Genomic DNA, 57,671 nt, shown 5'->3' with positions numbered 1-57,671 from the left:
CCAGCGGAGGGAGGGCCACGTCCGTCTGCGTGTCGCGCTCGGAGAAGGCCCGCTCGCGCGGCCCTGGAGCCGCGAGACTGAGCCAGTGGCGCACGAAGGACGCGCCAGACCGCACGGCCTCCACCTGGGCTCGGAACTCCTGCCCGAAGACGAACACCACTGGCTCGGCATCCGCGAGTAGTGCTCCCAGCTCCGCGGCACTCAGCCGCCAGTTGAGAGACTGGAGGACGGCGCCCAGCTTCGCGCACGCGAAGAAGAGGTCGAGGAACTCGACGCAGTTGTAGGCGAGCACCGCCACACGGTCCCCTCGCCCCACGCCCAGCACATGGTGGAGGAAAGCGGCGGTACGCGAAGCCGAATCGTTCCATTCACGAAAGGAGATGCGTCGCTCGCCATGGTCGGCGTCGATGAGGGCGGTACGCTCAGGGGCCAGCGCGGCACGCCGTGCCAGCCAGTCATGGACGATGGGCATGGTATCCACGCTAGCTGAACCCGGCGGCATCGCGCCCGGCTCAGGAAAGGGAAGCGGGCAAGCAACCCGCCTCACCGTCACCGCCCCACCCGTTCGGAGGGCCACACGACATGCAGCCCCCATCCCACCCATGGCTGCTCGTCGCAATGCTCCTCCTGCTGTGTGCGGAAGCAGGTGCCGCATCCACGCGGCTCCCGCGCGCTGAACGCACACGCCGCGCCAAAGCCTCCGCCACGCTGGAGCAGTCACTCCTCGCGGCCGTGCGGGACGCGGGCTTTGACCAGGTGCTCGACTTCAAGCGCGACGGTGCGCGCATCGCCCACGCGCCCTACGTCGACGTCGCCGTCATCGAACTGGATGCCCGGAGCCGCCCCACGGCCGCCGCCAACGTGCTGCTGTCGCGCGACTACCCAACTGGCGCCATCGTCCCCATCGACGTCGAAACGCTGGGCACCACGGCAGTGCGTTACACAGCGTGGAATCTGGACCATCGGGACAGCGGCGCCCACGACGCCACACCCACGGAGCCCCTGGTCCCCGGACGAGACAAAGCGCCGCTCCATTTCATGGCGCCCTACCCCGCCTCGCTCTTCAAGCTGCTCATCGCCTTTCGCGTCCTCCGGTGGGTGGACCAGGGTCACCTCACGTGGGACCAGCCCTGGCGCTTCCTCCGAGACACCGAGGACAAGGGCACGCGCCCGATACGTGACTGGCTGGAGCCAATGGTGACCGAATCGGACAACACCGCCACCGAGGCCCTGGTGAAGCTGCTCCACGAACAAGGCGCGATGGCGGGCCTCAACGCGGAGCTGGCGGCGCTGGGCCTGGACACGCTGCAAGTCCATGGCACGTCCCCGGTGACAGGCCGGAGCTGGAACCCCGGCCAGATTCACATGACAGCGCTCGATACAGCGCGGCTGTTGCTGCTCATCGAAGGAGGCCCCGGTGTCCTCTGGCGCACCGCCTCAGGCCGCGAGGTGACGGCGAAGGAACTCTCTGGCGCGTCCAGGTCCCACCTCCAATCCCTGCTCGCCGACCAGGCCCTGCACGAAGCGCTGTCATCCACGCTGCTGTGCGGAGATGCCCGCGCGGAGCCAGGCATCCCCGCGGCCGTCCCTACTCGATGGGTGAACTCCGAGGACGGCACCGTAACGGCGGCGGAGACCGCCTTCGGCCGGGACACGCGCCCCTGCAACGCGACGGCGGAAGTCACATTCCTCCATAAGACAGGGCTGACGGAGAACTACGGCAGCGACGGCGGCATCGTCCGCTCCCTGCCCGGCAAGCCCTGGCGCCGATACATCGTCGTGTTCCTGTCCAACCTGGGCTACCGCTACTACGACGCGAAAGTGGCCGACGCGGCGGACTTCGCGAAGGGCGAAGACGGCTTCCCTTACGTCAGCACGTCCATCAGCTACACGCAGCGAATCCCTGCGCTGGGCCGCCGAATCGACGCGATGATGCGGGAGCGCCAGCGCGCACGCCCCCAGGGGCCTCCCGCGAAGGACTCCGCTCCCCCACAGGCGCCTCGGCCCGCTCGATAGAATGGGGCTTTCGGCCGTGCCGTCGCGTGCTTGAAAGTACGTACCGGGACACACACACAGCACGGCCTGAATGTGCGTCACCCCAGGCACACAGAAAGTCGTCACGAACATGCTCTCGCACCACAACACCCAGCTCGTTGCATTGAGCCCCGCGCCGTCGACCCTCGCCGAGGGCGCCACGCCACCGTGGCCGCCTCCACCGCTGCGCGTTCAGCCGAAGCCGCCCGCGCATTATCAAGGGACCACGAACACCATCATCATCGGCATCGGCCTTCCGTTACTGGGCGCCTACGCCCTCTACGAAAACGAGCGTGCCGTGGCCATGGTGGGCTTCATCGGCGGACTGGTGGCGTGGATCTTCGCCGCGCTCCGGTTCAGCCAGGAGAGCAAAGCCCGCCAGCACAACCAGGCCGAACACGTTGAGCACGTGCGCCGCGCCATCCTGACGTGGGCGCGCATCACGGATTCGGCCATCGTGGAGCAGGTGCGGGACAGCGACGGCCGCAGCACCCACTACCTGCTCGACCTCCACGTCACCCCGTGGCACCCGTCCCACCCAGCGCCGCGAAAGGTGCCCCTCCGGTTGAGAGTCCCGGTGGCGCACGGCCCCCATGTGGTGCCGGGCGCGTACCTCGGCGTGCTCTCCGACCCGGAGGCGGCATGGGTCGTCCCGCAGAGCCTCCTCACCCTGCAGGGCGCGCAGCTCCCCCTCTGAAGCACGCCCTCACGGCACCAACACCAGCTTCCCCACCGTGCCGCCGGACTCCAGTGCCCGGTGCGCATCCGCCACCGCGTCCAACGGAAACGACTTCACCGGTGGCGGCACCAGCTTCCCCTCCTCCAACCAGCCCAAGAGCCGCGCCATGGACTCCTCCAACACGGCGCGCTGCTCGAACAGGTACGACAGGTTGAACGCCAGCACGCTGGTGTTGTCGTTGGTGAGCGTCAGCGGATCGAACCGTGGCGTGCGCAGCCAGTCCCAGGCCAGCTTCGCGTAGTTCGGCCGCCCACCGGTGCGCGGCAGCATGGAGTGGAAGCCGTAGATGACGAGCTTCCCCGGCGACGCCAGGTGCTTGTAGCTGTCGCGCAGCGTGGACGGCCCATTCGCATCCAGCACCACGTCATACCCACGGGGCGCCGCCTTCTTGGCCGCGCTCCACAAGTCCTCCCGGCTCTTGTCGATGACGACCTCCGCCCCCTGCGCGCGAGCCGTCTCCACCTTGTGCGTCCCACCCACCACGCCCACCATCCGGCACCCGGCGATGCGGCCCAACTGGAGCAACGCCCCACCCACGCCTCCGGCCGCCGAGTGCACCAGCACGTTGGCCCCCGGTTGCGGGTGCGCCAGTTCGAACAGGGCGTAGTACGCGGTGAGGAACACCGTGGGGAACCCCGCGGCCTGCTCCATGCTCAGCCGCGCGGGCAATGTGAACACCTGGTGACGGGGCACCGTGACGTGGGTGGCGTAACCACCGAAGCGCGTCACGCCGAACACTCGCGCTCCGGGTGCCAGGTCTTCCACGCCCGGTCCCACGGCATCCACGTGGCCGGCGAACTCGAAGCCCGGGGTGATGGGCCACCCCACATACTCCTTCGCGGAGGCGTACAGCCCCATGCGGATGACGCAGTCCGCATAGTTCACCCCAATGGCTTCGGTGGCCACCCGGACCTCACCGATTCCAGGTGAATCCTGATTCACCTCTTCAAGGTGGAGCTGCTCATACCCACCTGCTTTCCGGATGACGACCTTGCGTGCGCGCATGGCCCGTTGCTTACCACGCGACGCAACGCGACAACGTCCGCGCACGTCCAGTCAGCGGAAGACGCGCGCGAGCGATGTCTCTAGACTGTGTATCGAATTCCCAAACAAACGAAGGAGTATGCCCATGCGACTGAGGCCTTCGCTGTATCTCGCGAGCACGCTGCTGCTTGGCATCACCACCGGCTGCGGCGAGGACATCGCGTCCCACGAAGAGACGATTGGCGAGGTGGAAGCCGCGGCGGTCTCCACCTCCGGCGCCACCACCCATTTCCGCAACTGGCTGTCGTCCAACGGCTACAACAGCTACGACTTCGTTCGCACGGACCTCACGGGCGGCAGCTACGGCGGCAAGGCCAGCGCCTCCGACACCGTGACGAAGCAGCCCGTCATCTTCATCCACGGCAACTCGGACAAGGCGGTGGGCTCGGTCTTCGGCCAGACAGGCTGGACCAACTCCCTCGAGTACTTCCACTCGCGGGGCTACAAGACGAGCGAGCTGTACGCGACGACGTGGGGCCCGGCCAACGCGCTCCAGTCGGCGAACCAGTACCACTCGAAGCAGAACGTGATGAAGGTGCGCAAGTTCATCGAGGCGGTGAAGGCGTACACCGGGGCCTCGAAGGTGGACATCATCGCCCACTCCATGGGCGTGACGCTGGCGCGCAAGGCCATCCTCGGCGGCACGGCCCACGACGCGGCGGACGGCGGCACATACAACGTGGGCGCGCCGCTCACGTCCTCGGTGGACACCTTCGTCGGCATCGCCGGCGCCAACCTGGGCCTGACGTCTTGTTACATGTCCGGCCCGACGACGCCCACCTGCGGCTCCACCAACGGCCTGTACCCGGGCTACCTCTTCTGGGGCAGCGTCACCGGCCGCTCGACGTACCTCAATGACTTGCGCTCGACGAGCGGTTACGAGGGCGCCTTCCGCTACACCATCTACTCCACGGCGGACGAAATCATCGGCTACGACGGCATCGTCTACGGTGAGTACACGTCGCGCATCCCCGGGCAGACGGGTGAGAAGCGCTACACCGGCTACCCCTACGGCCACTTCAACTCGAAGGACCTGACGGCCGAGGTTCAGTACGACATGGTGGTCAACCACACCATCCCGTAGTCATCCGCACCCGGCACCTCCACCCTCGCGAAAGGGTGGAGGTGGACCGGCGCAACACCCCACTACGGCTGGGGCAGCACGCCCGGCGTCGGCTCGCCTTCCTGGCCCGGCGTGGGCGGAGGCAGGCTCTCCGGCGTGAGCGGCTCGGACGCCGGCGCGGGCGGAGACTCCGGCCGCGGCGCCTCCTCCTTCGCGGGAGCGGAAGGCACCTCGATGCGCCCCGCCGCCGCGTCGCGGACGAACGCGAAGGCCGCCTCGTTGAAGCGCTCCGCACAGTCGAGCTGCACGGTGTGCCCACAGCCCTCCAGCGCCACCAGCTTCGCGCCGGGAATGTGGGACGCGCCGTACTCCATGATGCCGCGCGCCTCTCCGCCGTGGAGGAAGGGGCTGGGGATGAGCCGGTCATCCGTGCCGTAGATGATGACGGTGGGCACGGTGACGCGGTTCAGGTTGTCGCGCACGAAGTCGTTGTGGGACAGGCCTCGCACCGTGCGCACGTTGGCGTAGGCATAGGCATCGAACTCGGGCGACTTCGCCAGCCGCACGCGCTCCTCAATCAGCCACTCCAGCTCCGGCCGCCAGTGCATGAAGTTGGCCTGGCGCACGCTGCCCCAGATGCTGGCCTCCGGCGCGGACTTGATGAACTCGGAGCTCATCGCCCGCGCGAACCACTCCTTCTCCCGCCAACTGAACTTCTCGAAGCCGGCGGGCGACGCCAGCACCAGCCCGCTCAGCGACTCCGGGTAGCGGATGGCGAAGGAGAGCGACGTCTGCCCGCCCATGGAGTGACCGGCGAGCACGGGCTTGTCCAGGCCCAGGCCGTCCACCAGCTCCAGCACCGCGTCCGCCATGGCCTCCATGGTGTACGGGAAGGTGCCGGGCTTGTCGGACTTGCCGTAGCCGGGCAGGTCCACCGCGATGACGCGGTAGCCCTGCTGCTGGAAGGCGTCCAGCTGCGCCCGCCAGAACTTCAGGTACGAACCCAGGCCGTGGATGAAGACGACGGCCTTCGCGTCCGGGCCGCTGCCGGGCATGTCGACGTAGGCCATCTCTGGCACCACGGCCATGCCGTACTGATTCGCGGTGCGCGGAAGCGGAATCCGTTTCACCGGCCAGGGCTGCTTCGAGCCCTCGGAGGTGTAGTCCAAATCCTGGAAGGAGAGCGCGGGCTGGTGCGCGTACGAGCGCACGCAACCGGCGGAGGAGAGCCCCGCCGCGAGGAGCAGGGCCGTGAATGCGCGGGAGGTGCTCATGGTCAGAACGCGTACCAGGTGAAGGTGGTGAAGACGGAGAAGGGATTGGTCCGGATGGTGGGCGAGCCGTCGTAGAAGCTGCCCCGGAACAGGTAGCCCGCGTGCAGGCCGGCCGTCATGAGGTAGCGGATGTGGTAGCGCAGCTCCGCGTTGACCTCGGTGCCGATGTACCGGCCGCGCTCGACCTCGGGCGTCCACCGCACGGGCGTCGCGTCAGAGGTGGCGGTGCCCACGCCCAGCTTGAGGTTCAGCTTGTTGGGCACCATGTCCCACGCCGCGGTGGCGATGGCGGCGCGCATGCCGTAGCCCTGGTTGGAGATGTCCGTCACCGCGCCCGTGTAGTTGTTCACCGTGCTGGTGAACGGGAACAGGATGAGCATCTTGTGGTTGAACCACACCGCGCCCGGCAGGCCGTACTGGTTGAGCGTGAAGGCCCCCGTGTAACGGCTGTCGGAGAGGTCATCGTCGCCGGTGGTGTACATGCCCTCCAGCGTGAGCATGTCCGCGGGCCCGCGGCCCCACTGGTACATCAGCTCCAGGTTGGCGGAGAGGCCGGAGATGTTGAGCTCGGCCATGGCGGAGCGCTCCGGGTCGTCGCTGACGTACTTGCCGCCGTTGTACATGACGAAGCCGGACGCGCCGAACCGGCCCGTGCGGAAGTCGATGTTGTGGTTGAAGTTGGCGCCCGCCCAGAAGACGTTGCCCGTGGGCCGCGCGATGTCGAAGCGCGCCGTGCCCGTGAAGGTGTTGAGACCCGTGGAGGACGGACCGCTCTTCACCAGGCCCTCGAAGGCGTAGGCGTCCCCCTTCGTCTGGTCGTTGAGGAACCACAGCGACAGGCCCACGTTGGTGTTGGGCCGCACCGGGTAGACGTAGTCGCCGGTGATGAGCCAGATGTACTTCAGGCGCGGGTCGTTGCGCGTGCCCTTGTCCGCCTGCGCGGTGCCCAGCGGCATCAGGCTCAGCTTGGCCAGGCCCTTGTAGCCACTGAAGATGGAGATGCCCGTGGCGTCGCTGCCCAGGAAGCTCATCTTGTAGCCGGTGCGGGTGATGTCCGACAGCGGCGTGCGCGTGGGGTCGTAGACGTTGTCGTAGACGGGCTGCGTGCCCACCAGCAACGTCAACTCACGCGGCTTGCGCGTGGGATACAGCGCGACGTTGACGTTCTTCGTCTGGATGTTGACCTGGTCAGCGTTGAAGCCGCCGCCCTCGTTCTGCTGGAGCGCGTTGGCCGACCGGCCCCACATGTAGTCGATTTCGAACTGGGCCCGGAAGGAGGCCAGTCCGTCCACGAAGTGGGGGCTGTACTCCATGACGGGAATCCACCGCTGCTCGATGAAGTACGCGGACAGGCCGGGCTCGGCGCGCACCGCGCTTCCCGCGGGCATGCCAATGGGGCCCAGCGACACGCCGCGAAGGCCGGCCGGGTCGCCCACCTGGTTCTGCACCGACACGCGCGTGAAGAAGTAGTTGATGAGGCTGAACTGACTCGGCTTCGCGTCCTCGTCGCGGTTCGCCTCGTCGTTCCACTCACCGTAGTAAAGGCCGGGAACCGGCGTGCTCTGCGCCGCCGCCGGAAGCGACACACCCGCCAGCGCCAACGCCAGGGCTCCCGCGGACCGCCGCGCCGCCCTGCGTGCCTCGGACAACCACCACCGTGCCATAAACACCTCGGCCCCATGCGCGGGGGCGCTCCCAGCCTTCCGGCCGGACTGCGAACGTCTGCGTGCTCGACTTTTTCCGTGGCCCGCGGACTGCCCGCCTCGCGAGGCCGTGCTCCACCTCTGCCGCGCCCGCGCCACACGGCACCCGCCGGGCACGGGCCCCACGCGGAAGGGAGGAGGAGCACGCCTCCCTTCCAGCGGGACTCACGCTAGCCGCCGATGGTGTAGCGCTGCACCGCCTTGCCATCGAACGGCCGGCTCTCGCCCCCGATGACCTGGTTCACCGTGGCCGAGCCCACACCGCCCGCCGCGCAGTTGGCGCCCGTAGCGCCGCCCTCGAAGAAGAGCTCCAGGTCCAGCGTCCGCCGGTCCGCGGAGAACGCGCCGCGGCCCACCTGCCGGAAGCCCGGGTAGGTGAACGCGACGTCGAAGCACTCGCCGTCACCCTGCACGTTCTCGATGCTCACGACGGTCGAGGTGAAGGACAGCGCGTTCTGCGGGAGCTCGGGGTTGCAGGTGCCGGACATGCCCGCGTTCGGCGCGCCCTCGATGGTGCCCGGGATGCTGTCGACCCGGAAGTTGCCGCCCTGCACCGTCATGGTGACGCTCTGATAACACTGCGAGCTGGCACCGAAGTTGATGTCTTCACTGAAGCCGTTCGGATGGCTGGGAATGTTGGCCCCAGTCATCGTCAGCGTCTTGCCTTCCACGAACGCCAGGATGCCCTGCGGCGTGCTCAGGTTGGGCGTGTTGTCCACCGGGTCGCTCTCACCACAGCCCACCAGGGACAGCGCAGACGTCATCACCGCGGACAGCAGCAGCTTCTTCTTCATGGGTTGCTCCTCTTCCTCCGGCGGGCATCGCCGGGCTGACGCGACAGTCGACAGGCAGCGAGCCACCGTTGGCGTGGCCCGTCCTTCAAGGTGCGTTCACGCTCAATGACGCGAGCTGTCCCGGTCCGCGGCCACGGCCGCGTCGCGAAGCTCACGCTTGAGAATCTTTCCGGCCGCGGAGATGGGCAGGCGCTCCATCAACTCCACGCGCTTGGGCACCTTGAAGCGCGCCACGCGTCCCCGCAGGTGCTCCAACAGCGCCTCCGCCGAAACCTTCCCATCCGGCTTCAGCACCACGAAGGCGCGGCCAACCTCGCCCCACTTCTCGTCGGGCACGCCCACCACCGCGCACTGCGCCACCGCGGGGTGCTCGTACAGCGCGGACTCCAGCTCCAGCGGGTAGATGTTCTCTCCGCCGGAGATGAACATGTCCTTCTTGCGCCCAGCGATGGTGAAGAAGCCGTCCGCGTCCACGCGCGCCAGGTCGCCGGTGTGCAGCCACCCTTCCGCGTCAATCGCCTCGCGCGTGGCGGCCTCGTCCTCGAAGTAGCCGGAGCACATGGAGGGGCCCTTGAGGAGCAGCTCCCCCACCTCTCCCGTGGGGACCTCCCGGCCGTCGTCATCCACCAGCTTCGCGGCGATGAAGTAGTTGGGCCGGCCAATAGAGCCCGCCTTCGACACCGCGTACTCCGGTCCCATGCTGAAGAGGCCCGGGCCGAACTCCGTCATGCCGAAGCCCTGCTTGAAGGGCACCGGGTGCACCGCCTGCCACGCCTGGATGAGCGGCACCGGCAGCGCCGCGCCGCCGCTGGTCATGAAGCGCACGGAGGAGAAGTCCGTCGTCTTGAAGCGCGGCGACTCCAGGAGCTGCTGGTACTGCGTGGGCACCGCGAAGAAGAGCGTCACCTTCTCCCGGGGGATGAGGTCCAGCAGCGCCTCCGGCTCCCACCGGCGCATGAGGACGACGGTGCCGCCCACGGTGAGCAGCGGCAGCGTGTACACGAGCAATCCGCCCGTGTGGAACATGGGCGTGTGCGTCACCGTGACGTCGCCGGGCCGCACCTCGTGGACCAGCGTGTTGAGGGTGTTCCACGCCACCATGCGGTAGCTGACGCGCGCGCCCTTCGAGCGCCCCGTCGTTCCGCCGGTGAAGATGAGGCAGAGGATGTCCTCCTCGGACACCGCGTCCTGCGTCACCGGCGAGCCCGGCACGTGGGCCAGCGTCGCCGCGTAGGCATCCGCGCCCGGCAGGCCTTGCGACTCCAGGGACACCAGGCGGGGACCACCGCCCAGGCGCTCGCGGACGTCCGCGAGGGTGTCGCGGAAGTCGTCGCCGAAGAGGAGCACGCCCGGACGGATGGAGCGCACCAGGTCCGCCAGCTCGGCGGCGTGCAGGCGCCAGTTGAAGGGGACGAAGACGGCGCCAATCTTCGCGCAGGCGAACAGCGCGTCCAGGTACTCCACGCCGTTGTGGGCCACGATGCCCACCCGGTCGCCCTTCTGCACGCCAGCCACGTCACGCAGCCAGCCGCCCAGCGCGGTGGCGCGCATGTTCATCGCGCGGTAGGTGAAGCGGCCCGCGTCACCCCGGGACGGGTCCACCACCGCGACACTGTCGGGCCAGTAGAGGGCACCACGGCCCATCCAGTCACCGATGAACATGTGCGCGCCCTCCGTCATGGCGTGACTCAGGCCGTCCAGCGGTAGAGGGCGGAGGCCATGGCGAGCCCGCCGCCGCTGGCACACAGGGCCACCAGGTCGCCGCGCTTCACCTTGCCCTGCACCACCGCGTCATCCAGCGTCATCGGGATGCAGGCCGAACCGGTGTAGCCCCACTTGTCCATGGTGTAGTGGGCCTTCTCCATCGGCTGGCCCAGGATCTTCATGGTCGCTTCGATGGTGCGCAGGTTGAGCTGCGTGAAGACGAACTGCTTCACGTCGTCCAGCTTCAGGTTCTGCCGCTTGAGGAGCTGGTCCAGCAGCATGGGCCAGCGCTCGGTGTTGAACGTCGCCGGGAACTTGCGGACGAACTGCACCGCGGGCTTGCCGCCCGTGAGATCCAGCGACTCCGCGGTGGCCGGGCGGTTCGTACCGCCGGTGTAGACCCCCAGCGCGTCGTGGTACTCGCCGTTGGCCAGCAGCTTCGCGCCCATGAAGCCGGGCGTGTCACCCGCGCCCAGCACCACCGCGCCCGCGCCGTCCGCGAACAGGGTGGCGGTCTTCTTGTCCTTCCAGTTGATGTAGCGCGACATGCCGTAGGCGCCCACGACGAGGATGCGCTGGTAGCTGTCATCCGCGGCAATCGTCTTGGAGCCCACGTCCAGCGCCGTCACCCAGCCCGCGCACGCGCAGTTGAGGTCGTAGGTGCCGGCGTTCACCGCGCCCAGCTTCGCCTGCACCACGGAGGCCGTGGCGGGGCTGAGGTAGTCCGGGGTGTCGGTGGCGATGATGATGAGGTCCAGTTCCTCCGGCTTCGTGCCCGCGCGCTCCAGCGCCTGACGGGCGGCGCCCACACAGAGGTCGGAGGTGGCCTGGTCATCCGCCATCATGTGGCGTTCGCGAATGCCCACGTTCTGCTGGAGCCACTCATCCACCTTCTCACCGAGAATCTTCTCGACGTCAGCGTTGGTGAGGACCTTCTCGGGGACGTAGCGGCCAGTGGAGAGAATCTGGGCGTATCGCATGAGTGTTCGTCAGCTCCGGGCGCCGCGCGCCGGTCGGCGGGCGGGACGCAGGGTGTTCTTCTTCAGGGGCTTCGGTTTGGGCTTCGGCTTCGGCTTCGAAGCGGCGGAGGACTTCACGGTGTTGCGGCCCGTGGAGGCACGCGGGTCCAGGCCGTGGGAGATGAGCGTCATCGCGGTGTCGAGGACGCGCTCGAGCCCCGGGTCCTCCTCCCAGAGGACCCAGCGCATGCCGAGGAAATCACTGATGCCCATGAGGCAGTAGGCCAGCGCCTCCGGGTCCATGCGCCGCACCTGGCCCGCCTCCATGGCGCGGGTGAGCCCGCTCACGTAGCCGCGAGCGAAGCGGTCGTAGTAGCGGCGGTAGCACGCCTCATCCACGAACTCCGCCTGGCGCACCACGCGATAGAGATTGGGGTGCTGCCGCACGAACTGGAAGAAGGTGCGCAGGCCCTGGCGCTCCACGTCGACGCGGTCCTCGCAGCCGGCCACGGACTCGGCGATGAGCCGGCGCAGGCGCGTGCCCAGCTCATCCACCACTTCGACGAAGATGGACTGCTTGTCGGGGAAGTAGACGTAGAACGTCCCGAGCGCCACGCCACCCTTGCGCGTGATGTCCGCGATGGAGGCGCGCTCGTAGCCCTTCTCACCGAAGACCGACTCCGCGGCCTTCAACAGCTTCGCACGCGTCTTCTGGCCTCGCGGCGTGACGGGTCCGGAGCGGTCTGGAGAAGATGAAGCCCGATTCATGTTTCACCTAGCGGTAGCACCCGGCAGGGAGGGTGTCAAAGCACGGTCGATGGCTTCGCGCGTCAAACCGCACGTTCGACGCACGGCGTCAGCACTCGTGCGGCGCCGACGTGCGCGAAGCCTACTCTGAATGTTCAGTACACGTGGCCACGCGACGGGAGCCGTTGCGCGTCTGGACTTGCCGCGCGGGAGGCGGCGCGGGCACGACATGCCACATCATCCTCGGCCTGAGTGACGGCCGGTGACACGGAGTGCGCCAGCACGGATGCGCGGGAGGCGCATTCTGGACGTAGACGGGCAGACACACGGCGCTCATGCGTGGCCCCTCCGAAGCGACATGCAGCCCACCGCACCGCGCTCGGAGCTGGAAATCACAAACACATAGGACTGTCGGCAATGGCCTCGCGAGAGGTCGTGCGCCGCAAGGTCGTCTCCCAGCGCGCCACTGGCAGCCCCCACGCCTCTCACATAGGTGCCGGGCAGGTGCAGCCGAGCCGCCCCGAGCCGCGCACCGAGGTGGACGCGCACGCAACCCCACGCATGGGCCCGCCACTGCTCGCCATTGAGGCGGCGTCGATATTCTCTTCAAAGAGAGACGACAGACCGACAGGCTCTCCTGGATGCACGCGGCGAGTCCGCGGCCCATGTTCTGCCGCCCTGCCCCAAAGTGATCGGGCTCCCGGCCCGTGACGCGGACTTGCTGTCACGAGCACGGCGCGCGGCGCCGTGAACAGTCAGGCGCCAGCCCTCCGTTCATCCGGACACACTGCGCGGCGTCAACGAGCCCCGGGCAGGTGCCACCGCACCTGGCTCGCCCCAGTTTCCAGCCGCCGTCCGGCCGAGGCTCCGCCCGGCGGACAGACACACCTTTCCACTGTCAGCATCGACACAGTTCACGGTGCGGATGGACGTCGCGTTCGAGGTTGCACCCTTGGAGCATCAAATATAAATTATCTGCCGTCCCGCAAAAGTGCCTATAAATTCAAGGCAAACGCCCCCATGTTCCTGGACGAACTAGACCACCGCATCATCGACATGTTGCAGCGCGATGGCCGCGCCACGCAGCTGGAGCTGTCGCGTGCGGTGAAGCTGTCCCAGCCGGCGGTGGCGGAGCGGATCCGCAAATTGGAGGAGCGCGGCGTCATCACGGGCTACTCGGCCCGCGTGGACGCGGCGAAGCTCGGCAAGGACATCACGGCCTTCATCGGCGTGAGCATCGAGCACCCGAAGTACTTCGACGAGTTCTTGCAGAAGGTGCTGTTGCTGCCGGATGTCCTGGAGTGCCACCGCGTGGCGGGCCAGGACTCATACCTTCTCAAGGTGAAGACGGCGAACACCCGTTCGCTCGACTCCCTCCTGGTGGGAACGCTGCGCACCATCGCGGGAGTCACCCGCACGCAGACCACCATCGTCCTGACGTCCATGAAGGAGGACACGCATGTCCGCGTGCCTCCAGACACCCCAAAAGGAGCGTGACGTATGAGCGCCGACGCGATGAGCGCCCCCCTTCCCCCGCCGCCCGTATGGCGGTTGGCCCAACGGATGTCCCGCATCAAGACGTCCGCGGTGCGCGAAATCCTGAAGGTCGCCGAGCGGCCCGACATCCTCTCCTTCGCGGGAGGCCTGCCGGCCCCGGAGCTCTTCCCGCTGGAAGCCATCGCCGAGGCGCACGCCGAGGCCCTGGCCACCGAGGGCCGCGCCGCGCTCCAGTACAGCACCACCGAGGGCTTCGGCCCGCTGCGTGAGTGGATTTGCGGCCACCTCCAGAAGCGCGGCCGCCAGTCCAACGCGGACCAGGTGCTCATCACCAACGGCTCGCAGCAGGGCATCGACCTGGTGGCCAAGGTGATGCTGGACCCCGGTGACCTCATCATCGTGGAGAACCCCAGCTACCTGGCGGCGCTCCAGACGTTCGGCGCCTATGAGGCGCGCTTCGCCACGGTGGGCAGCGACGACCAGGGCATGCGCACCGACGACCTGGAGCGCCTGCTGGCCACGCACAAGCCCAAGCTGGTGTACGTGGTCGCCAACTTCCAGAACCCCAAGGGCACCACCCTGTCGCTGGAGCGGCGGCGCGAACTGGTCCGCCTGGCCCAGCAGTACCGCTTCCTCATCCTGGAGGACGACCCGTACGGCGAGCTGCGCTTCCGCGGCGAGCACGTGCCATCCCTGTCCGCCTTCGACGACGAGGGCGTCGTCGTGTCGCTGGGCACCTTCTCCAAGACGCTGGCCCCGGGCATGCGCCTGGGCTGGGTGGTGGGCCCGCGCGACTTCGTGCGCAGCCTGGCCATCGCCAAGCAGTCCACCGACCTGCACACTGCCACATTGGCTCAGCGCGCGGTGGTGAAGCTGCTCGCGCGCTTCGACTACGCGGCCCACCTGGAGTCGCTGCGCCCCGTCTACGGCGAGCGCGCCCAGGCCATGCTGGACGCCCTCCAGGCGCACATGCCCGCGGGCACCCGGTGGACGCACCCCGAAGGCGGCATGTTCCTGTGGGTGGAGCTGCCCGGCGGCCTGGACGCCCAGGCGCTGCTGCCCAAGGCGGTGGAGCAGAAGGTGGCCTTCGTGCCGGGCGCGCCCTTCTTCGCCAACAACCCGCGCCCGGAGTTCATGCGCCTCAACTACTCCAACCGCCCGCCGGATCTGATTGCCGAGGGCATGCGCCGCCTGGGCGCCGTGATTGCCGCCGAGCTGGGTTGAGTCGCTGACGGAGCACCTTTGCCGCGCCGCGTCGGAAACGACGCGGCGCTTTTTGTTTCAGCAGAGTTGAAGATTGATTCAGGTTTCAACTCGCTCACCGCTGGCCAGCGCGGTCGGGGTTTCGTACCCTGCGCGGCATTTCGTACCACCCCACCTGCCGGAGAGACACATGCAGCTCAAGGACCTGAAGATCATCGTCACGGGCGGCGCCCAGGGCATGGGCGCGCACTTCGCGCAGCGCCTGCACGAGGCGGGCGCCCAGGTGGCCGTGGGTGACGTGGCCGAGGAGCGCCTCGCCGCGCTGCCCGCCGGCATCCACCGCCGCAAGCTGGACGTGTCCTCCGAGGAGGACATCGTCTCCTTCGTGAACTGGGCACAGGGCGCCATGGGCGGCCTCAACGGCCTCATCAACAACGCGGGCATCCTCCGTGACGCGCTGCTGGTGAAGAAGGACCGGACCACCGGCGAGGTGAAGAAGCTGTCCACCGCCGACTGGAACGCCGTCATCGGCGTCAACCTCACGGGCGCCACGCTGATGGTGCGCGAGGTGGTGGCGAAGGTCGCCGAGTCCGGCCAAAAGGGCGGCGTGGTCGTCAACATGTCGTCCATTGCCCGCCACGGCAACCGCGGCCAGTCCAACTACGTGTCCGCGAAGGCGGCGCTGGCGGCCAACACCGTCACCTGGTCGCGCGAGTTCAGCCCCTTCGGCGTGCGCGTGGGCGCGGTGGCCCCGGGCATGATTGAGACGCCGATGACGCAGGGCATGAACCAGAAGGCCCGCGACGCGCTGGTCTCCAACATCCCCGTGGGCCGCATCGGCGTGCCCGAGGACATCTGGCTCGCCGTGAAGTTCATCCTGGAGTGCGACTACTTCAACGGCCGCACCATCGACGTGGACGGCGGCCTCAACTTCTGAGTCCCCTCCTCCAGGCGGCACGTCACCGTGCCGCCTGGAGGTTCCGCCGGGACGCCGCGCTTCACCGCCGGCTGGCGTCACTGAGGCGCAGGTCCCTCAGCAGCGCGGGCTCGTCCGCGTAGAGCAGCTTGTAGGCGCTGTAGCTGCCGAGCACCTTCTTCACGTACTCGCGCGTCTCCTCGAAGCCGATGTGCTCCACCCACTCGTCGAGCTCCGCTTCGGGCAGCGCATGCCGCCAGCGCTCCACCGCGCGCGGCCCGGCGTTGTAGGCCGCCACCGCGTAGGCCACGTTGCCTCCGAAGTGTTTGACCAGTTGTCCCAGGTACGCCGCGCCCAGGCGGATGTTGGTGTGAGGCTGGAGCAGCGCGGACTCACCCGGCATCGGCATGTCCAGTGCGTCCGCCACCTGTCGCGCCGTGGCCGGCATCAACTGCGCCAGGCCAAGCGCGCCCGTGGCCGAGCGCGCGCGGGCATTGAAGCGGCTCTCCTCGCGGATGAGACCCTGGAGCAGGTCGGGGTCCACGCGGTGGGCCCGCGCGTAACGGGCAATGGGCGAGCGGTACGCCAGCGGCCAGGTGGCCTCCCAGATGGGACGGGACGCGGCGCTCAGCGGACCGTGCACCTCCTGCTTCAGCGAGGTGCGCGCCACCTGCCGCGCGGCCCGATTGCGGCCGGTGCGCTTCAGCGTCTGATACAGCAGCCGCGCCGGGGCCTCGGGCAGCGCGCGCGCATCCACGGCGAGGAACTCCTCCACCGCGCCGGGCAGCCCCAGGCGCATCAGCTCCACGCCGGCGTTGAAGCGCGCGTCCTTCGCCAGCGCGCCGGGCGGCAGCGGCCAGATCTCCTCGGACTCGCCCACCTCCTCCACCGCTTCGTCCGCCGGGGCGTCATCGCGGCCGGAGCCGCCAGTGCCCTCCATGGCCTCGGGAGGCACGGGCTTGGGGTACAGCCGCGCCACGCGCTCCGGTGAGAGCAGCGCGAGCCGTGAGCGGGCCAGCATCCCGTACCAGGCCGCGGGGCGCTCGGCGGCGATGTGCGCGTACGCATCGAGCGCCGCCTGCGCCGAGGCGCCGGACTCCTGCATGCGCGCACGCCAGTACCGCGAGCGCCACAGCGCCTCGTCCGTGCGCGCCGCCTCGGGCAGGCTCTCCACCGCCTTCAATGCGGCCAGGGCCGCCGGGGCGTTGGCCTTGCGGGAGTGCAGCCAGAAGGCACGGAAGAGCGACTCCGACGCGAAGTTCCCCGCCGGATAGCGCCGCGCGGCCTCTTCGTAGCGCACCAGGGCCGTATCCACGTCGCCCGTGCGCTGGAGCAACCACGCCTCGAAGAAGAGCGCGTCATCCGCGTAGCCATGCTCCGGGTAGTCCCGGGCGAGCGTGGCGTAGGTGGTGACGGCCGCCTTCGGCTCCACCACCGACTGGGAGTAGCCCAGGATGTAGAGCGCCTGCGGCCGCTGCTCGGACGCGGTGCAGCCCGCCACCATGGGCTCCAGCACCTCGATGGCCCGTCGGTGCTTGCGCTCCTTGCGCAGCGCCCGGCCATAGGTGAGGTGCGCGCGGCAGGCCAGCTCGTCCGGCATCTCCAGGTGCGGCAGGACCTTGTCCAGCAGCGCCATGCCGGCATGGTTGCGGTGCAGCTCCACCAGCGCCTCCGCGCGGCGCACCCGCCACTTGAGGGGCAGCGGCAGCCCCTTCAGCCGCTTCTCGGCGCGGCGCGCCTCGTTCGACAGCGGGCTGGTGGCCCACACCTCCAGCAGCGCGCGGTGCTCGGCGTTGTACTGCCCTTGCGCGCGCGCCAGGTCGCAGATGGCCAGCAGCGCCTTCATCCGGAGCGCGTCCGGACCTCGCGACTGGCGGCTGTCGATGAGCTCTTGGAGCGCCGTCAGCGCGCCCGGGATGTTGCCGCGCCGCTGGAGCACCCGCGACAGGCTGAAGCGCGCCTCCGGATAGAGCGGCGAGCCCGGGCTCACGGCGCGGTAGAGCCCCGCAGCCGTGTCCAGCTTGCGCAGCCGCTCGTTGGCCTGGGCGGCCCGCAGCAGGCTGTGGTCGCGCAGCGCGCCGTAGCCGTCCGCCAGCGCGGCGAACTCCTCGGCCGCCACCGCGTGGTTGCGCGCCAGCAGCGCGCTCTGCGCCATGAGGAAGCGGACCTGCGGCGTGGCCTCCTCCTGGGCCAGCAGGCTCCGCGCCCGCGCGTAGCGCCCGCGCCGGAACTCCGCGTGGGCCTTCGCCAGGGTGCCTTCCGCGAAGTACGGCGCCAGTTGCTCCGGCCCGAAGGCCGCGGTGGACAGCTCACCGTCGGACGGCTGCGCCACGGGTGAGTCGAGCAGCGCTTCCAGCTGGTCCTCGGAAAGCACCTCGCCGGGCTCTTCCTCCAGGGGCGCCTGCGCCCAGGAAGGACCTGCTCCCAGCATGCCCGCGCACGCCAGGAACACCACGGCACCTGCTCGAAGTCCGTCCATGACTGCCCTCGTTTTGAATCCAGGGGCGGCAATGCATCGGCACTTGGAGTGCGATTGGGACGGGTACCTCACATGACTTTCCGCGCGCCCGTCATCCAGCGGATACAGCGCGCCCCGCGGTGCGACACCGGATGCTCGATACCCAACGGCGGCGCGCGCACGCACGTAAGACGTCCTGCGGACAGGTGGCGGTTTGCACCACCCGGGCCCGCGCGCGCTTCGGCAGCGGCGAATCCAGCCCTCAAAACACTAATGCAACACGGCTGCGCAACACAGTTACACATGAGATACGGCCAGACGTGCCGAAGCAGCCTGAACGCTTCGCGCCATTTCACCCATGTGCCGGGAACCGTGATGCATCCTCGACCTCTTCGACTGGCCCTCCTGGCCGCGACGGCGATTCTCTTCGCCGCATGCGGCGCTTCTGATTCCGACTCTGACGACATCGAGTGTGGAGGGTATGGACACCTCCATGGCGACCACTGCCACTGCGACGAGGGCTATGTCGCGGACGGCCTCACCTGTGTCGTCGCCGAGGAGCCCGTCGAGGAATGTGGTGGCCACGGGCACCTGCATGGTGACCACTGCCACTGCGACGAGGGCTACACGGAGCAGGACGGCACCTGCGTCGTCGCCGAGGAGCCCGTCGAGGAATGTGGTGGCCACGGACACCTGCATGGCGACCACTGCCACTGCGACGAGGGCTACACCGAGCAGGACGGCACGTGCGTCGTCGCCGAGGAGCCCACGCTCGACTGCGGCGAGCACGGCCATGCCCATGGCGACCACTGCCACTGTGACGCGGGTTACGTGGAGCAGAACGGCACGTGTGTCGCGGAGACGCCAGTGCTGGACTGCGGCGAGCACGGCCACGCGCACGGCGACCACTGCCACTGTGATGCGGGTTACGTGGAGCAGAACGACACGTGCGTCCCGGCTCCCGCGCCGTGAGGCGCCCCTGAGTTCGAGCTCATGAGGCAGTGACGGGCCCTCGTGCGGGATGACGCGGGCCCGTTTTCATGAAGGCGCGGCTCAGCCATCCAGGTCATTGAGAAGCTTGCCGATGGGCGTCGGCTGGCCGCTCATTCGCTGGAGGCAGTTCTGATTGTCCGAGCCCTGGTCGAACATGCGCAGGTTGCGGTTGTTGCCCGGCGCATGCCCGAGGAGTCCTGGCGCAGCGGCAACCCGTGCTCGGCGCGAATCATGTTGTCGCTGGGCGCCCAGCCCTTGGGCGGGGGTCGGGCGCGGAGCGTTGGGCCCGGCCGAGGTTTCCGTTTTCTGCGGCTTGCTGGTGTCCACCCTTGGGGGCGCGCTGTTGGAGCGGGAGGTAGGCGACTCTCCGACACCAGAGCATCTCCCGCACCTACCGCAGCGCGCCAGGGCCCGCTGCGAGACGACGTGATTTCAGTGGGTTACGCCTGTCTCTGAGGCATGGTGGGACAGGCGGACCGGTGACTGGCGTCCCCCGTCACCACCACTGCCGCGTCTGGCGGCGGATCCGCTCCACGCGGTTCCGGACGCTGCGGTGGCCCGAGGCCAGGCACCCACACCGCCTGCCGGCCACACACCGCGCCGCGACGCTGGCATGGGGGCTGGCCTTCGGAGCGCTGGAGGCGGCGGGCGGGCGGGACACTCGGGGGGAGCGCCTGCGTCGGCAGCAGCGGCACGAGCTTCCTGGATTCCAGGCCGTCATCGCGCCACCTCCAGGTGAGAAGGGCAGCACGCACCTCGTGAGGGCTTCATCGCCAGTTGCATGGATGGACTCCGGGGCTCGCGTCCAACAACCGCGAAAGGCAACCTTCGTGCCTTTCAACGGACAGACGCAGGTCCCTGGTTTTCCTGGCGGTACCGAAACGAGCTGACTGTGCGCGTGTGCAATGGACGTCACACCGCGTGACGCGGGTGGCAGAGCGACACGGCGACAATGGGAGACAATCACTGCTCACGGCGTCGTCGCGCGCACAGCCTCACACGCGATGCGCTTCACCCCGTCCGCCAGCCGACGTCATCCTTCGACTCGCGGACGACTGGCAGGATGACGGGCTAATCACGAGATTCCAAGCTATTCAGGAAGAAGCGGCGGAGCCGTCGGTTCTCAGTAGCGGAAACGAAGGCTCGGCCACATCTTCCGGAAAGGCGGGAACATGCGCCTTTCCAGGTGGCAGCAGGGCCACCCGGGCAGCCCTCTTCAGACAGGGAGGGAGTCCCAGACCAGGGGTGCGAGGCGAGGGGCACCCACCGCTAGATGAGGTCGAGGGGCATCATCGTGCCCGCTTCGAACTCCGGGGCACGGCGCAGCTGGTCCAGCACCCGCGGCGCGCAGCGCAGGTGGAGCATGGGCATGGAGCCCGGCTCGCTCACCGAGCGCACCGCGCCCAGGAGATGGTGTGCCTCCAGCCAGCGCATGAGGCTCTGGTGGAACTGCGCGCTTTCGGCCAGACCGGCCTGGTGCACTTCCGCGCGAGAGCGGACGGGCGGCCGTGGAGACGTGCGTCTACGCGACGCCGCCGCCGGCTCCTCGCGGGGCATCACCGTCACGTCAATCCAGTCGGGCTGCGTCTCCGCACCCGCGGCGCCCGGCAATGGGCGCACGCGCGCGGACAGACCCGGGACGCCGCCGACCCGGACGTCCCCCCACTCGCCATTTTTCCTGCTCATGGCCCTCATCCTCTCCCGGGTCCGGCGCTCCCATGGCGCCGACCCCGGCTTCAACCACCACCGTCACCTGAATACGGCCAGGCCCTTGCCTGTCTTGTGCGTTCCCGACCGAGGGAGCTTCACCGCATTCGACAGGATCAAATCCCTCACCTCGAGCGCCGTCAAGTCAGGGGCACGGCAACGGTACAGCGCCGCGATACCCGCTACATAAGGCGCTGCCATGCTCGTGCCACTCATTCGCTCGTAGAACGCCTGGTTGTTACAACGACGCTCCGTGCTGGAATAGACATTCACCCCATACCCCATGATGTCCGGCACGACGCGCCTACCCACGGTGCCACTCGCGGAGAATGTGGCCACGTTACGCTCGAAGTCGACCGCGCCGACAGCCAGTGATTCTGGAAAGGCGGCTGGATAACCAACCGTGTCGGGTCCACTGTTACCTGCCGCCACAACCGGCAGGACATTGCTGTCGAGCAGGCGACGAATCATCGTCTGCAGCGCGCGCAGGTTGAGGTTGTAGTCCGCCTCCGAGATGCCGGGCGGCGGCATCAGCGGGAAGCCGAGCGACAGGTTGACCACCGCGGGCCGCGTCGAGTTCTCCGGGCGGCTGAACTGGTGCAGCAGCCACTCCATACCCGCGGCCACGCGGCCCAGGCTGGTGCGGATGGTCTCCGATTCGATGACGGACGCGACGTAGAGGTCCACCTCCGGGGCGACGCCGTGGTGCACACCCGCGGCAATGCCGCACACGTGCGTACCGTGGCCGTCCGGGTCGAAGCCGCGGATGTCACGCGCCGGGTTGTGCGGCGAGTTGGGGAACAGCGACACGTAGCGGAACTGGATGACGCGCGCCGCGTGCTCGGGGTGGTCCGCGTCCACACCGGTGTCGAGGATGCCCAGCATGACGCCAGCGCCGCGAATGCCCTGGGCGTGGGCCAGGGGAACGCCGGACTCGTCGGGCCACTCGCGCTCGGCCAGCGAGGACATGCCCCGGTTGCGCGGTCCGGGTTGTCCCGCCGACACCGGGCCGGGGAAGGACAACGGGACGACATCGGGGATGAACTCGAAGTCGCGCTCCAGCGCGCCGCGGGCTTCCTTCTCCGTATGGTCTTCGTAGAAGTGCGCCATGGTGGCACCGATGAGCGGCATGTAGCGGTAGCTGCCGGGCTCCGCGCCGGTCTGCTCGGCCACCGTCGCGCCCGGCATGGGCGGCGTGGAGGAGTCCGCGCCGCGCGTGCCCGTGCGCGCCGACTTCGCGCCCTTGCCCTTCCGACGGCGCTCTTCCTGTCCACTGACGGGCGGACGCGCGCCGGGCAGCGTGGCCGACCGCAGTCCGAGCGCGAACAACGCGTCGGGCGCCTTGTTCGCCACCGCGAAGCGCAGCGCCGTCGTGCGCGACAGCACGCGCTCGCCCTGCTCCGTGCCGCGAGGCCCCACGCGCGCCTGCGTCTCGATGGACTCCTTTGGAACCAACAGGTAGGACTTCATGAGTTGTGTGCTCCTTGAACCACCGTGCTACGCCGGACGCATGAGGCGAGGTCATCCGGCATCAGGTCAGCACCCGTCGCGTGCGGAGCCTCGCGCGTGCGACAGGGGCAATGGGGCCGCGCCCGTGGCCGCGCGCCTCCGACAGGGGTGGCCCACCAGCGCGACCTCCGCGCCGCGTGCCTGTGGCGACGTCCCTCCGGGACCTCCGGCCCGGCGGGTGGAAGGGGTTGCCCGGGCGAAGGGTGGCGCGGCCAGGAGCACGCGCACGTCCGCAGCGCGTGCCTTCGCGCGCCCGGCCCGACGTGACAGTCTGCTCGCGGCGTCATGCCTGTCCCCCTTCCTCCTGAGAGGCCCTGCGTTCCTGTTCGATTGGACAGGAAGGGCCTGACAAAAAACCACGGATTTCCCGTAGTACACGCACGAATGGACTAATTCGGTTCTAACTGGCCTTGCGCGAACGTCCGGAAGTGGGAGTGATTCCCTCCCGGGTACGAGCGAGGTGCCCGGAGGCACACAGGAGCGGTGTCCTCCACCCGACCTCCCAGAAGACGAGGCCGGGAAAGACTCCGTTCCGACATTTGTTCGCCCACATCCCTCCGCCCGGATTAAGGGTGGGACGTTCGCATCCCCTGGAGCCGCCTGACGTGATTCCCTATTGGCACGCCCCCTCGATTGAGCTGGGGCCCCTGAAAATCGAGCCCTTCGGCATCCTCGTCGCGGTGGGCATCCTGCTGGCCGCTCGCCTGCTTGGCCGGAACGCCGAGCGCGAAGGCCTGAACCCGGAACCGCTCGCTGACTTCGCGCCCTGGGGCGTGGGTGTCGGCGTCGTCGTGGGCCACTGGGTGCACCTGTTTTTCTACCACCCGGAGGAGCTGTCCAAGAGCCCGTTCCAGATTTTGAAGGTCTGGGATGGCCTGTCCTCGTTCGGCGGCCTCCTGGGCGGCATCCTCGCCGCCGTCGTGTTCTTCAAGGTCCGCAAGCTGCGCTTCTCCGACTACGCGGACTCGTTCGCCCTGGGCGTGGCGCCGGGCTGGGCGGTGGCGCGGCTGGGCTGCTTCGCCGTGCATGACCACCCGGGCGTGCCCACGGACTTCTTCCTGGCGGTGGCCTTCCCCGGCGGCCCCCGGCACGACCTGGGCATGTACGACGCCATGGCGCTCTTCGCCATCAGCGGCGTGCTGTACGCCCTGCGCAACGCGGGGAAGCTGAAGGGGCGCCTGCTGCCGCTGCTGGCGGTGCTGTACGCGGTGTGCCGCTTCTTCTTCGACTTCCTGCGCGCCACGGACATGGCCTACGTGGACGCCCGCTACTTCGGACTGACGCCCGCGCAGTACGGCTGCATCGCGCTGGCGCTCTACGGCATCTGGGGCGTCCTGCGGCCTCAGGCGCCGGGCGCGGCCTCCTCGCCGCCGCCGTCGTCGCCGAAGAGTCCGGGAACGGTGGGCGCGCGGTAGGGTCGCAACGTCCGCTGCCCTTCTCGCGGCAGCCTGGCGTCTCATGGGCCCGGAGTTCCGGCGCATCCGCGGCGGGCTTCCGGGCCCGCGCGTTTCTGACGAGGAGGCTGCTTCCATGAAGGCACTCGCGTACGACGCAGTCATGACGCCCCTGGGCTGGCTGGGCCTCACCGCCGCCCGGCGCAAGCTGGTGCGCGGCCTGTCCGGCCACGTGCTGGAGGTGGGCACCGGCACCGGCCTGGCGTTGCCCGGCTACCCGGACACCGTCACCGCCGTCACCGCCATCGACGTGGACGAAGCGGCGCTCGCGCGCGCCCAGCGACGGCGGCCCGACGCGCGGCTGCTGTACGCCAGCGTGGAGTCCCTGCCCTTCCCCGCCGCCTCCTTCGACGCCGTGGTGTCCAGCCTCGTCTTCTGCAGCGTGGAGGCCCCGGCGCGGGCGCTGGCGGAGATTTTCCGGGTCCTGCGCCCGGGCGGCGCGCTGCGCATGTTGGAGCACGTGCGCGCGCCCTCGCCTGCGCTGGCCACCGTGCAGGACTTGCTCACCCCCGCCTGGATGCGGGTGAGCGGCGGGTGCAGGCTGGACCGGGAGACGTTCGAGCTGGTGCGGCGCGCGGGCTTCGACATCGAGCGGCGCGTGCAGCGGCTCCAGGGCGTGAGCGAGCTCATCATCGCCCGGCGCCCGGCGAGCTGACGCGCCGCCGGAGCGCTCAGGCGGGCACGGGCATGCGCAGCCCGGCGAGCTTGCGGTCCGTGAGGATGGAGTGGACCTGTGTGATTCGCCCGTCCGCCCCCAGCTCCACGCGGACCACCATCTGGGTGCCCGCCTGCGGGTCACGCTGGGGCGGAGGAAACACGGCCACCACCGCCGGCAGGCCGTTGAGCATCCGCAGCTCCACGGCGGAGGGCGCCCCCCGCATCTCCATCAGCCGCTGGTAGAGCAGCAGCACGCGCGACAGTCCAAGCACGGGCACGCGCGCGGCGCGGTACTGGCCACCGCCGTCCGACAGCGCGCACACGTCGCTGGCGAGCAGCGCCTCCGCCGCCGCCACGTCCCCCGTCAGCAGCGCGCCCAGGAAGCCCTCCAGCGCGGCGCGGGCGCGCGCCTGGAGCTCCCGCGTCGGCAGGCAGCGGGCGCGGTCGTACGCCGCCATCGCCGCCCGCGCGCGGTGGTGCACCACCTTCACGTTGGACTCGCGCAGGTTCAGCGCCTCGGCCACCTCGCGCACCGAGTAGTCGAACACGTCTCGCAGCAGCAGCACCGCCCGCTGCTTGGGAGACAGCACCTCCAGCGCGAGCAGGAAGGCGAAGGAGACACTCTCCAGCAGCGCGTAGCGACCCTCCGTGGAGCCGCCTCCTGGCAGCCGCGCCTCCACGCCTGGGGGCGGCAGTTCCTCCGCTCCCGTGTCCAGCGGCGAGGGCAGCCAGGGGCCCACGTAGGCCTCGCGCTTGCGCCGCCGCAACGTGTCCCGGGCCAGGTTCACCGCCACCCGCGTCAGCCAGGGGCGCAGCGCCTCCGTTCGCGGGGGCGGCGAGGCCAGGGCGCGCGCGAAGGTCTCCTGCACCAGGTCCTCCGCGTCCGCCGACACACCCGTCATGCGGTAGCAGAGCCCCCACAGGAAGCGCTCGTGCTCGCGCACGGCCTGCGCCAGTCCTTCGCGCGCGGAGCGGTCCATGCGTCAGCGCCCCACTGCCCGGCGTGACGCCACCTGCTGGCCCGGGGCGAGCGCGCGCGCCACCGACTCCGCGCTGGCGAAGGATGCCTCCGCGAGCAAGCCCTCCGGCCCCACCCAATCTCCCACGCGGTACAACCCAGGCACGTGCGGCACCTCCACCGAGGGGCGTCCGCCCAGGCCCCCCGTCTGCGCCGTCGGCAGCCAATGCGACACCAGCAGGGAGGGCCGGTAACGGCGCGCCACCACGGACGTCCGCCAGCCGGGTTGCAGTGCATCCATCACTTCCTCCAAGCGGGCCTCGCTCGCCTCCGGGCCCCTGCCGCCCAGGTATTGCATCACATGCACCATCGCGCCGCCTTCCGGCGCCAGCTTCGCCACCGCGGAGTGCACCGACGCGTACCAGGGGCCATCCGTACCGAGCGCGAACAGCGCGTCCGGACGGGGCAACCGGGACAGCCCCAGCTCCAGCGTGGCCGCCTTCACCGGCACGGCGCGGGCCGCGTCGTGCGCCAGGAGCGCGTCAGCGGGCAGCAGCGTCGCGATGTCTCCCGGCCCGCCCGCCACCACCACCGCGTCCGCCGCGTGCTCCGTCCCATCCGCGAGCCGCACGCCACGAACGCGCGGGCCCGCATCCGCCAGCAGGACCGCGCTCACCCGCGCGGAGAGCTCCAGCCGCGTGCCCGCATCGCGCGCGCGGGTCTCCAACTCGGAGACAAGCGTGCTCCACCCGCCGTCCACGTAGAGCACGGCCGGCTTCCCCTGGAGCTGGGCGACGGCGGACTGGGCGCTCATCGCGTCCACGTCCGCGCAGTAGGTCGTCACCCGCACCAGCGCCAGGATGAAGGCGCGGGCGTCCGCGTTCGTCAGGTGCTGCTCCACCCAGTCGCGCGTGGTGATGTTCGCCAGCGGCGTCAGGTCCACGCGTCCCAGCCCCGCGAGCAGCTTCGCGAGCTCCAGCTTCCCCGGCAGCCCCAGCGCGTCCGTGGTCAGGATGGAGACCAGCCCTCGCGGCATCGTGTGCAGGCGTCCGCCACTCAGCAGATACGAGCCCGCGCCGGGCATGCCACCCGCGGGCTTCACGCCCAGCTCGCCAAGCACGCGCATCCCCGCGCCCCCCTGGTACAGCGCGTGGGCCCCGAGGTTGAAGCGGAAGCCCTCCACGTCCGACGTCTGTCCCCGGCCTCCCAGGTGCTTCGAGCGCTCGAAGAGCGTCACCGCGCAACCGCCCCGTGCCAGCAACGCCGCCGCCGACAGGCCACCCAGTCCTCCGCCGATGACCGCCACTCGAGGTGCCTTCATGTGCCGTCCTCCACCGAAATGGCCCGGTGAAACGCCGGGCCTTCAGCGACACCACGAAGGCGGCGGCCGAAAGGTTACGCGGGCCTGTGTTGCACGGCCGTGACAGACGCGCCGCCCGCGCGAGAACCTTCCGTCCACGGTGCGTTTTGAGCGGGTTCCCGCTGCCTCTCAGCTCGGGAAAACGGGTGCGCACCAACCCCGCAAGTCACCTACAGCGAGGCAATGTCAGAGGTAGCCGTAGACTTCTCGATGAACCGGCGGACTTTCCCGCCGGAGAGCCTCGAGGCATTCACGCATGAGAAAGCTCCTCGCCGCCCTGCTCGCTCTTCCCGTTCTCGCCGCCTGTGGTCCCGCGCCGGAGTCCGACTCGAATGACCTGCGGCTGGCACCCGAGGGCGCCGAGGTGGCCTCCACCGAGCAGGAGCTGTTCGGCACGCCCCGTGAGCGCTCCGTCCGCCTGCGCACCGGCGTGACGCTGCGCTACGTGGAGCAGGGGCTGCCGCTGGGCCCCGCGGTGGTGTTCCTCCACGGCTTTTCGGATTCCCACCACACGTGGGACCTGAACCTGCGCACCTTCCCGCGCAACTACCACGTCTACGTGCTGGACCAGCGCGGCCACGGGGATTCGACGCGACCGGCGTGCTGCTACACGCAGCTGTCCTTCGCCGCGGACGTGGACGCCTTCCTGGAAGCGGTGGGCGAGCGCAGCGCCATCCTCGTCGGCCACTCCATGGGCAGCTTCATCGCGCAGCAGGTGGCGTTGGACTTCCCGCGACGCGTGAAGGGACTGGTGCTGGCCGGCTCGGCGCCCACCGTCTCCGGCAACCCGGTGGCGGTGGAGCTGAAGTCCATCGTGGACACGTTCGAGGACACGGTGGATCCGGAGTTCATCCGCGCGTTCCAGGAGAGCACCTTCGCGCGCCCTGTCCCGGCGTCGTACATCAACACGCTGGTGTCGGAGAGCAGCAAGGTGCCCGCGCGCGTGTGGCAGGACGCGCTGGACGGCCTGCTCGCGGAGGACCACGCGGCGCGGCTGAACCACATCCGCGTGCCGGTGCTCGTCATTGGCGGAGACCAGGACGGCTTCTTCCCCGTCGCGGACCAGCAGGCGCTGGTGGACGCCCTGCCGGACGCCGAGTTCAAGCTGTACCCGAACACCGGCCACGCGCCCCACGCGGAGCAGCCGCGGCGCTTCAACCAGGACGTGCACCGCTTCCTGCGCGAAGTGACGCGCTGGTAGGAGGAAGGAGTCGCGTGCCCGGGACTAACCGGGCACCGCCCCCGGAGCACCGCCTCCCGCGGGCGGCTCCGGGGAGGCGCGGGGCACATCGGCGCGGGCCAGCATCACCGCGGCCCCAAGGATGAGAACGCCTCCCAGGACCTGACGCGGGGTGAGCCGCTCATCCAGGAAGAGCGCCCCCAGCACCACCGCCGTCAGGGGCTCCAGGTTGGACACCAGCGACGTGTTCACCGGGCCAATGCGCTGGATGCCCACGAAGAAGAGGAGCACCGCGGCCACCGTGGCCACCAGCGCCAACCCCACCACCGCGGCCCAGCCCGTGACGGAGCCGGGAAAGGCTGGGCCACGCACCAGCATGGCCACGCCGAAGGAGAAGCCCGCCGAGCAGAGGATGACGGTGCTGGAGGCCAGCGGCCCCGACCGGCCGGACACCCGGCCGCTGGCGACGACATAGACGGTGTAGAACAGCGCGGACAGCAGGCCCAGCAGCACGCCCGGCAGCGTGGCGCCGCCCTGGGACAGGTCGGCTGTCAGCACCGTGCCGCCCACCGACAGGACCACCGCCAGCCACTTCACCCGGCCCAGGTGCTCCTTGAAGACGACACGCTGCACCAGCGCCACCAGCGCGGGGAAGGAGTACAGCAGCAGGGCCACCAGCCCCGCGGGTGCGTGCTGCAGGGCGAAGAAGTAGGCCCCGGACTGGCTGAAGTACCCGGCGGCGCCCAGCAACATCAGGACGACCAGCACCCCGCCCCGCGGCCACCGCTGGCGGCGCAGCACCATGACGCTGGCGAGCACCGCCCCCGCGATGGAGAAGCGAAGGAAGAGCAGCGTGGCCACGTCCGTGCCCGCCGCATAGGCCAGGCGGCCAAAGAGGCCCAGCGCGCCGAAACACACGCCCGACAACGCCACGATGAGGAAGCCAGCCGTGCGGCTCATGGCCGGAGGGCGAACCCTGCTCCAACCGGGCGCCCGTGTCACCTGCCCCCGGTTGGCTACCAGTTCTTCACGGACTTGAGGTCGAAGACGTCCGGGAAGCCGTTGGCGCGCAGCAACTGCGCGGCCTGGGCACTGCGGCCACCCGCGGCGCAGTACACCACCACGGGCGTGCCGGCCGGGCCCACCTCGGCCAGCCGGCGGGGCAGCTCCTGCACGGGGATGTTCCGGGCGGGCTCGGGGTGCCCCTCCTGGAATTCCTGTGGCGTGCGCACATCCAGCAGCACCGCGCCTTCGGCGACGAGCTGCCGGGCCTTCTCCGAGAGTTCCTGAGGTGTCATGCCCCACACTCTAAGCCCGAGCGGGCGGGGGGCGACTGGCCGAAAACTGGAGGTGTCCGCCATGGACGCTACAGTTCTGTACCACCCATGCGACTCGACAAGCATGCACTCCTGGGCCAGCTCGCGGACCGGCTCCAGCAGAGCGACCGGCTGGCCCACCGCGCCGAGGCGGAGGCCCGCGAGGCCGCCCGCAGCCTGGCCACGGAGTCCGAGAAGAAAGAGGACGGCCGCGCCGCCCTGGAGTTCGGAAGCCTCGCCACCGGACAGGCCCAGCGGGCCCGCCGGGTCCAGGAAGAACTCCAGGCGCTGACGAAGTTCGGTCAGGCGGAGTTCCCACGTTTCCCCCGGCAGGGGCCGGTGGCGCTGGGCGCCATCGTGGACGTCAGCACGGAGGACGAGGAGGGCTTCTCCGAGCGGACCTTCTTCGTCCTGCCCGCGGGCGCCGGCACCGAGCTGACGGGGCCGGGCGGTGACGGCTTCCTGTCCGTCATCACCCCCGCCTCCCCCGTGGGCCGCGCCCTCATGGGCCGAAAGGCGGGGGATACCGTGGAAGTGATGCTCGCGGGCGAGGTCCGTGAGTGGACGGTGCTCGAGGTCGCGTGATGTCGAGCCTTCGACGAAAGCCCGGGGGGCACTAGCACCCATGGCGCCCGTCGCGCGTGAATCCGCAAAGATGTCTTCTTCGCCTTCACCGCAAATCCAGGCGCTGCCCCCACCGGCCCACCTGCCGCTCACCTGGCCCGCCGCCGTCGTGGGCCTGATGTTCGGCGTGCTGATGACCTACGTCCCGTACGAGTTCCGGGTGGCCTCCTTCCGGCCGCTCTACCCGTATGTGCGCATGCTGGGCCTCACGTACCTGACGGGAAGCATCATGCTGATGGGCGCGCTGCTGTACCCGCGCGCGCCGCGCTGGCTGGACGTCACGGGGCGCCTGCTGCTGGGCGCGGCCATGGCGCTGTACTGGTGGGTGCTCAACGTCCTGCCGGGCAGCTTCACGGGCATCATCCTCTACCCGGTGCTCTTCGGCGGCGTGGTGCTGGAGGCCTGGCCCGCCATGCGCCAGCGGCCCGTGCTGCGCACCTTCGCGGCGCTCACCGGCGCGGCGTTCGGCGTGGCCATGCTGGTGGTGCCCGAGCGCTTCCCGCTCTCCGTCTACGCCCACCTCGCGCCCCTTCGGCCCCTGGTGGGCCTGCTCTTCGCCGTGTGCGGCGTGGGCCTGCTGCTGCCTGCCCACCGGCTCCACCGCCGGCTGCCGGCCCTGCTCATGGGCGGGCTGGCGGTGCCCTTCGCCCTGCTCGCGTACGCGCTGGGCCGGGGTGCTTCATGGCTGGGCGCCAGCGTGTATGCGGTGCTCACCCTGGCCTGTATCGCGCAGGCCCTGGACTGGCGGCCGCGCGCGCCTCGCACGGTGGGGTGGAAGCTGCTGCGCGGGCTGGCCTTCGCGGGGCTGGTGCCGCTGCTGGCGCTGGGCGGGCTGGCGGCGTACCTGGCGCAGAACGCGATTGAACAGCAGGTGCGCGACGACACGCAGCGCGCCGCCGCGGGCGAGGCCGACTTCCTGCGGCGCTACCTGGACGACGCGGGCGAGTCCCTGGCGCTGATGCTGGAGTCCCCGGGCTTCCGCGCCGCCTTCGCCGCGGCCGCGCCGGAGCGGCTGGAGCCCTACCTGGTCAACCTGGCGGCCCAGGAGCGCGCCTTCGACGCGGCGCTCGCGGTGGATACCCAGGGCCACATCCTGGCCGCGTCTCCCAGCGTGGAGGGGTGGAACCTGGAGCCGCGCGACTTCCTGCCCTCGGGCTTCACCCGGGGCGCCGAGGTGTCTCCGCCCTTCATCCGTCCGCCCGGCCAGCCCCTGGTCGCGGTGACGCAGCCCTTCCGCGAGGACGGCGAGGTGCGGGGCATGCTGGTGGGCCTGCTGTCCCTGGAGCGCCTGAGCCAGGCCACCACACCCGCGTCGCGGCGCTTCCGCGTGCAGGTGTTGGACCGGCGCGGCCTCAAGGTGCTGCGCGACACCGCGCCCGGCGCGCCGCTGCTGGGCGAAGCCCACCTGCCGGACGCGCTCAGTCTGGAGCTGCTGCGTCCCGGCATCGGCGTGCTGGAGGCCTTCGACGCGGCGGACCGCCGCATGCTCGCCGCCGAGGCCCCCGTGGAAGGCACGGAGTGGAACGTGCTGGTGACGCAGGAGCTGGTGGTGGCCTACGCGGCGATTACGCGCATGAGCGCCGCGGTGGTGGGGCTGGTGCTGCTGGGCGTCCTCATGGCCCTGCTGCTGTCGCAGCTGGTTGCCCGCGACGTCATCCGCCGCCTGGACCACCTGCGCTCCGCCACCGCCGCGCTGACCGCGGGCGACTGGTCACAGCGCGTGGACGTGGAGGAGGACGACGAGCTGGGCGAGCTGGCCCGCGGCTTCAACGAGATGGCGGCCCGCACGGGCGCCACGCAGACGGAGCTGAAGGAGGCGGTGCGCGCGCGCGAGGAATTCCTCAGCGTGGCCAGCCACGAGCTGCGCACGCCGCTCACCCCGCTCAAGGGCTTCGCCGCGCTCACCCTCCAGCGGTTGGAGAAGAGCGGAGACTTCCCGGAGCGCGAGCGGCTGCTCAAGGCGCTGCGCTCCATGGCCCGGCAGACGGAGCGGCTGACGCGGCTGGTGGATGACCTGCTGGACACCGCGCGCATCCAGGGCGGGCGGCTGGAGCTGGAGCGCAAGCACCTGGACCTGGTCCCCCTGCTGCGCGAGGTGCTGGAGCGCTTCGAGCTGCGCACCGAGTCCGGCGTCACCTTCGCGCTGGACGTCCCCGCCCACCCGGTGGAGGGCGACTGGGACGCGCTGCGGCTGGAGCAGGTGCTCACCAATCTGGTCAGCAACGCCGTGCGCTATTCCCCCCACGGCGGCGCGGTGCGCATGTCATTGGAGGCCGCGGAGACGCACGTGCTGCTGAGCGTGCGCGACGAGGGCATCGGCATCCCTCCGGAGAACGTGGCGGACCTGTTCCGGCCCTTCGCGCGCGCGTCCAACGCCCAGGCGCGCCACTTCGGCGGACTGGGGCTGGGCCTCTTCATCTGCCGCGAAATCGTGGAGCGCCACGGCGGCGCCATCTGGGCGGAGAGCCCGGGCCCCCAGCGCGGCAGCAGCTTCCACGTGCGGCTGCCCCGCCACGCCGAGCCCGCGGCCTCCGCGAGCGCGGCCTAGCGCGTCAGGACGACGACGGCTCCGGCGCGCCGTGCGCCGTCAGCCACTCCTCGGGGATGTCGCCGCGCGGCAGCTCCAGCACGAAGAGGGAGCCCTGCCCCGGCTCGCTGGTGGCGCGCACCGTGCCGCCGAAGGCCTCCACAATCTGCCGGGTGATGTAGAGCCCCAGGCCCAGGCCGCCGTAGTGCCGGTCACTCACCGCGCGCTCGAAGCGCTCGAAGATGCGCGGCAAATCCTCCGCGGAGATGCCGATGCCGCCGTCGCGCACCGTCAGGCGGGCGGTGAGCCCCTCCGCCTCCACCACCACGCGCACGGGGTGGCCCGCGCCGTACTTCAGCGCGTTGGACAGCAGGTTGGTCACCACCTGCTCCAGCCGCAGCCGGTCCCACCGGCCCATGACGGGCACCGGCGCGTGCAGCTCCAGCTCACACTTCAGCTGCGAGGCGGAGGGCGCGAAGCGGTAGAGGATTTCCGCCGCCACGCTGGCCAGGTCCATCTCCTCCACTTCCAGCCGCAGGCGGCCCGCGGTGATTCGCGACACGTCGAGCAGGTTGTCCACCAGGCTCGTCAGCTTGCGCACCTGCCGCTGCACCACCTCCAGTGTCTCCGACACGCGCTCGGCGGACACCGGCTGGTGGTGGGCCGCCATCCCATCCACCTGCCTCTGCAGCAATTGCACCTTGAGGTGCAGCGGCGTCAGCGGTGTCTTCAGCTCGTGGCTGGCGATTCCCAGGAACTCGTCGCGCAGGCGCACCGCCTCGCGCGCCTCCTGGAGGAGCTGCGCGTTGTCCACGGAGAGCGCGGTGCGTCGTGCCACCTCCTCCGCCAGCCGCACCTCCTCCGCGCTGAAGTCACGGGCTTCATCCGCGCGGAAGAGGGCCAGCGTGCCGATGACGCGCTCGCGCGCCACCAGCGGCACGCCCAGGTAGCAGCGCAGGCCCAGCCCCCGCAGCAGCCGCGCGTGCTCCGCGTCCCGCGCGGCGGCCTCCACGTGGGCCTCCGTCACCCGCAACCGCTCCGACTGGCCGGTGCCGAACAACGGCAGCACGCGCTCGGGCGGCAGCGGGTAGCGGCGCAGCATCTCCTCCAGCAGGCCATGACGCTCCGGCTCGGCGTGCAGCGCCGTCACCGGGCGCGGCGGCCCGCCGGGCAGGCCCAGGTACAGCACCGCCGCGTCCGCGAGCGCGGGCACCAGCAAGCGGAGCAGCCGCGGCGCGGCCTCATCGTCGAACGCGGCGCCCAGCAGCGCACCGGCCTCCGCCAGCAGCCGCGCCGAGCCCACCGCGTCCAGCCCCTCGGCCGAGGCCACTTCACATGCGCGCAGCAGCGCTCCAGCCGTTGAGCCCGCGTCGTGCTCCAGCGGCACCGCGGAGGCGCGCAGCAGGACGTGCGTCCCATCCGGCCGGCGCACCCGCCAGCGGGCCTCCGCCACCCACTCGCCCGTGAGCGCGCGCGCCAGGGGCGGCACCTCCACCGACATGGACGCATCCTCCGCACGCGTCCATACACAACCGGGCAACCAACCCTGCTCGGCGCGTTCGGGCCGGCTCATGCGGAACTGACGCCCGGCCTCCATGTTGAAAGCGAGCACACGCCCGGTGACATCCACCAACACGAGCGCCTCGCCCGCCTGCTCGAGCAGCAACCGGAGGACGCCCTCCTTCAGCAGGGCGTCCGCCTCTTCGGAGTCCAGATGCGTCATCGAAAGCGGGGCGCTTCCAGAGGCCATGAGGGACTTCCCGCGAGCAGAGGCAACATGGAGGCATGTCTCCTTCCCCGGACGAAGGGCAGCCTCCGTGTTTCCACAGAACAGCAGAAGGGGCGCCGACCCCATCCCGCGCCTGCCAGGGTCATCGAAGCCCCCTTGCTTGCCTGCCCGGAAATCCAGATTCTCTGTCCCTTTGTAGCGCATCCGGGTGACCTTGCGTCCACCCGCGCGGCCCACTTTCTCGAGTTCCATCATGCAGAAGCCGCACTCCACGCCTGACTGGACCTCCAACGAGCACCGTTACCGAGGCGTCATCGACAGCCTGCGGGAAGTGGTGTTCCAGACAGACCTGGCGGGAACGTGGACCTTCCTCAACCCGGCCTGGACGGACATCACCGGCTTCAGCGTGGAGGAGAGCCTGGGCCGCTCCTTCTCGGAGTTCCTCCATCCGGATGACCGGGAGCGCGACCCGGAGCCGCTCCAGAAGCTGTTCGCGGGGGAAGTGGAGTTCGTGCGCCATGAGATGCGCTACCTCACGCGCGACGGGAGCTACCGCTGGGTGGAGGTGTTCGCCCGGCTGATGCACGACGACGACGGCGGCATCCTGGGCACGGCGGGCACGCTCAACGACTTCACCGAGCGCAAGGCGGCGGACGGCGCGCTGGCGCGGCGCGAGCGCTACCTCACCGCGCTGGTGGACATGCAGCAGCGGCTGCTGGCCACGCAGGATGGCGGCGACCTCTACGGGCCCGCGCTGGCGCCGCTGGGTCACGCGTCGGGCGCCAGCCGCGTCTACGTGTTCGAGCTGCACCGGGCGCAGGACGGCGCCATCCTGAGCAGCCAGCGCGCGGAGTGGTGCGCGCCCGGCGTGAAGCCCGAAATAGACAACCCGGACCTCCAGAACGTTCCCATGGAGCCCGCGCTGCGGCGCTGGACGGAGACGCTGTCGCGGGGCGACGTCATCGAGGGCCTGGTGGAGAGCTTCCCCGCGTCGGAGCGGGAGCTGCTGGACCCGCAGAGCATCCTGTCCCTGCTGGTGCTGCCCCTGCGCGTGCGCGGCGTGCTGACGGGGTTCGTGGGCTTCGACAACACCGCGGAGGCGCGGCGGTGGGACCGGCTGGAGGTGGACCTGCTGTCGGCGGCGGCGGGCGCCATCTCCATGGCGCTGGAGCGGCGCGAATCAGAGCGGGCGCTGCGCGAGCGCGAGCGGCGCTTCCGTCAGCTCGCGGAGAACGCGTCGGACGTCCTCTACGTGTACCGGCGCGAGGCCCCGCGCGGCTTCGCCTACGTCAGCCGCGTGGCCCACACCAAGCTGGGCTACGGGCCGGTGGCGCACTACGCGGACGCGGAGCTGTGGTACCGGCGCGTGCACGAGGAGGACCGCGCGCTGATGGAGCAGTTGCTGGAAGCGCCGGAGCCCTTCCAGGGCGCGCCGGTGGTGGTGCGCTTCCTCCACCCCGACGGGCGGACGCTGTGGCTGGAGCACGTGGTGGCACCGGTGACGGACGCCTCCGGACGCATGGTGGCGGTGGAGGGCCTGGCGCGCGACATCACCGAGCGCCGGCAGGCGGAAGAAGCCCTGCGGTTGTCGGAGGCGAGCTTCCGCGCGCTGCTGGAGGGCGTGCCGGACGCGGCGGCCATCGAACGGGACAACCAGATTGTCTACGCCAACGCGGCGCTGGTGGCCACGCTGGGCTTCGAGCGCGCGGACCAGTTGGTGGGCCGTCCCCTCACGGAGTTCGTACGGGACATGCGCAGCCCGGACGCGGTGCGGGCCGGCGCGCTCACCGGCGAGCGGCGGCTGGTGCGCAGGGACGGGCGCACCCGCGTGGCGGAGGTGGTGTCGTTGCCGCTGCGCTTCGACGGCCAGCCCGCGGTGGTCTCCATTGCCCGCGACGTGACTGAGCAGCGCCAGCTCCAGGCGCGGCTGACGCTGGCGGACCGGCTGGCGTCGGTGGGCACACTGGCCGCGGGCATCGCGCACGAAATCAACAACCCGCTGGCCTTCGTGCTGTCCAACCTGGGCTTCCTGTCCGACGAGTTCAGCCGCAGCCTGCCGCCCGGGGACGGCGCGGCGGCGCTCCAGGCGCGGCTCAAGGGCGAGCCGGACCTGGGTGAATGGCAGGAGGTGCTGCAAGAGGCCTGTGAAGGCGCCGAGCGCGTGCGGCAGATTGTCCGCCAGCTCAAGACGTTCTCCCGGCCGGACGAGGAGCGCGTGTCGCCGCTGGACGTGCACGCGGTGCTGGAGTCGGTGGCGATGATGGCGGCCAACGAAATCCGCCACCGCGCGCAGCTTCGGCGCGACTACGGCGACATCCCGCCCGTCATGGCCAACGAGGGCAAGCTCAGCCAGGTGTTCCTCAACCTCGTGGTGAACGCGGCGCAGGCCATTCCGGAGGGCGCCGCGCACCGGCACGAAATCCGGCTGGCCACGCGGGTGGACGGCGCCGGGCGCGTGGTGGTGGAGGTGGCGGACACGGGCGTGGGCATCGCGCGTGAGGTCATCGACCGCATCTTCGACCCCTTCTTCACCACCAAGCCGGTGGGCGTGGGCACGGGGCTGGGCCTGTCCATCTGCCACAGCATCATCAGCGGGCTGGGCGGCGACATCACCGTGGACAGCGAGCCGGAGCGAGGCACCCTCTTCCGGGTGGTGCTGCCCACGCCGGAGACGGTGGAGCGCGCGAAGCCCTCGGAGCCTGATTCGCGACAAGCACCGCGCGCGCCGCGCGGCCGGGTGCTGGTGGTGGATGACGAGCCCGCGGTGGGCCGGGTGTTGCAGCGCATCCTCCGCGAACACCAGGTGGACGTGGCGTGCAGCGGGCGCCAGGCGCTGGAGCTGCTGGAGCGCGGGCTGAAACCAGACGCGGTGCTGTGCGACGTGATGATGCCGGACCTGACGGGGCGCGACGTGTACGAGGCCGTGCGGCGCCAGTACGCGGGGCTGGAGCACCGCTTCGTGTTCGTCTCCGGTGGCGCGTTCACCTCGGGCGCGCGGGACTTCCTGGCCAGCATCCCCAACCTGATGCTGGAGAAGCCCTTCGACGAAGCCCGTGTCCGCGGCGTGGTGGAGGAGCTCGTCCGGCAGCGACTGCCGGCGCACGACGCCTGAGCCCGTGAGCGGAGGTCGTATCGGGCAACGGGTGGACCCTCCTCCTGGTGACCGATGCGGCCTCGGGTGACTCCAGGCGAGTGTGCCGCATCCCTCCAACCTCGAGGCCCTGAATGAACCGCTCACTGCTGCTGGTCGCCGCGACGGGAGTGCTCGCCGTGGGCGCGCTCCTGCTGGGCACGCCGCCCGGACCGCCGCCTCCCGCCGTCACGGACACCAGCCACACGGTGCGGCGCCCGGAGGACCCGCCCGCCACGCGGACGCTGACGCTGGTGACGTCCAAGCCGGAGGACGGCGCCCTGAACATGGCGGGCAAGCTGTCCGGCGCGTACGTGCAGACGGGGCCCAGCGAGGCCTTCGCGTGGCTGGAGCTGAAGGCGCGCCCGGCGGAGACCGGCCAGCGGGTGCCCGTCAGCCTGGCGCTGGTGCTGGACCGCTCCGGCTCCATGAACGGCCAGAAGCTGGCCGACGCCCGGCGCGCCGCCACGGAGCTGGTGCAGCGCCTGACGCCCGAGGACCGCCTCGCCTTCATCGACTACGGCACCGACGTGCGGGTGCAGCCCAGTCAGCGGATGACGGAAGAAGCGCGCGCGGAGCTGCTGACCCTCATCTCCGGGCTACAGGATGACGGCAGCACCAACATCAGCGGCGCGCTCGACGCCGCGGCCAACGCCCTGCGGCCCCACATGCGCGAGTACCGCGTCAGCCGCGCCATCCTGCTGAGCGACGGCCAGCCCACCACGGGCCTCCTGTCCGAAGCGGGCCTGCTGGACCAGGTCCACCGGCTGCGCCGCGACGGCATCACCGTCAGCGCGCTGGGCGTGGGCCGGGACTACCAGGAGACGCTGATGCGCGGCATGGCCGAGCAGGGGGGCGGCTTTTCCGGCTTCATCGACGACTCGGCGCGGCTGGCGGAGGTCTTCTCCCGCGAGTTGGACCAGGCGACCAGCACCGTGGCGCGAATGGTGGAGCTGCGGCTGGACGTCCCGCCCGAGGTGCGGCACGTGGAGGTCATGGGCATGGCGTCCTTCCGCGAGGGCAACGTGCTGAAGGTGCCGCTGTACGACATGGCCAGCGCCCAGACGGTGCGCATCATGGCGAAGCTGACGCTGAACACCCCGCGGACCGCCGGCGCGCTCGCACTGGTGAACGCCCGGGTGCACTACGTCGACGTGGCGCGTGACCTGCCGGCGGAGACAGCGCTGCAGCTCACCGCGGAGGTGACGAGCAACCTGGAGCTCGTGCGCGAGCACCTGGACAAGGAGGTGCGCGTCCACGCGACCCGGGCGTTGGGCACCCAGCACATGGTAGCCGCCGCGGAGGAGATGAAGCGCGGCAACAAGGCGAAGGCCCGTAGCCTGCTGGACAACGCCCGGACCATTTTCGGCTCCTCCGCGGACGCGCTGTCCGGGGAGCTTGCGGACGTGAACCGCTCCCAGGCAGCCTTGGCGGGCGCGTCCAGCGCGGAGGAGGCGCAGGCCGAGTCGCGCAACCTCCTCAAGAAGTCCATCAAGAACTTCGGCCAGAACAATACGTACTAGCAGCAGGACGGTGAACCCATGGCCCTCTCCGTGCAGTACTTCCACCGCGAGGAGTTCGAGACCCGCACGCTTCGCGCGTTGGGAGGTGCCGCCTGCATGGGCCTGGTCGCGGGGGCCGTCCCGGACCTGCACCTGACACCGGAGTACCTCGCCATCGTGGCCGCGGCGCAGGCGTGCGTGAAGCCCACCGGGGTCCACCCCCTGGCGCTGCGCCTGGCGCTGACGGTGCTGCCGGCCCTGCCCTACTTCTTCCGGGCCCCGGAGCCGTTGCCTGTGAGCCTCGCGGGCGCGCTCGCCGCGGCGCTGGTCGCCTGGCTGGGCCATGGACGGGAGCAGCCAGGACAACCCTCCGCGGTGGCCACCAGCGCCGCCGCCGCGGGCGTGCTCGTCCCGCTGGGCCTCTACGTCCAACAGGTGCTGGAGGCGCGCTTCCTGGGGAGCGACGGCCTGCTGTCGGCGCTGGTGGGCTTCCTCGTCGTGGGCCTCTTCTGGAGCATCGGCACGCTGCCGGCCAACCTCCGCGTGGAGCTGGACGCGGTGGAGGCGAGGGGCCGCCAGTTGCAGGACGCGCTCAAGGGCGACTCGCACACCCTGGCCACGCGGGCCCTGGCCCTCTACCGCCAGTGCAAGGACGTGGTGACGAAGATGCCTCCCAGCACCGGGCGCACGGAGCTGCTGGGCGTGCTGGAGAAGATGACGGGCGACAGCTTCTCTCTGGCGGAGGTCCACTTCGGGCTGGAGGCGCAGCTCGGCTCCGTGGTGGCCAACGACGTGGACGCCCAGGTGCGCGAGCTGCGAGCGCGCGCCGCCGCCACGCAGGACGCGGTGGCCCGCCGGCAGTTGGAGCTGGCCGCGTCCTCGCTGGGTGAGGAGCTCAACCACCTGGACGTGCTGGCCCGCCGCAAGGAGCGGCTGCTGGCCCAGCTCCACGCACAGGTGGCGCTGCTGGAGCGGGCCCGGGTCTCCTTCATCGGAGTGCAGGGCAACGAGCTGGGTGCCAAGGGCGCGCAGGCCGCGGACCTGGCGCGCAAGCTGAAGCAACTGGGGGAACCCTCCTCCAGCGCGGGGCCCGACGACATCGCCCCCGTGGCCGCGCCGAACCCCACGCGCGTCGCCCCCTGAACGACGCGCTACTTCTTCCGGGACGCCCGGGTGGCGCGCTTGCGCCGCGGCGGGGGCGTGTGGCTCACCGGCGGCGCGTGCAGTTGATCCGCGATGCGCTGCTCAATGGCCTCGCGGGTGCTGCGGGCCTGGACCAGCGCCGCCTCGATTTCCTCACGCACGCGCGCCGCCTGCTCCTCCGCCGTGGCCCGGTACTCGGACGCCGTGCGGCGCAGGGCGATGCTGCCTCGGTCGGACCCGGCATTCCGTTCATTAGTGCGCACGGCCTTGGGAGTCGGTGTCCTGCGCCTGCGGACCTTCGTCCTGGGTGTCTGCTGTCCTTCGTGCTCCGCCATCCGCGCCTCCCGGAAAGTCATCCTGGCCTCCAGGAAAGTGGGCTGCTATCGGACGCGAAGGAAGCCCGTGCCTGGGCCGGCTTCTGGGCAGGCAGGCAACACACCGCCTGTTCATTCAGCAGGGTTGCTTCTCACCTGCTCCAGGAAAACGCTATGGGGCGCCCTTCAGGATGCGGCAATTTGAAGGGCCCCTGGTACTGACAGCACCGCCGTAAGCCCCGTGGCCGGCGGGTACGGCGCGCACACACTCCTGCTTCGTCTGCCTCCATGGGGGGCAGCGGCTCCCTGCGAGGATACCGTGGCAGTCAGCGCACCCTTTTCGTTCCTGAAGAACCGCAAGCACAACCTGGACCGGATGACGCTGGGCGACCTCATCTACTCGTTCTTCACCTACTACGCGGTGGTGGCCTACATCACCGTGGGCATCATCAGCCTGGTCCTGGCCGTGAAGTGGTTCGAGAACCCGCTGCGCATGCTGCTGGCGATGCTCGCCGCGAGCGTGGCGTTCCCCTTCGGCTGGTACCTGGTGCACAAGCACATCCTGCACAGCCGCTTCCTCTACAAATCACCCCTCACCGCGGCGACGTGGAAGCGCATCCACTTCGACCACCACCAGGACCCGAACGACCTGCGCGTGCTCTTCGGCGCGCTGGCCAACGTGCTCCCCACCGTGGGCGGCGTGATTGCCCCCATTGGCTATCTCATTGGCGGCAAGGCGGGCGCCGCCGCCGCGCTGGGCTGGGCCATGGTGATTACGTGCTTCTATGAGTTCTGCCACTGCATCCAGCACCTGAACTACACGCCCAAGTCCCAGTTCCTGAAGGACATCAAGCGGCTGCACCTGTCGCACCACTTCCACAACGAGCAGGGCAACTACGGCATCACCAACTACTTCTGGGACCGCCTCTTCGGGACCTTCTACGAGAAGTCGGGTGACAAGCCCAAGAGCCCCACCGTCTTCAACCTGGGCTACACGGCCGAGGAGGCCCAGCGGTATCCCTGGGTGGACCGGCTCTCCGGCGGCACCCGCGGTGACGGCCACCCCCGCCGCTTCTGGGAGAACCAGGCCGCCGCCCAGACGCCGCCAGAGCCCGCGACGCGACAGGAGAGCTGACGGCCAGGCACCCGCCTGAATCCCCCCAAGCCCCCTCCCTCACCCAGAGGCAGGGGGCTTTTGACGGACCGCAACTACGAAGGGCTTCGTTGACATCTACGAATCCGTTCGTAATATGCGTCCAGGCAATCGAGTCATGGAAGGAAGCGTCATGAGTGAGACGAAGCTGCCGCGTCCCACGGATGGGGAGCTGGCCATCCTGCGGGTCCTCTGGGCGCGTGGCGACAGCACGGTGCGCGAGGTGCACGAAGCCCTCACCCGAGATGAGCCGGAGGGCACCGGGTACACGACGGTGTTGAAGCTGATGCAAATCATGACGGAGAAGGGGTTGGTGGAGCGTGATGAGTCCCAGCGCGCGCACGTGTACCGGCCCCGGGCCACGGAGCAGCGCACCCAGCGGCAGCTGGTGACGGACCTGGTGGACCGCGCCTTCGGTGGCTCTCCGGCGCGGCTGGCGATGCAGGCCTTGTCGTCGAAGAAGACGCGTCCCGAGGAGCTGGCGGAGCTGCGCCGGCTGCTCGACACCCTGGAAGGAGGCGAGGAATGAGCCGGCTGCTGATGGAGTCCCTGGGGTGGGCGCTGCTGCACTCGCTCTGGCAGGGCACGCTGGTGGCGCTGACGCTGGCGGTGGCGCTCATCACGGTGGGGCGGCGCGCGGCGCATGCGCGTTACGCGCTGGCCTGTGGAGCGCTGGTGCTCGCGCTCGCGTTGCCGGTGGCCTCCGGGTGGAAGCACTTCCACGGCGCGCCCGCGCGAGTGGCGGTGGACACCTCCGTGCCGCGCGCGCAGTCCCTGCCCTCTGCGCTGGGAGCGCTGCGCCTGGAGGAGACAGTGGCGCAGGCGGCGCGGCCCGCCTGGCGAGTGGCGCCCGTCGCGGCGTCGCCCGCGTGGATTGACGCGGACATGGCCGAGGACGGCGCCGCGAGCGGCTTCGAAAGCACGCTGCTGACGGGCCTGGGCGCTTTCCTGGTCATGGCTGGCCTGCTGCTGCAACGCGCGCTGTCCCAGGTGGAAGCGCACCTGCACTGGCTGGTGTTGGCGTGGGTGGCGGGCGTGGGCCTGTGCTCGGGGCGGATGGCGGCGGAGTGGATGAAGCTGCGCCGGCTGGCGGACCGGGCCCTGCCCGCGCCCGAGGCGTGGCAGGAGCGGCTGGACGCCCTGTCGCGGCGCCTGGGCCTGCGCCGCGCGGTGCGGCTGCTCCAGTCCTCCGACGTGGACGTGCCCGCCGCGGTGGGCTGGCTGTCGCCCGTGGTGCTCCTGCCCGTGTCCACCCTGGCGGGCCTTCCCGCTCGGCAGCTGGAGATGGTGCTGGCCCATGAGCTGGCCCACATCCGCCGTCATGACTTCGCGGTGAACCTGGCGCAGGTGCTGGTGGAGACGCTGCTCTTCTTCCACCCGGCGGTCCGCTGGATTTCCCACGTCATCCGCGTCGAGCGGGAGCACTGCTGTGACGACGTCGCGGTGGCCGCCAGCGGCAACTCCGTCTCCTACGCCCGGGCGCTGACGGCGCTCGAGACGCTCCGCGTGCTGCCGGGAGCGCCGAGCCCCGCCATGTCCGCGCTGGGCGGCTCGTTGCCGGAGCGCGTGCGGCGGCTCATCACCCTGCCCACGTCGCGCTGCGCCTCGCGCTGGGCGGCGGGCGCCTCCGTGCTCACCCTGGTCAGCAGCCTGGCCGTGGCCGCGCCGCTGACGTCGCTCCTGCTGGGACAGACGGACGCCGCGCCGCAGCCGGGCGACGAGCCCGTCCTCATCCAGCCTCCGCCCATCCCGGCGCTCTCGCTCACCCCGCCGATGCCGCCCGCGCCCACGCCCGCGGCACCGCCCGCGCCCCCGGCGCCTCCCGCTCCTCCGGCCAGTGTCGCGGCCGTGGCGGTCCAGTCAGCCCCGGGCCCCACCCCGCCACCTGCGCCTCCGGCGCGGAGCCTGGGTTCGCGCGCCCAGCGTGAGTTGGACCAGCAGACGCGAGTCGGCGCGGGGCAGCAGCTCTCCGTGGCGCAGCTCATCGCGCTCAAGAACGCGGGCATCACCCCGGAGCGCGTGCAGCAACTGACGGCCCTGGGCTACACGCCGACCGTCTCCAACCTCGTGAGGATGAGCCACGCCGGCATCACCCCCGACTACGTCCAGGACATGAACACGCGCTTCGGCCGGAAGCTGGAAGCGAAGGAACTGACGCGCCTGCGGCACCTGGGCGTCACGCCCGAGTACATCCAGTCCCTCAAGTCCGCGGGCTTCAACGTCGATGACCCGAAGGCCCTGTCCCACGCGCGCGCCGTGGGCGTGGACGAGGACTTCGTCCGCGGCATCAAGGACGCTGGCTACACCCGCATGTCGCTGGAGGAGCTCGCCCACCTGCGCGCCGTGGGCGTGAACCCCGAGTACATCCGGGAGATGAACAAGCACGGCCTGTCGAAGCTGAAGGCCCGGGAGCTGATGCAGCTTCGCGCCGTGGGCGTGGACCCGGGCTGGCTCGCCGGCATTCGCAAGGCGGGCGTGCAGACGATGGATACGAAGGAGCTCCAGCGGCTGCGCGCCACTGGCGTGGACGCCCACTTCCTGGGTGAGCTCCACGACGCAGGCCTGAAGGACCTCTCCGTCGACGAACTGGTGCGGCTGCGCACCGGCGGCGTGGACGCGGACTTCATCCGGAAGATGCGCGGCACCGGCTCGAAGTAAGCCGTTCGTCCCGCGCCCCATCACCCAACCCATCTCGCTTCCCCCCCCGCTCGGCGCACGTCCCATCCGACGCGCGCCGCACGGGAGGGGTCTACCCGAAGGAGCCCACCATGCGTCTCATGTCGTCACGCCTGTCCCTCGTGGCCCTGTTGTTGATGGCCACCTCCGCCGTCGCGGCCTCTTCCACCTTCGAGCCTCGCGGCACCTGGTCGGCCTCGCCCAATAGCAGCGCCCCATCCACCCTGAACCTCCAGCTCCGCCAGGGCCCGCACCGCAACACGGGCTTCACGGAACCCCTGGCGTCCTTCCAGGGACTGTCCACCACGGACGGCGCCACCACCTTCACCCTGCCGCGCGAGGCCGGCACCTTCCGCTTCGAAGGCCAGTTCCAGGAAGGCCAGGGCGCGGGCCACTTCCGCTTCGATGCCAGCAGCGACTTCCTCAAGAAGATGGCCACGCTGGGCTACTCGGACATCACGCCCGAGGCGCAGTTCCAGCTCGCGGCGACCAACGTCACGACCGCGCGAATCCAGGCCCTGGCCGCGCTGGGCTACAAGCAGCTCAGCATGGAGGAGCTCATCCAGGCGGGCATCTTCGACGTGACGCCCGAGTACGTGCGCGGCCTGTCCGACGCGGGCTACGCCGGGCTGTCGTTCAAGGAACTGGTCGAGGGCCGCATCCACCGCGTCACGCTCCAGCGCGTGAAGGAGTTCTCCGGCGTCGGCTTCGCGAAGCTGCCCTGGAATCAACTGACGGCCATGAGCATCCACGGCGTCACGCCCGACTTCGTGAAGCAGATGCGCGAGCTGGGCTTCCAGGGCACGGACGCGGATGACGTCATCGCCTTCCGCATCCACCGCGTCACGCCCGACTTCGTGAAGCAGATGCGCGAGCTGGGCTTCAAGGACCTCACCCAGGACCAGATTCTGGCCTTCCGCATCCACGGCGTCACACCCGACTTCGTGAAGCAGATGCGCGAGGCGGGCTACCCCAACGTCACTCCGGACGAGCTGGTGGCCCTGCGCATCCACGGCATCGACCGCGTCTTCATCCGCGACATGTCGGGGACGGCGCCGAAGAAGAAGTGACGCCGGGCGCGGTCAACGTCCGCCGGTGAACGGCCGGCCCCGCTACCGGGATGCACGGAGCGCCACCCGGCCACATCTTCCCCGCGGGACGGTGGTGGTGGTGGGGAGGGTCGGAATGTCGCTGCTTCGAGCCGCTTGTGCCGGGATGCTCTTCCTGGCTGCGTGTGCATCAACCAACAAGTCCGCGGTGCCTGAGCCCCGCGCCACGGCGCCGCGAGTCGAGGGGGTGGAGTACGGCTTCCACCCCCAGGACCCGGTCCGCGTCGGCTGGGGTGACCGGGGGATGATGGCCTTCCTGGAGCTGCTGCGAGGCCCCCAGGGCCAGCGCATCGCCTGGCGCCGCGTGGGCCCCTGCTGCGGCACCGGCGCGCCCACCGAGCTGGAGGTCTTCGAGGTGACGTACGACGGGCTCGCCGCTCCGGTGAGCCTCTACCTGGACCCGAACACCGCGGGCGCCGTGCACGCGCCCAACGGCTTCAACCTCCAGGGGCTCGCCTCCCGCTCGCAGGTGGGGCAGGAGGAGACACCCCGGGTCATCGAGCTGTAGTCCGCGGCTCACTCCAGCGACGGCGCCGTGTCGCCCGGCAGGAACACCTCCCGCGCGAGCGACACCGGCAGCCCGAGCTGGAGGAGCCGGTCGTGAAAGTCCTTCAGCACCAGCGTCTTCCCGCGCGACTCCAGGTGGCGGCGGTAGTCGTCGCGCAGCTTGAAGATCTGCATGCGCCCCACGGCGTAATACAGGTACGTGGGGTCGAGCGTGCCGCGCTCCACCTCGCGCAGTGCGGGGAAGGGCTCGAAATACGCAATCTCCGCGTACCGCTTCGCCACCGCCTCCACGGGCTCTCCGTACACGTGCAGCGCCAGCGCCGCGTACCAGCGCGCGTGCCGCTGGAGCGCGCGGCGGAGCTGTCCCAGCCGCACGGCCGGGTCACCATTGCCCAGGCCTTCATCCACCATCATCTGCTCGGAGTAGTGCGCCCAGCCCTCCACCAGTGACGCGGGGGTGAAGACCTTGCGCACGTCCGTGGGAATCCGCGCGCCGTAGAGCAGCTGCACGAAGTGGCCGGGCATGGCCTCGTGGACGGTGATGCCCAGCAGGCCCGCGCGGTTGAAGTACGTCAGGTGCTGGGCCTTCTGCTCGGGCGTCCAGCCGGGCTCCACGTTGGTGATGTTGTAGAAGGCCTCGGTGGCCTTCGTCTCGAAGGGGCCGGGGGTGTCCATGGACGCGAAGCCCAGCCGCGCGTAGGGCGGCGTCTCCCGCACCACGGGCAGCCGGTCCGACGGCAGCGTGAGGATGTTCCGCTCGCGCACGAAGCGCTGCAACTCCACCAACTGCGCCTTCGCCGACGCCACCAGCTCCTCCGCCTTCGGGTGGTCCTTCACCAGCTCCGCCATCACCTGCTCGGGCGTCTTGGTGGCGTCCAACCGGGCGGCCTCGCGCGCCACCCAGGCCTTGTAGTCGCGGATGGCGCGCTCGTTGATGTCGCGCAGCGCGTCCGCGTCCAGCGTGACGTGCTCCTCCAGCGCCAGCTTCTTCTCGAAGCGCTCGCGCCCCAGGCGGAAGTCGCCGTCCGCCTTGGGCAGCAGCTCGCGCTCCAGCCACACCGCGAAGGCTTCCATCTGCCGCGCGGCCTCCTCGCGCGCGGCGGAGAAGGCGGCGCGCTCGCTCAGCGGCACCTGGGCATACCCCTGCGCCGTCAGGGCCCGGGGCAGGTCCGTGCGCAGGTACGCCACGGTGCCGCGCGCGTCGCGCAGCGCGTACTCCGCCCACAGCTTCGGCACGCCGCTCAGGTTGAACTGCGCCGCGTCGAGCACGCCAGGGATGCGCGCCATCCGGGAGCGCATGGCGCGCATGCGCTCGGCCACGGGGGCGAACTCGCGTGACGACAGGCCGTCCAACCCGCTGGAGATGATGCCCACGTAGAAGCCCGGGTCGCGCTCCCAGGGGCGCACCTCCTCCAGCTCCAGCAGGTCGGCGCGCATCGCGTTCTCCAGCACGCGCACGTCCACGGCCGCGTCTCCCGACAGGCCGCCGCGCGCCACCACCTGCTCCAGGCGCGTCAGCCAGCCGCGCAGCGCCTCCGCCTTGCGCTTCAGCGCGCCCGAAGAGACGTCCGGCAGGTGGGCGTCATGCATGTGATAGCCGAGCCGCGTGGCCCGGGTGGGATGCGCCGCCGCATACCAATCCAGGTACTCGCGCGCGAGGACGACATAGTCGGCATCCGCGGCGGAGACGGAAGCGGTGGGCATGGCCGAGGAAGACTCCGGCCCGGCCCCCGAGCGCGAAGCGCAAGCGGAGACACAGGCCAACAGGACGAATGCGGAGCGAATGCGCATGGCGCGTCGAGTCTCGTAATGGGACGGCGGTTCGGAAAGCGGGAAGCGCGCTCTGGATGCTTCTTCGTCGAACAGCGCTCGGCCGGGTTGTCGGCTGAAGGTCCCCGGTCTCGTACGCCGAGGCGCCCGCGGAGGGCGACTGTCACGCAATGACAGCCCTGGACCGACTCGCGGACGGCTTGGGTTTCGTCACATCCCAGCCAGATTGCGCGACCGCGGCACCCCACCGCAGCCAGCCACCGCAACAAGGAGTGAGTATGCGTCTTCGCGCACAAAGCCTTCCTTTGCTGTTGTCCGCCGTTTCAGGCATCGCCACCCTCGGATGCGGCGTCGAAGAACCCTCCCCGGTTCGCCAGGAGCACGGGGAGGTGGCAGCCGCCGCCAGCCCTGAAGACACCGCGCGCCTGGGTGCGGCCTCCGGCTGGGACCTGTGCGACACGACGGCCCGGCTCGTGCGGGACATCATCCCGGGCGCGGGGCACTCCCATCCGCGGGACCTCACCCACGGCAACGAGGTCCTCCTCTTCTCCGCCACGGATGGCGTGTGGGGCCGTGAGCCCTGGATAAGCTCGGGTGTGGCTTCGGGGACGCATCCGCTCCGGGACGTGTACTCCGAAGGCCCGAGCTCGGACGCGGGCCCCTTCGTCCAGGGCGGGACGACGACGTACTTCGCGGCGAAGAACGGCGTGCATGGCCGCGAACTCTGGAAGACGGATGGCACCACCGCGGGCACGGTGCTGGTGAAGGACATCTCGCCGGGAGGGCTGGGCTCGGACCCGGAGCACCTGACCTTCTACGACGGCGTGCTGTACTTCACGGCGAACGATGGCGTGCATGGCCGCGAGCTGTGGCGCAGCGACGGCACGGAGGAGGGAACCTTCCTCTTGCGTGACTTCAGCACGGAGGGAGACCTGGTCTCCAGCCACTTCGAGCTGGTGGCGGGGACGAACGCCCTCTACGTCAAGGTGAACATCTTCTCACCGACCGACCGCCAGTCGAGCCGGGTGCAGTTGTACCGGACCGATGGCGCCAGCTTCGTGCGGCTGGTGGACGGGACGGAGGAGAACATGCTGGGCGACCTGACGCCGGTGGGGGACAAGCTGTTCTTCACCTGGAACTTCGATGCGCCGCAGACGCGGCTCTACGTCACCAACGGCACATCGAGCTGGGCGCGCTACGTGTACACGTTCATCGGCGCGCCGCTGGGGATGGTCGCTTACAAGAACAAGCTCTTCCTGAGCGCGGCGACTGGAGCCGGGGGGGTGGACTTCGAGCTGTGGCGCAGCGACGGCACGACGTCCGGCACGATGCGGGTGAAGGACATCTACCCGGGCCCGGTGCCGTCGCAGCCGACGAACCTCACGGTGGTGAAGGACCGGCTCTTCTTCGTCGCGGATGACGGGGTGCACGGCCGCGAGCTGTGGAGCAGCGACGGGACGAGCGCGGGGACGCAGCTGCACGCCGACATCGCCGTGGGCGCGTTGGGCTCGGAGCCCGCGGAGCTGACGGCTGTGGAGGAGTACCTCTTCTTCAGCGCCCACACGGAGGCCGGAGGCCGGGAGGCGTGGGTGAGCGACACCCGCGAGCCGGGGGTGTTCGAGGTGCAGGGCATCGCGCCGGGGGCCATGCACTCGGATCCGAACAACTTCGTGCGCTCGGGGTGGGACCTCTACTTCGTCGCCAGCGACAACACCGACTACGGCCGCGAGCTGCGCGCGCTGCGCATCCGGCCGGCGGGCATGTGTGACATGAGCGGCAACGGCGGGCTCTGAGCGGTAGGCGCCAGGCCCCTTCTCCAAATCCAGGCTCGCTCCGAGAAGGCCACGGCACTGGACATCGCCCCCGGCGGCCCACTACGTGCGCCGGGCATGACCATCCACTGTTCGCACCGGTCCGGCTGGCGGCGATGGAACCGGGAAACGGGCAGGATTGCCGGTGGGGCAGTGCTGGCGCTGGCACTGAGCTGCTCCGGCAACCTGCGGCACTCCCAGGAGACCGAGTCCTACGGGTTCATGAGCATCGACTCTGGCTATGTCTGGGCCAGGGGGCCGTGGCCCGAAGTCCAGGCTTCGAGCGACCCGGACGAGGTCATCGACCAGCTCTGTCCGGCCATCATGCGCCTGGACAGGGCCACCGCCAGGGACTTCGGACAGGAGTACTGCGGCGTCATCTACTCACGGGGGGATGGCATCTACCGCACCACGCATCCCTCACCGTTGGGAGAGCCTCAGCTACGCGGAGAGACGAAGCAGAAGTCCTGCTTCCCGGTCCGCCGCGTCGTCGACCCAGAGGCCCGGGTCACACCGATTCTCGCAGACTTCCACAGCCACCCCTGGTTCCCCTCGCCGCTGTCCCAACAGGACAAGATGGCGGCCAACCAGCTCTACTTCTTGAAGATCCAGTTTGATTCGGCCTGCCAGATCCAGAAGATCATCCCCTACCTGGACAGGCCCGATGCACCTGGCGAGGTCTACTCCCGGCGAGGGAAACGCTGGGTCCTCATTGGAATCATCAAGCCAAACAACAAGGCCGCAGGCATCGTGACCCCCGTTGGCGGACTGGACTGAGCAGGAGACTTCATGACCCGGTGGCTGCCGTTCCTCCTCCTGGCACTTCCCGCGTGCGCGCTCTTCCAGCGCCCACCACGCCCTGTCCACGCGCCACCGGAAGAAGCTGCTCGTTTCGCATTTCCTCCCACGGGCATTCCCGAAGAAGGGCTGCGCAGCATTCCAGGTGACATGGCACGAGCCATCCAGCTCGCCATGGAGGACTTCTATCCCTGGGACAAGAAGGCGCCGACCCCGTCTCACCCTGGCAGGGAGTGCCTGTACCGGCGCGAGTCGTACGACGTCTATGCGGCCCCCTACCAGGAGGGCGTCGTCCTGGTCAGCATCGTCCTGTCGCCCCAGGCCTGCGGCGCTCAGGCAGTCCCCAATGACATGGGCGCGCTCTATGCCGTCGACACGCGAGGTTGGCGCATCCTCGCCGTGCAACACTAAGCGCCTGCCCGCCCTCGGCGCAGCCGGCCCCAGGGGCCAACCGGGATGGCGTTGGCCCCCTTCCCTTCCTGGCGCCGAATGCCCACATCGGAGAACTGTCGAGTGGCAGGGGGCACCAGGAGCCGGCTGGTGCCCCCTTTTTTCGTGCTCCCAGAGCGGCCGTCCGTCCTTCGATTTGTACGCCTCCGTGCATTTCTCCCCGCCTCCAGCGTCGTCTTGGGCAGAACTGTCATGCTGCTGTCCCGCTGCGGGCTGGCGCGTCTGACGCGTGCGGACGAGCCTGGGCTGGGCTAAGCGTCTGCCTGCCCGTCGGGTACCGCACAGGCCGGCGCCTGCGGCCCGCTCGCTGGAGGAGGTTTCAAGCGATGTCCGACACCGTGGTGAAGAAGAATCGCCGTTGGCCCTATGTCCTTGGAGGAGTCTTCGCGATCCTCGTCATCATCGTGGCCGTGGCGCTCTGGCGACTGGACGCCATCCTGCTGAAGACGGCTCGCGACCAGGCGGCCACCTATTCCCAGCTCCTGGGACGTCCCATCGAAATCGGGGACATCTCCACCAAGCTCTTCCCCACCCTTGGCGCCCAGGTGGAGAACGTCACCGTCGGCCCCGCCGAAGGCGAAGACCTGCCGCTGGCCCAGCTGGCCCTGATTGACGTCCGCGTCGCCGCGGGCCCGCTCCTGTCCTCCAGCGGCAAGGACATCCAGGTGAAGAACGCCGAGGTCTCCGGCCTCACCGTCAACCTGGTCCGCTTCGCCGACGGCACCACCAACGTGCAGCGCCTGCTCCAGCGGCTGGAAGAACAGCAGCCCAAGGAAGAGGAGGCTCCCGCTGAAGCGTCCCAGCCCATGGACCTCTCCGGCGTCCACGTGGAGCGCGCGGCCCTCACCGACGGCGCCATCCGCTTCGTGGACCGCGGCGCCGGAGAACAAGCCCGCGAGCTGGGCGTGAAGGACCTGGACATCGAGGTGAAGGACCTCCGCGTGGGCAAACCGCTGGTGGTGAACCTGGCCGCCGCCGTGCTCGCGGACACCCAGAACCTCCAGGTGTCCCTCCACGCCGCGCCGCTGCCGGCCACGCTGGTCCCCACGCCCGAGCGCGTGACGCTGAAGGCTCAGAAAATCGACCTCGCCCCGCTGGGCCCCTTCCTGCCGCCGGACATCGGCCTGCGGGCGGGCACGCTGGACGCGGACTGGCAGGCGGACCTGGGCGGCGCCGTCCCCGGCGGCCAGGGTCCCACGAAGCTGGTGGGCATCATCAAGGCCCTGGGCCTGAGCTTCACCGGCTCCGAGGGCGGCAAGGCGCTGGACGTCGTCATGGACACCGACGTCGCGGGCGACATCACCACGGGTGACCTGGCGCTCAACAAGCTGAAGGTGGACCTGGGCCCCGCGAGCATCACCGGCAAGGGCAGCGTGAAGGGCCTGCTGACCGACAAGCCCGCGGTGGAGGGCTTCGAGCTGACGGGCCGCAACCTGGACCCGGCCGCGCTCGCCGAGTACTACCCGCCGCTGCGCAAGCAGCTCGACGGGATGATTGCCGGTCCCATCGGCCTGGACGTGCGCGGCAGCGGCACGCAGGACGCCCAGGCCATCGACGTCAACGTGGACCTGACGCCCGTGCGGCTGCGCGTGCCGGCCCAGCTCACCAAGGACGCGGGCGGCGCGATGAAGCTCTCCGCGCGGGTCTCCGGCGCGGCGGCCACCGGCGGCGCCCTGCGCTTCGACGCGAAGGCGGACCTGGGCGGCATCGACCTGCGGCCCGGCCTGCTGGTGGACAAGGCCCCGGGACAGCGGATGGATCTGAGCGCCGCGGGCACCTACGCGCCCGGCAAGGGCTCCGGCATGAAGGTGGACATCCCCAAGCTCACCGCGAACGTGCTCGAGGACACGATGACGGGCAGCGCGTCCTTCGCGCTCGCGGGCGCGGGGAAGAAGCAGACGACGACGTTCTCCGCGGACCTCAAGAGCCAGAAGCTGGACGCGGACGCGCTGATGATGAGCGAGGAGGAAGTCCAGGCGCGCGGCGGTCCGCCGCCGGAGGAGCCGCCGTCGGATGACCCGACGCGCTTCAACGGCTACCGGGGCGACATCCGCTTCGCGGTGGGCACGCTGCGCTACATGGAGATGACCATGACCCAGGTGACGGGCGTGGTGAAGATGACCGACGACCTCATCACGGTGGAGAAGTTCTCCACGGGCGTCTACGGCGGACGCATCGTCGCGGACGGCACCACGATGCGCCTGGGCCCGCTGCCGGAGCAGCGCCCCTTCGAGGCGAAGGTGAAGGTGGAGGGCGTCGCGGTGGAGCAGGCGCTGACGCAATTCACGCCGCAGAAGGCCGTGACGGGCAAGTTCAACGGCAACGTGGACGTGAAGGGCGTGGGCTACACGCCCGACAAGCTCAAGCAGACGTTGCTCGGCGGCATCAACGGCGACCTGCTGGATGGCGAGCTGCTGGGCAAGGACCTGGTGGCCGCGGTGTCCGAGCCGCTCGCCAAGGCGCTGCCCATCGCGACCAAGGGCCTGAAGAACGAGCAGGTGACGAAGCTGGGCGGTGACCTGCCCTTCAGCGTTCAAATCAAGGACGGCGTGGCCCAGCTCTCCAAGCCGCTGACGTGGGCGCGGCCGGAGGCGGAGTTGAGCTTCGACGGCGGCATCCGGCTGGATGGCTCGCTGGACCTGACGGGCTCCGTGTCGCTGACGCCGTCCACGGTGAAGACGCTGACGCTGGGCAAGGTGACGCCGCCGGCCGCCATCCCCGTGGGCCTCAAGCTGACGGGCCCCGCGTGGAAGCCGGAGGTCACCAGCCTGGACGTGAAGCCAGCGGTGACGCAAATCGCGAAGCTGGCGGCCTCGTCGCTGGCGGGCAACCTGATTGGCGGCGAGCGCGGCCAGCAGGTCCAGGGCATCATCGAAGGCGGCGAGGACAAGCTTCGCGCCGAAGCCGAGGCCAAGCGCAAGGAGCTGGAGGCCAAGGCCGCCGAGGAGAAGGCGCGCCTGGAGGCCGAGGCCAAGAAGCGCGCCGAGGACGAAGCGAAGAAGCGCCTGCGCGGCCTCTTCGGGAAGTAGGGCCCGCGGCCCGCGCTCCCTGAAACACGCTGAAACGGTCGGGAAACAACATGTTCACCTCGTCACCCGGGGCCTGCCCTCGGGGACGAGTGTGGCATGCGCCCTGCTAGGGCTTCCTGCCCGTTTCACGCGTCACAAGGGAGCGCGCGACATGCAGACGAGCGAGGACTTCGACCGCGGGGATTCGGTGACGCCGTCCAGCCCCGTGGTGGTGCCGGTACGCGAACACCATCGCGTCCTCATCATCGGAGGTGGCACCGCCGGAATCTCGGTGGCCGCCCGGCTGGCGCGCGCCGGGCAGAAGGGCGTCGCCGTCCTCGAGCCTTCCCAGCACCACTACTACCAACCCCTGTGGACGCTGGTGGGCGCCGGGGAGGCGCGCGTCGAGGACACCGTGCGCAACGAGTCCCGCCTCATCCCGCACGGCGTGAAGTGGGTGCGCGACGCCGCCACGGAGATAGACCCGGAGGCGAGGGAGGTCCTCACCCGCGGGGGCCTGCGCCTGGGCTACGACTTCCTCGTCGTCGCCCCTGGCATCCAGCTCGACTGGGACAAGGTCGCGGGCCTGCGCGAGGCGCTGAAGACGCCGCACGTCAGCAGCAACTACGACGTCCAGCTCGCGCCCAAGACGTGGCGCCTGCTCCAGAACTTCCAGGGCGGCACCGCGCTCTTCACCCAGCCCTCCACGCCCGTGAAGTGCGCCGGGGCCCCGCAGAAAATCATGTACCTGGCCGCGGACCACTTCCGCCGCACCGGCGTGATGGAGCGCACCAGCGTCGTCTTCGGCTCCGGAGCCAAGACCATCTTCGGCGTGAAGCCCTTCGCCTCCGTGCTGGAGGGCGTGGTGCACCGCTACGGCATCACGCCCCGCTTCCAGCATGACCTCATCGCCGTGGACGGCGAGCGGCGCGAGGCCACCTTCCAGGCCACGCGCGACGGGCAGACGGAGCGCCTCACCCTGGCCTACGACATGCTGCACGTCACCCCGCCGCAGAGCGCGCCGGACTTCATCAAGCGCAGCCCGCTGTCCTGGCGGGAAGGTCCGAATGCCGGCTGGGTGAAGGCGGACAAGTACACGCTCCAGCACCCGGACCATCCGAACGTCTTCGCGCTCGGCGATGCGTCGGACCTGCCCACCAGCCGAACGGGCGCCGCCATCCGCAAGCAGGCGCCGGTGCTGGTGGAGAACCTCCTGGCCTGCATGAAGGGCCAGCCCCTGCCCGCGCGGTATGACGGCTACGCGTCCTGCCCCCTCACCACCGGTTACGGGCGCCTGCTGCTCGCCGAGTTCGACTACGACGGCAAGCCCGCGCCCACCATCCCCTTCATCGACACCATGCAGGAGCGGCGCGACATGTGGCTGCTGAAGAAGTACGGCCTGCCACGCCTCTACTGGGCATTCATGATGCGGGGCCTTGCATAAGACGCCGGGAGCCGGGCTATGCACCGACGATGCCCACCTCCCACCTCGCGCTCCCCGCCCTGGATGCCCTCGCGGGCCCCGTGCTGCTCGTGGACGACGCGCGGAAGGTGACCGCGCTCACGCCCGCGCTCGAAGCCCTGCTGGGCGGCACGCTGCGCGCAGGGACGCCGCTGGCGCAGGTCCTGGGGCGCACTGATGGCACGGAGCCGCTGGACGCCCTCCTGAAGAACGGGCGTGAGGCCTCCGCCCGCCTGCGCGTGGGTGGGCGCTCGAAGCCCGTGAGGGTGCGCGCCGTCCCCCTGGCGCGAGGGCCTCGGGCATCCGGGTGGGCCCTGCTCGTCTCGCCTGACGCGGCGGAAGAGACGAACGGTCGCGCGGAGCTGTTCCACGGCCTGTGGACCCAGGCGCCCGAGCTGCGGCGCGTCTTCCGCATCGTCGAGAAGGTGGCCCGCACCGAGTCCAGCGTGCTCGTTCGCGGGGAGTCGGGCACCGGCAAGGAGCACATCGCGCACGCGCTGCATGCGCTGTCGGCACGGGCGCGCGGGCCGTTTCGCGCCATCAACTGCGCGGCGCTGCCGCCCAACCTGCTGGAGAGCGAGCTGTTCGGCCATGTGCGCGGCGCCTTCACGGGCGCGGTGCGCGACAGCCCAGGACATTTCCGGCTCGCGGACAAGGGCTCGCTGTTCCTGGACGAGGTGGCGGAGATGCCCCTGGACCTCCAGGCGAAGATGCTGCGCGTGCTGGAGACGCGCACCGTCATCCCCGTGGGAGGCCGCCAACCCGTGCCCGTGGACGTGCGCATCATCGCCGCCACGCACCGGCCGCTGCGGCGCGAAGTGGAGGCGGGACGCTTCCGCGCGGACTTGATGTACCGCCTGCGCGTGGTGCCACTCTTCCTGCCCACGCTGCGGGAGCGACGAGGCGACATCCTCCCACTGGCCCTGCGGTTCCTGGAGGAGCTGCACCAGCGAGGCGCCCGCCGCGTGGAGCGCTTCTCGCCTGGTGCCCGCCGCTTGCTGGAGGAGCACCCCTGGCCCGGCAACGTGCGCGAGCTGCGGAACGTGATGGAATACGCCTATGTCATTGGCGAAGGCCCGGTGGTCCGAGAGGCGGACCTGCCACCGGAGTTCTCCGAGCAGCGGCAGGCCGCTCCCGTGACGAAGCCTCCTCCGGATGCCTCGCTGGAGCCGGAGCGGCTCCGCGCCGCGCTCGCCCAGGCAGGCGGAAACCGCTCCGAGGCCGCGCGCCTGCTCGGCGTCAGCCGCGTGACGCTGTGGCGGCGCCTGCGCGACCTGGGTGCGACGGCGGAGCGCTGAGCGACGGGCGGGCGTCGGCCACGAAACACCACGAGCATGGCCCTCAAACGACGTTTCACGCCTGTTTCAGGTGCGTTTCACGACGGCGCGCTTGAAGCATGCCGTCTTGCCCGCAGGGTCCGTTTCCGCGGTGACGGCGCCCCCATCCCCTCGACACGAGCCCCTCCCGGCCTGTTGGCACGTCACTGGCAATGACGGCCTCGCACCCCACTCCGACGGAGGCGAACGATGCTCTTCCGCCAGCTCTTCGACGCGGACACTTCGACGTATACGTACCTCCTGGCCGACGAGGCCACGGGCGCCGCCGCGCTCATCGACCCGGTGCTGGAACAGACGGAGCGCGACCTGAAGCTCCTCCGGGAGCTGGGCCTCACGTTGTCCGTGGTGCTGGAGACGCACGTCCACGCCGACCATGTCACCGGCGCGGGTGTGCTCCGCGAGCGGACAGGCGCCACCGTGGTGGCCTCCAGCCGCGGCGCGCCCTGCGTGGACCGGGCGGTGAACCATGGAGACATCGTGCGCGTGGGCGGCCTCGAAGTCCGTGTCCTCGAGACGCCCGGCCACACCGACGACAGCCTGAGCTTCCTCTGTGAGCGCCGCCTCTTCACCGGAGACGCGCTGCTCATCCGCGGCACCGGAAGGACGGACTTCCAGAACGGCGACCCGGGCCAGCTCTACGACGCCATCACCCGCCTCCTCTTCACCCTGCCCGACGACACGGCGGTCTACCCCGGCCACGACTACGCCGGGCACGCCATGTCCACGGTGGGCGAGGAGAAGCAGCACAACCCCCGGCTGGCCGGACGCACGCGCGCGGACTTCATCGTCTTGATGAACGCGCTCCAGCTCCCACCTCCCCGGAAGCTGGACGTGGCCGTCCCCGCCAACCGGGCCTGCGGACACACGCCGCCCTCACCTTCCCTCCAAGCCTGAAGTCACGCGGAGCCCCCATGCATCCTCTCTGCGACACCGCCACGCCCCATCCCGCGGGCTACCGCGACGTGGAGGTGGGACAGCTCGCGGCGTGCCTGCCCGCCGAGCTCACGCTGGTCGACGTGCGTGAGGCCGCCGAGCTCGACGGCATCCTGGGCCACGTCGCGGGCATCCGGCACGTCCCCCTGGCCACGGTGCCGGACGTCGTCGACGCCTGGCCGCGTGACACGGACGTGGTGCTGATCTGCCGCTCCGGGGCGCGCTCGGCGAAGGCGGCCTCCAGCCTGGTCACCCTGGGCTTCACCCGCGTGATGAACCTGCGTGGCGGGATGCTCGCGTGGAACACCGCGCGGCTGCCCGTGGTGCGTCCCGTCCCCCACGCGCTGCCCACCTTGGGCACCGTCCGCGACGGACTGCTCGACGGCCTCCACCGCGCCGTGGCCCCCCCGCCCCATGAA

Annotated in this window: 47 protein-coding genes (1 of these 47 running past the window's edge); 28 read left to right on the top strand and 19 right to left on the bottom strand. The window is 70.1% G+C overall.

The features are described from left to right. Positions 1–472: the beginning of a long-chain fatty acid--CoA ligase gene (locus FL344_RS09720; protein WP_141618310.1), read on the bottom strand. Its footprint begins 1,046 nt before the window's first position; only the first 472 of its 1,518 coding nucleotides appear in the window; it begins with the start codon at positions 470–472; the stop codon falls past the left edge of the window. A gap of 110 nt (positions 473–582) precedes the next feature. On the opposite strand from FL344_RS09720, the gene FL344_RS09715 reads away from it, so the two are divergent. Both FL344_RS09715 and FL344_RS09710 read left to right on the top strand, forming a co-directional pair. After that, positions 583–2,016 (top strand): serine hydrolase, encoded by a 1,434-nt coding sequence (locus FL344_RS09715; protein ID WP_228564909.1) that lies wholly within the window; start codon positions 583–585, stop codon positions 2,014–2,016. A gap of 109 nt (positions 2,017–2,125) precedes the next feature. Further along, entirely contained in the window at positions 2,126–2,731 is a 606-nt protein-coding gene (locus FL344_RS09710; RefSeq protein WP_228564908.1) for a hypothetical protein, read from the top strand. A 9-nt stretch (positions 2,732–2,740) separates the two neighbouring features. Here the strand turns inward: FL344_RS09710 and FL344_RS09705 are convergent, their stop codons facing one another. Next, a complete protein-coding gene (locus FL344_RS09705) occupies positions 2,741–3,778 on the bottom strand; it encodes a medium chain dehydrogenase/reductase family protein (protein WP_141618308.1) in 1,038 nt (345 codons plus the stop codon). Positions 3,779–3,902: 124 nt separating this feature from the next. On the opposite strand from FL344_RS09705, the gene FL344_RS09700 reads away from it, so the two are divergent. Then, a complete protein-coding gene (locus tag FL344_RS09700; protein WP_194863057.1) occupies positions 3,903–4,901 on the top strand; it encodes a lipase family protein in 999 nt (332 codons plus the stop codon). Between the two features lie 62 nt (positions 4,902–4,963). On the opposite strand, the gene FL344_RS09695 is transcribed toward FL344_RS09700, so the two are convergent. From FL344_RS09695 to FL344_RS09670, 6 genes are all read right to left on the bottom strand, one after another. Continuing rightward, positions 4,964–6,154 (bottom strand): alpha/beta fold hydrolase, encoded by a 1,191-nt coding sequence (locus tag FL344_RS09695; RefSeq protein WP_141618306.1) that lies wholly within the window; start codon positions 6,152–6,154, stop codon positions 4,964–4,966. Positions 6,155–6,156: 2 nt separating this feature from the next. After that, positions 6,157–7,818 carry a hypothetical protein gene (locus FL344_RS09690; RefSeq protein ID WP_228564907.1) on the bottom strand — a complete coding sequence of 554 codons (1,662 nt, stop codon included), beginning with the start codon at positions 7,816–7,818 and terminating at the stop codon, positions 6,157–6,159. A 209-nt stretch (positions 7,819–8,027) separates the two neighbouring features. Then, positions 8,028–8,717, bottom strand: a complete 690-nt coding sequence (locus FL344_RS09685) for a hypothetical protein (RefSeq protein WP_140786679.1) — start codon at positions 8,715–8,717, stop codon at positions 8,028–8,030. A gap of 36 nt (positions 8,718–8,753) precedes the next feature. Beyond that, positions 8,754–10,331: a long-chain fatty acid--CoA ligase gene (locus FL344_RS09680; protein WP_141618304.1), complete on the bottom strand. Its 1,578-nt coding sequence runs from the start codon at positions 10,329–10,331 to the stop codon at positions 8,754–8,756. A gap of 8 nt (positions 10,332–10,339) precedes the next feature. Next, positions 10,340–11,335, bottom strand: a complete 996-nt coding sequence (locus FL344_RS09675; protein ID WP_141618303.1) for a 3-oxoacyl-ACP synthase III family protein — start codon at positions 11,333–11,335, stop codon at positions 10,340–10,342. Between the two features lie 9 nt (positions 11,336–11,344). Then, positions 11,345–12,082: a TetR/AcrR family transcriptional regulator gene (locus FL344_RS09670; protein ID WP_141588430.1), complete on the bottom strand. Its 738-nt coding sequence runs from the start codon at positions 12,080–12,082 to the stop codon at positions 11,345–11,347. A 999-nt stretch (positions 12,083–13,081) separates the two neighbouring features. Between FL344_RS09670 and FL344_RS09665 the strand changes: the two genes are divergently transcribed. From FL344_RS09665 to FL344_RS09655, 3 genes are all read left to right on the top strand, one after another. Further along, on the top strand, positions 13,082–13,558 hold the full coding sequence (locus FL344_RS09665) for an Lrp/AsnC family transcriptional regulator (protein WP_011550359.1): 477 nt from the start codon (positions 13,082–13,084) through the stop codon (positions 13,556–13,558). A gap of 3 nt (positions 13,559–13,561) precedes the next feature. After that, positions 13,562–14,782, top strand: a complete 1,221-nt coding sequence (locus FL344_RS09660; protein ID WP_141618302.1) for a PLP-dependent aminotransferase family protein — start codon at positions 13,562–13,564, stop codon at positions 14,780–14,782. A gap of 169 nt (positions 14,783–14,951) precedes the next feature. Beyond that, a complete protein-coding gene (locus tag FL344_RS09655) occupies positions 14,952–15,698 on the top strand; it encodes an SDR family oxidoreductase (RefSeq protein ID WP_011550357.1) in 747 nt (248 codons plus the stop codon). A 61-nt stretch (positions 15,699–15,759) separates the two neighbouring features. Here FL344_RS09655 and FL344_RS09650 read toward each other — a convergent pair whose 3' ends face one another. Continuing rightward, complete coding sequence (locus FL344_RS09650; protein WP_141618301.1) at positions 15,760–18,156, bottom strand: transglycosylase SLT domain-containing protein; 2,397 nt, start codon at positions 18,154–18,156, stop codon at positions 15,760–15,762. Between the two features lie 354 nt (positions 18,157–18,510). On the opposite strand from FL344_RS09650, the gene FL344_RS09645 reads away from it, so the two are divergent. Continuing rightward, positions 18,511–19,107 carry a hypothetical protein gene (locus tag FL344_RS09645; RefSeq protein WP_153881171.1) on the top strand — a complete coding sequence of 199 codons (597 nt, stop codon included), beginning with the start codon at positions 18,511–18,513 and terminating at the stop codon, positions 19,105–19,107. A gap of 81 nt (positions 19,108–19,188) precedes the next feature. Here FL344_RS09645 and FL344_RS38450 read toward each other — a convergent pair whose 3' ends face one another. The 3 genes from FL344_RS38450 to FL344_RS09635 form a co-directional block, all read right to left on the bottom strand. After that, entirely contained in the window at positions 19,189–19,455 is a 267-nt protein-coding gene (locus tag FL344_RS38450; RefSeq protein WP_194858206.1) for a hypothetical protein, read from the bottom strand. Positions 19,456–20,397: 942 nt separating this feature from the next. Continuing rightward, positions 20,398–20,814, bottom strand: a complete 417-nt coding sequence (locus FL344_RS09640; protein ID WP_228557588.1) for a hypothetical protein — start codon at positions 20,812–20,814, stop codon at positions 20,398–20,400. A gap of 63 nt (positions 20,815–20,877) precedes the next feature. Next, a complete protein-coding gene (locus tag FL344_RS09635; RefSeq protein WP_090490973.1) occupies positions 20,878–22,305 on the bottom strand; it encodes a S8 family serine peptidase in 1,428 nt (475 codons plus the stop codon). A gap of 644 nt (positions 22,306–22,949) precedes the next feature. Here FL344_RS09635 and FL344_RS09630 point away from each other — a divergent pair. Then, positions 22,950–23,759 (top strand): prolipoprotein diacylglyceryl transferase, encoded by an 810-nt coding sequence (locus tag FL344_RS09630; protein ID WP_194858199.1) that lies wholly within the window; start codon positions 22,950–22,952, stop codon positions 23,757–23,759. Positions 23,760–23,874: 115 nt separating this feature from the next. Beyond that, complete coding sequence (locus FL344_RS09625) at positions 23,875–24,453, top strand: class I SAM-dependent methyltransferase (RefSeq protein WP_228564906.1); 579 nt, start codon at positions 23,875–23,877, stop codon at positions 24,451–24,453. A gap of 16 nt (positions 24,454–24,469) precedes the next feature. Here FL344_RS09625 and FL344_RS09620 read toward each other — a convergent pair whose 3' ends face one another. Together FL344_RS09620 and FL344_RS09615 are read right to left on the bottom strand one after the other, a co-directional pair. Continuing rightward, complete coding sequence (locus FL344_RS09620) at positions 24,470–25,435, bottom strand: sigma-70 family RNA polymerase sigma factor (RefSeq protein WP_141588424.1); 966 nt, start codon at positions 25,433–25,435, stop codon at positions 24,470–24,472. A gap of 3 nt (positions 25,436–25,438) precedes the next feature. Further along, on the bottom strand, positions 25,439–26,734 hold the full coding sequence (locus tag FL344_RS09615; RefSeq protein WP_141588423.1) for an NAD(P)/FAD-dependent oxidoreductase: 1,296 nt from the start codon (positions 26,732–26,734) through the stop codon (positions 25,439–25,441). Positions 26,735–27,029: 295 nt separating this feature from the next. On the opposite strand from FL344_RS09615, the gene FL344_RS09610 reads away from it, so the two are divergent. Continuing rightward, entirely contained in the window at positions 27,030–27,974 is a 945-nt protein-coding gene (locus FL344_RS09610; protein ID WP_141588422.1) for an alpha/beta fold hydrolase, read from the top strand. A 24-nt stretch (positions 27,975–27,998) separates the two neighbouring features. On the opposite strand, the gene FL344_RS09605 is transcribed toward FL344_RS09610, so the two are convergent. Further along, positions 27,999–28,913 (bottom strand): DMT family transporter, encoded by a 915-nt coding sequence (locus tag FL344_RS09605; RefSeq protein WP_228557586.1) that lies wholly within the window; start codon positions 28,911–28,913, stop codon positions 27,999–28,001. A 56-nt stretch (positions 28,914–28,969) separates the two neighbouring features. Continuing rightward, a complete protein-coding gene (locus FL344_RS09600; protein WP_141588420.1) occupies positions 28,970–29,251 on the bottom strand; it encodes a rhodanese-like domain-containing protein in 282 nt (93 codons plus the stop codon). A gap of 87 nt (positions 29,252–29,338) precedes the next feature. Here FL344_RS09600 and FL344_RS09595 point away from each other — a divergent pair, with 87 nt between their 5' ends. Continuing rightward, a complete protein-coding gene (locus FL344_RS09595) occupies positions 29,339–29,854 on the top strand; it encodes a GreA/GreB family elongation factor (protein ID WP_090490981.1) in 516 nt (171 codons plus the stop codon). Positions 29,855–29,924: 70 nt separating this feature from the next. Then, entirely contained in the window at positions 29,925–32,441 is a 2,517-nt protein-coding gene (locus FL344_RS09590) for an ATP-binding protein (protein WP_228564905.1), read from the top strand. Between the two features lie 4 nt (positions 32,442–32,445). Here the strand turns inward: FL344_RS09590 and FL344_RS09585 are convergent, their stop codons facing one another. Next, positions 32,446–34,170 carry a GAF domain-containing sensor histidine kinase gene (locus FL344_RS09585; protein ID WP_228564904.1) on the bottom strand — a complete coding sequence of 575 codons (1,725 nt, stop codon included), beginning with the start codon at positions 34,168–34,170 and terminating at the stop codon, positions 32,446–32,448. 232 nt (positions 34,171–34,402) lie between these two features. Between FL344_RS09585 and FL344_RS09580 the strand changes: the two genes are divergently transcribed. From FL344_RS09580 to FL344_RS09570, 3 genes are all read left to right on the top strand, one after another. Continuing rightward, positions 34,403–37,261, top strand: a complete 2,859-nt coding sequence (locus FL344_RS09580; protein ID WP_194858198.1) for a PAS domain S-box protein — start codon at positions 34,403–34,405, stop codon at positions 37,259–37,261. Positions 37,262–37,374: 113 nt separating this feature from the next. Then, positions 37,375–38,802 (top strand): VWA domain-containing protein, encoded by a 1,428-nt coding sequence (locus FL344_RS09575; protein ID WP_141588417.1) that lies wholly within the window; start codon positions 37,375–37,377, stop codon positions 38,800–38,802. An 18-nt stretch (positions 38,803–38,820) separates the two neighbouring features. After that, the gene (locus FL344_RS09570) at positions 38,821–39,924 is read left to right on the top strand and encodes a hypothetical protein (RefSeq protein ID WP_141618297.1); all 1,104 of its coding nucleotides are present in this window, start codon (positions 38,821–38,823) and stop codon (positions 39,922–39,924) included. Positions 39,925–39,932: 8 nt separating this feature from the next. Here FL344_RS09570 and FL344_RS09565 read toward each other — a convergent pair whose 3' ends face one another. Further along, the gene (locus tag FL344_RS09565) at positions 39,933–40,280 is read right to left on the bottom strand and encodes a hypothetical protein (RefSeq protein ID WP_141588415.1); all 348 of its coding nucleotides are present in this window, start codon (positions 40,278–40,280) and stop codon (positions 39,933–39,935) included. Between the two features lie 277 nt (positions 40,281–40,557). On the opposite strand from FL344_RS09565, the gene FL344_RS09560 reads away from it, so the two are divergent. The 5 genes from FL344_RS09560 (at position 40,558) to FL344_RS09540 (ending at position 45,684) form a co-directional block, all read left to right on the top strand. After that, the gene (locus tag FL344_RS09560; RefSeq protein ID WP_090490988.1) at positions 40,558–41,373 is read left to right on the top strand and encodes a sterol desaturase family protein; all 816 of its coding nucleotides are present in this window, start codon (positions 40,558–40,560) and stop codon (positions 41,371–41,373) included. 151 nt (positions 41,374–41,524) lie between these two features. After that, positions 41,525–41,920 carry a BlaI/MecI/CopY family transcriptional regulator gene (locus tag FL344_RS09555; RefSeq protein WP_026113917.1) on the top strand — a complete coding sequence of 132 codons (396 nt, stop codon included), beginning with the start codon at positions 41,525–41,527 and terminating at the stop codon, positions 41,918–41,920. Beyond that, positions 41,917–44,049, top strand: coding sequence for a M56 family metallopeptidase (locus FL344_RS09550; RefSeq protein WP_141618296.1), 2,133 nt, complete (start codon positions 41,917–41,919; stop codon positions 44,047–44,049). The genes FL344_RS09555 and FL344_RS09550 overlap by 4 nt, the downstream gene beginning before the upstream one ends. A gap of 110 nt (positions 44,050–44,159) precedes the next feature. Then, the gene (locus FL344_RS09545) at positions 44,160–45,137 is read left to right on the top strand and encodes a 4-hydroxy-3-methylbut-2-enyl diphosphate reductase (protein WP_141618295.1); all 978 of its coding nucleotides are present in this window, start codon (positions 44,160–44,162) and stop codon (positions 45,135–45,137) included. A gap of 115 nt (positions 45,138–45,252) precedes the next feature. Beyond that, entirely contained in the window at positions 45,253–45,684 is a 432-nt protein-coding gene (locus FL344_RS09540; protein ID WP_228564903.1) for a fibril protein, read from the top strand. Positions 45,685–45,692: 8 nt separating this feature from the next. Here the strand turns inward: FL344_RS09540 and FL344_RS09535 are convergent, their stop codons facing one another. Next, entirely contained in the window at positions 45,693–47,387 is a 1,695-nt protein-coding gene (locus tag FL344_RS09535; protein ID WP_228557581.1) for a DUF885 domain-containing protein, read from the bottom strand. Positions 47,388–47,842: 455 nt separating this feature from the next. Between FL344_RS09535 and FL344_RS09530 the strand changes: the two genes are divergently transcribed. The 8 genes from FL344_RS09530 to FL344_RS09495 form a co-directional block, all read left to right on the top strand. Continuing rightward, entirely contained in the window at positions 47,843–49,246 is a 1,404-nt protein-coding gene (locus tag FL344_RS09530; protein ID WP_228564902.1) for an ELWxxDGT repeat protein, read from the top strand. A gap of 96 nt (positions 49,247–49,342) precedes the next feature. Continuing rightward, the gene (locus tag FL344_RS09525; protein ID WP_141618292.1) at positions 49,343–50,041 is read left to right on the top strand and encodes a hypothetical protein; all 699 of its coding nucleotides are present in this window, start codon (positions 49,343–49,345) and stop codon (positions 50,039–50,041) included. Positions 50,042–50,053: 12 nt separating this feature from the next. Then, positions 50,054–50,473, top strand: a complete 420-nt coding sequence (locus tag FL344_RS09520; RefSeq protein WP_141618291.1) for a hypothetical protein — start codon at positions 50,054–50,056, stop codon at positions 50,471–50,473. Between the two features lie 365 nt (positions 50,474–50,838). Continuing rightward, the gene (locus tag FL344_RS09515) at positions 50,839–53,541 is read left to right on the top strand and encodes an AsmA family protein (RefSeq protein WP_141618290.1); all 2,703 of its coding nucleotides are present in this window, start codon (positions 50,839–50,841) and stop codon (positions 53,539–53,541) included. A 151-nt stretch (positions 53,542–53,692) separates the two neighbouring features. Next, positions 53,693–54,964 carry an FAD/NAD(P)-binding oxidoreductase gene (locus FL344_RS09510; RefSeq protein ID WP_141618289.1) on the top strand — a complete coding sequence of 424 codons (1,272 nt, stop codon included), beginning with the start codon at positions 53,693–53,695 and terminating at the stop codon, positions 54,962–54,964. 29 nt (positions 54,965–54,993) lie between these two features. Continuing rightward, positions 54,994–56,280 (top strand): sigma-54-dependent Fis family transcriptional regulator, encoded by a 1,287-nt coding sequence (locus tag FL344_RS09505; protein ID WP_141618288.1) that lies wholly within the window; start codon positions 54,994–54,996, stop codon positions 56,278–56,280. A 228-nt stretch (positions 56,281–56,508) separates the two neighbouring features. Further along, the gene (locus tag FL344_RS09500) at positions 56,509–57,213 is read left to right on the top strand and encodes an MBL fold metallo-hydrolase (RefSeq protein WP_141618287.1); all 705 of its coding nucleotides are present in this window, start codon (positions 56,509–56,511) and stop codon (positions 57,211–57,213) included. A 17-nt stretch (positions 57,214–57,230) separates the two neighbouring features. Then, positions 57,231–57,671 (top strand): rhodanese-like domain-containing protein (locus tag FL344_RS09495; RefSeq protein WP_141618286.1); only part of this gene is annotated, 441 nt, incomplete at its 3' end.

It is taken from the genome of Myxococcus sp. AB036A (genome assembly GCF_006547355.1).
Lineage (GTDB): Bacteria > Myxococcota > Myxococcia > Myxococcales > Myxococcaceae > Myxococcus > Myxococcus virescens.
Note: the sequence above shows the minus strand (reverse complement) of the source record. Positions and strands in the feature narration are given on the sequence as shown.

What these genes read in the sequence shown, in the direction of transcription:
- FL344_RS09715 (WP_228564909.1), top strand. Translation starts at nt 583, where the DNA reads ATGCAGCCCCCATCCCACCCATGGCTGCTCGTCGCAATGCTCCTCCTG.
- FL344_RS09710 (WP_228564908.1), top strand. Translation starts at nt 2,126, where the DNA reads ATGCTCTCGCACCACAACACCCAGCTCGTTGCATTGAGCCCCGCGCCG.
- FL344_RS09705 (WP_141618308.1), bottom strand. Translation starts at nt 3,778, where the DNA reads ATGCGCGCACGCAAGGTCGTCATCCGGAAAGCAGGTGGGTATGAGCAG.
- FL344_RS09700 (WP_194863057.1), top strand. Translation starts at nt 3,903, where the DNA reads ATGCGACTGAGGCCTTCGCTGTATCTCGCGAGCACGCTGCTGCTTGGC.
- FL344_RS09695 (WP_141618306.1), bottom strand. Translation starts at nt 6,154, where the DNA reads ATGAGCACCTCCCGCGCATTCACGGCCCTGCTCCTCGCGGCGGGGCTC.
- FL344_RS09690 (WP_228564907.1), bottom strand. Translation starts at nt 7,818, where the DNA reads ATGGCACGGTGGTGGTTGTCCGAGGCACGCAGGGCGGCGCGGCGGTCC.
- FL344_RS09680 (WP_141618304.1), bottom strand. Translation starts at nt 10,331, where the DNA reads ATGACGGAGGGCGCGCACATGTTCATCGGTGACTGGATGGGCCGTGGT.
- FL344_RS09675 (WP_141618303.1), bottom strand. Translation starts at nt 11,335, where the DNA reads ATGCGATACGCCCAGATTCTCTCCACTGGCCGCTACGTCCCCGAGAAG.
- FL344_RS09670 (WP_141588430.1), bottom strand. Translation starts at nt 12,082, where the DNA reads ATGAATCGGGCTTCATCTTCTCCAGACCGCTCCGGACCCGTCACGCCG.
- FL344_RS09665 (WP_011550359.1), top strand. Translation starts at nt 13,082, where the DNA reads ATGTTCCTGGACGAACTAGACCACCGCATCATCGACATGTTGCAGCGC.
- FL344_RS09660 (WP_141618302.1), top strand. Translation starts at nt 13,562, where the DNA reads ATGAGCGCCGACGCGATGAGCGCCCCCCTTCCCCCGCCGCCCGTATGG.
- FL344_RS09655 (WP_011550357.1), top strand. Translation starts at nt 14,952, where the DNA reads ATGCAGCTCAAGGACCTGAAGATCATCGTCACGGGCGGCGCCCAGGGC.
- FL344_RS09650 (WP_141618301.1), bottom strand. Translation starts at nt 18,156, where the DNA reads ATGGACGGACTTCGAGCAGGTGCCGTGGTGTTCCTGGCGTGCGCGGGC.
- FL344_RS09645 (WP_153881171.1), top strand. Translation starts at nt 18,511, where the DNA reads ATGCATCCTCGACCTCTTCGACTGGCCCTCCTGGCCGCGACGGCGATT.
- FL344_RS09640 (WP_228557588.1), bottom strand. Translation starts at nt 20,814, where the DNA reads ATGAGCAGGAAAAATGGCGAGTGGGGGGACGTCCGGGTCGGCGGCGTC.
- FL344_RS09635 (WP_090490973.1), bottom strand. Translation starts at nt 22,305, where the DNA reads ATGAAGTCCTACCTGTTGGTTCCAAAGGAGTCCATCGAGACGCAGGCG.
- FL344_RS09625 (WP_228564906.1), top strand. Translation starts at nt 23,875, where the DNA reads ATGAAGGCACTCGCGTACGACGCAGTCATGACGCCCCTGGGCTGGCTG.
- FL344_RS09620 (WP_141588424.1), bottom strand. Translation starts at nt 25,435, where the DNA reads ATGGACCGCTCCGCGCGCGAAGGACTGGCGCAGGCCGTGCGCGAGCAC.
- FL344_RS09615 (WP_141588423.1), bottom strand. Translation starts at nt 26,734, where the DNA reads ATGAAGGCACCTCGAGTGGCGGTCATCGGCGGAGGACTGGGTGGCCTG.
- FL344_RS09610 (WP_141588422.1), top strand. Translation starts at nt 27,030, where the DNA reads ATGAGAAAGCTCCTCGCCGCCCTGCTCGCTCTTCCCGTTCTCGCCGCC.
- FL344_RS09605 (WP_228557586.1), bottom strand. Translation starts at nt 28,913, where the DNA reads ATGAGCCGCACGGCTGGCTTCCTCATCGTGGCGTTGTCGGGCGTGTGT.
- FL344_RS09600 (WP_141588420.1), bottom strand. Translation starts at nt 29,251, where the DNA reads ATGACACCTCAGGAACTCTCGGAGAAGGCCCGGCAGCTCGTCGCCGAA.
- FL344_RS09595 (WP_090490981.1), top strand. Translation starts at nt 29,339, where the DNA reads ATGCGACTCGACAAGCATGCACTCCTGGGCCAGCTCGCGGACCGGCTC.
- FL344_RS09590 (WP_228564905.1), top strand. Translation starts at nt 29,925, where the DNA reads ATGTCTTCTTCGCCTTCACCGCAAATCCAGGCGCTGCCCCCACCGGCC.
- FL344_RS09585 (WP_228564904.1), bottom strand. Translation starts at nt 34,170, where the DNA reads ATGGCCTCTGGAAGCGCCCCGCTTTCGATGACGCATCTGGACTCCGAA.
- FL344_RS09580 (WP_194858198.1), top strand. Translation starts at nt 34,403, where the DNA reads ATGCAGAAGCCGCACTCCACGCCTGACTGGACCTCCAACGAGCACCGT.
- FL344_RS09575 (WP_141588417.1), top strand. Translation starts at nt 37,375, where the DNA reads ATGAACCGCTCACTGCTGCTGGTCGCCGCGACGGGAGTGCTCGCCGTG.
- FL344_RS09570 (WP_141618297.1), top strand. Translation starts at nt 38,821, where the DNA reads ATGGCCCTCTCCGTGCAGTACTTCCACCGCGAGGAGTTCGAGACCCGC.
- FL344_RS09565 (WP_141588415.1), bottom strand. Translation starts at nt 40,280, where the DNA reads ATGACTTTCCGGGAGGCGCGGATGGCGGAGCACGAAGGACAGCAGACA.
- FL344_RS09555 (WP_026113917.1), top strand. Translation starts at nt 41,525, where the DNA reads ATGAGTGAGACGAAGCTGCCGCGTCCCACGGATGGGGAGCTGGCCATC.
- FL344_RS09550 (WP_141618296.1), top strand. Translation starts at nt 41,917, where the DNA reads ATGAGCCGGCTGCTGATGGAGTCCCTGGGGTGGGCGCTGCTGCACTCG.
- FL344_RS09545 (WP_141618295.1), top strand. Translation starts at nt 44,160, where the DNA reads ATGCGTCTCATGTCGTCACGCCTGTCCCTCGTGGCCCTGTTGTTGATG.
- FL344_RS09540 (WP_228564903.1), top strand. Translation starts at nt 45,253, where the DNA reads ATGTCGCTGCTTCGAGCCGCTTGTGCCGGGATGCTCTTCCTGGCTGCG.
- FL344_RS09535 (WP_228557581.1), bottom strand. Translation starts at nt 47,387, where the DNA reads ATGCCCACCGCTTCCGTCTCCGCCGCGGATGCCGACTATGTCGTCCTC.
- FL344_RS09525 (WP_141618292.1), top strand. Translation starts at nt 49,343, where the DNA reads ATGACCATCCACTGTTCGCACCGGTCCGGCTGGCGGCGATGGAACCGG.
- FL344_RS09520 (WP_141618291.1), top strand. Translation starts at nt 50,054, where the DNA reads ATGACCCGGTGGCTGCCGTTCCTCCTCCTGGCACTTCCCGCGTGCGCG.
- FL344_RS09515 (WP_141618290.1), top strand. Translation starts at nt 50,839, where the DNA reads ATGTCCGACACCGTGGTGAAGAAGAATCGCCGTTGGCCCTATGTCCTT.
- FL344_RS09510 (WP_141618289.1), top strand. Translation starts at nt 53,693, where the DNA reads ATGCAGACGAGCGAGGACTTCGACCGCGGGGATTCGGTGACGCCGTCC.
- FL344_RS09505 (WP_141618288.1), top strand. Translation starts at nt 54,994, where the DNA reads ATGCCCACCTCCCACCTCGCGCTCCCCGCCCTGGATGCCCTCGCGGGC.
- FL344_RS09500 (WP_141618287.1), top strand. Translation starts at nt 56,509, where the DNA reads ATGCTCTTCCGCCAGCTCTTCGACGCGGACACTTCGACGTATACGTAC.